Raw genomic sequence first — 57,671 nt, 5'->3', positions numbered from 1 at the left:
TCATATTTCCAAACCGTCAGATTTAATCCCTGAACTACAAGGTCGCTTTCCAATTCGTGTAGAATTAGGGAAATTATCTGTTGAAGATTTTGTTCGTATTTTAGTTGAGCCTGATTTTTCAATTATTAAACAATATAAAGCTTTATTGTCTACAGAAGGTATACAAATCGAATTTTCTGACGATGCTATACGTAGAATAGCAGAAATAGCATTTGAAGTTAATCAGACTACAGACAATATAGGCGCAAGAAGATTGCATACTATTATGGAAAAGCTTCTTGAAGATCTATCGTTTGAAGCTTCTGAAATTCAAATGGGAACAATTAAGATTACACCACAATATGTAAATGAAAAGCTCGCAAATATTGCAAAAGATAAAGACATAAGTCAATTCATTTTATGATTTAGCTAAAGAACACTTTTAATTTCAGCCATGAGATTGCAGAAGAAGTTCAAAGGAAACGTACAATTAAATAGGAGGCATTTAGAAAGATGCAATTATTAGAAAAAACAAGAAAGATTAATAAGTTATTACAACAATCTGCAGGTAAGCCAGTAAACTTTAAAGAAATGGCAGATACATTAGAAGAAGTTATTGAATCAAACGTATTTATTTTAAGTCGTAAAGGGAAATTATTAGGTTACGGTCTTCACCAAAAAATCGAAAATGAGCGCATGCAAAAAATGTTCAGTGATCGCCAATTCCCTGAAGAATATACACAAAACCTATTTAATATTAATGAAACATCATCAAATATAGATATTAACAGTGAGCACACTGCATTCCCAGTTGAAAATAAAGATTTATTTTCTGGCGGGTTAACAACTATCGTACCAATTATCGGTGGTGGAGAGCGCTTAGGTACTCTTGTTCTAGCTCGAATTAATCAAGATTTTGAAAATGATGATTTAATTTTAGCAGAATATGGCGCTACAGTAGTAGGTATGGAGATTCTACGTGAAAAAGCAGAAGAAATTGAAGAAGAAGCAAGAAGTAAAGCTGTTGTACAAATGGCTATTTCATCTCTTTCTTATAGCGAATTAGAAGCAATTGAACATATATTTGAAGAATTAAATGGCTATGAAGGTTTATTAGTCGCAAGTAAAATTGCTGACCGTGTAGGAATTACAAGATCAGTTATCGTAAATGCACTACGTAAATTAGAAAGTGCTGGCGTTATCGAGTCTAGATCACTAGGAATGAAAGGTACTTATATTAAAGTACTAAATGATAAATTCTTATTAGAGTTAGAGAAATTAAAATCTAACTAATTATTAAAAATTTCTTCTTGAAGAAGGATTAATAGTTAAAATGATTGTTGAACCTTTTCTTAATGAATAATTAGGAAAAGGTTTTTTTGTCTTCATTAAATTTAAACTAGTTAGAAAAATAATTTTTATATTAGAATAAAAAGACTAGTTAAATAAAGACTATTTTCTTTTTATTGTATAAATGAACTGTATAGACGAATTGGAAATTTATGGTATGATTAAAAATGTTTACTTGAATATAAATATAATAATTATTCGTTTTTTACGAATACAATTTCGCGGGGGGAATTAGATAATATTTTCTATTTTTTACTGTTGGCTGTTTTCAAATATATTGTTGTTAAATTAGTATATGTTAATTTATTTCCACTCTAGTTCATACTCTCCTTAAGACTAAGAAAAAGAAGTAAAGTATAAAAATGTCTAGATCTATTCTAATTAGTTATTTACTGTCTTTTTATACCCAACTTTCTTTTACCTTTACCCTATTTCTATATCTACCTCGGTTTTTAGTCGTAAATAGTTAATTTACTAAACAACAATTATTCAAAGGACGGTTCTTTTTTAATCGTATAAATTAAAAAATTTGTATTGTTTAAATTATCTCTTTAATAAGAGTTAAAATCAGATTACCCCAAAAGAATAATCTATTATATTAAAAATAGAATATTGGAATATAAGAACAATTATCTTAAAAAAAGAAAAGTTTTATTCTTTTAAAGAAATATTAGTTGTGCTAAATAAAGTTTCACATTATTTTAAAAAATGAGAGAATAAATTAAAGGATTTTAATAATATAATTTTTAAAAGGAATAGAAAAGTGATCAATTTAGTTTTTGTTTATCATACTACATTTAAATGCACTACTGAACATATACATGGTACTTCCATGCAATTTTGAATGAATCATAACTATATGTTGAATAAAATTAATAGATTCGTAGTATTTGAAAGGCTAAATAGTAATAAAAGAAGAATCCCGATTCATGTGGGAGATAGTGAAAATCAACATGATATTACTTATTTAATTGATAACTTCCTAGGAATAAATTTTTGTATGTGTTAATTCCTTTTATAAAATGATGACCATACAAATAAATTTTCACCGAAAACTCACTATTTATAAATTTGTTAATCAAGTATTAAACATAATAAGGTAATTCGCTCGAGGTGAAAGACGTGTTTCAAGTTCAAAAAAATGTTTCACAAGATTATTGGAAAAAGTGGATTGAAGATCATGATCTTCAAGCTGGAGATGCGTTAATGCGGATTTATATGCCATTAGTTCATTTCCATGTAAATCGTATAGCTCAAAGATTACCTTCAAATGTCTGTAGAGATGATTTACAAAGTTTAGCAATGATGGGTTTATATAACGCATTAGAGAAATTCGATCCGAATAGGGATTTAAAGTTTGAAACATATGCTTCAATTAGAATAAGTGGTAATATATTGGATGGTCTTCGAAAAGAAGACTGGTTACCTAGATCAATTAGAGATAAAGCAAAAAAAATCGATTGTGCGATTGAAAAGTTAGAACCCGCTCTCGGGCGAAAAGCTACTCCAGAAGAAATAGCACAGTATACTGGTTATTCTTCGATAGAAGTAGTTAATGTAATGAATGATGTATTTTTCTCCAATATGTTGTCTGTAGATGAGCAAATCAAAGATGATTGTGATGGACAAGTTAATTTTATTCATACAATTAAAGATCACGAAACATTAACACCAGAAGAAATGCTACTGAAAGATGAACAAATAAGGCTGCTTGCTAGGACGATTGTTACTGAATTAAATGAGAAAGAACAGCTAGTAATAAGTTTATACTATCATGAAGGATTAACATTAACTGAAATTGGAACAATTATAAATTTATCGACTTCAAGGGTTTCTCAGATCCACACTAAAGCAATTTTTAAATTAAAGCACCTTTTAAGTAAAAACTAATACATAGAATACTTTGCATTTTTACGTTTAATTATATAGATATTTTTAATTTTATTACCTCATATTACTTTCTTTATTGACAATTTCATTTTTTTACAGTACGAACTAATAAGTAGGTGGCAATCGATTTTTTAATTTTAAATTTTATAAAATATAAAGAAGAAGACTATTTAGTTGAATAAATTAACAAAAATTCCCAATACTGATAAAGATTCAGTTGTTGGGTCAGCTGAATCTCAATTCTGAATCACTAATTAATAGCAGTCATTTGTTAATTATTTAGTTAGGAAGAATATCTTATGTTCGAATAATAGCTGTTCGATGATTTGATAATAGACTACTTATGGATGAAAATGGAAGAAGGATTTGTAAAGAGAAAAGGAAATACAAACTTTGTTGAAACTTCGACAATAATTTCTCGTTTTCTCTTGATAATTAATGTTGTATATGCTATAGTAGTCCATGGTGTTATTACACACGCTTGCCGATTTTCTTATTGGTGCTACCCAGTTTGGGAGTGATAGGAGAAGAAGACGTGAGCGGAGGAAAAAGAACCATTAGGAGGAAATAAAATGTCAGTAATTTCTATGAAGCAATTATTAGAAGCTGGTGTTCACTTCGGTCACCAAACTCGCCGTTGGAACCCAAAAATGAAACGTTACATCTTCACTGAGCGTAACGGTATCTACATCATCGACCTACAAAAAACAGTTAAAAAGGTTGAAGAATGTTACAACGTAATGAAAGGTATCGCTGCTGAAGGTGGAAACATCCTTTTCGTTGGTACTAAAAAACAAGCTCAAGAAGCTATTAAAGATGAAGCAATCCGTTCTGGTATGTACTTCATTAACCAACGTTGGTTAGGTGGAACTTTAACAAACTTCCAAACAATCCAAAAACGTGTTAAACGTTTAAAAGATATCGAAAGAATGCAAGAAGATGGCACATTTGAAGTGTTACCTAAGAAAGAAGTTATTCAACTTAAAAAAGAATTAGAACGTCTTGAAAAATTCTTAGGCGGAATCAAAGACATGAAGCAACTTCCTGATGCATTATTCGTTGTTGATCCTCGTAAAGAGCGTATCGCTGTTGCTGAAGCTCGTAAGTTAAACATTCCTATCATCGGTATTGTTGACACTAACTGTGATCCAGACGAAATCGATCACGTTATCCCAGCAAACGACGATGCTATTAGAGCTGTAAAACTTCTTACATCAAAAATGGCAGATGCGATTCTTGAAGCGAAACAAGGCGAAGAAACAACTGCTTAATGAGAATTTGAAAGGTGATAAGAGGTTTTAGCCTTTTATCACCTTTTTTTAAGGTTTAAATAATCGAAAATTGTTTACCTTATAAAACGATTGAATAAAATAAGCTTACATATAGGAGATGAAATAATATGGCAATTACTGCACAAATGGTAAAAGAATTACGTGAAAAAACTGGCGCAGGTATGATGGACTGCAAAAAAGCATTAACTGAAACTGAAGGTAACATGGACAAAGCAATCGACTACCTTCGTGAAAAAGGTATCGCAAAAGCTGCTAAAAAAGGTGACCGTATCGCTGCAGAAGGTTTAACTTTCGTTGAAGTAGCTGGAAACGATGCAGTACTAATCGAAGTAAACTCTGAAACTGATTTCGTTGCGAAAAACGAAGGTTTCAAAGAATTAGGATCTGCTCTTGCAAAACATATCGTTGCTAACAAACCTGCAACTGTTGAAGAAGCTTTAGCTCAAACAATGGAAACTGGTGAAACTGTTGAAACATTCATCAACCATGCAATTGCTAAAATCGGAGAAAAAATCTCATTACGTCGTTTTGAATTAGTTTCTAAAACAGATGCTGACGCATTTGGTGCTTACTTACACAGTGGCGGTCGTATCGGTGTTCTTTCAGTTGTAGAAGGAACAACGAAAGAAGACGTTGCTAAAGATGTATCTATGCACATCGCTGCAATCAACCCTAAATATATCTCTCGTGATGCTGTTTCTCAAGAAGAAGTTGAGCATGAGCGTGGAATTTTAACTCAACAAGCATTAAACGAAGGTAAACCTGAAAACATCGTTGCGAAAATGGTAGAAGGACGTATTGGTAAATACTTCGAAGAAATCTGCTTATTAGATCAATCTTTCGTTAAAAACCCAGACGTTAAAGTAGGTCAATTCGTAAAAGCTGCTAACGGAACTGTTAAATCTTTCGTTCGTTATGAAGTTGGAGAAGGCCTAGAAAAACGTGAAGATAACTTTGCTGAAGAAGTAATGAATCAAGTTAAAGGTAACTAATTTTAGTTACTTTGAATGAAAATAGGGGACACTATGTGTTCCCTATTTTTTAAAGAAACGTAAATTAAATACATAGGTGTACGTAAATGGAGGGTATTATGAGTAAAGCAAAGTATAATCGCGTAGTATTAAAACTTAGTGGTGAAGCATTAGCTGGCGGACAAGGATTTGGAATTAATCCATCAGTTATAAAATCAATAGCTGAACAAGTTAAAGAAATTGCAGAACTAGATGTTGAAGTTGCAGTAGTAGTTGGTGCTGGTAACATTTGGCGTGGTAAAACTGGTAGCGAAATGGGTATGGACCGAGCTACAGCAGACTACATGGGCATGTTAGGTACTGTAATGAACTCATTAGCACTTCAAGATAGTCTTGAAACACTTGGTGTACAATCTCGTGTACAATCTTCAATTGAAATGCGTCAAGTTGCAGAACCATATATCCGTCGTAAAGCAATTCGTCATTTAGAGAAAAAACGTGTTGTAATTTTTGCTGCTGGTACAGGAAATCCTTATTTCTCAACTGATACTACTGCTGCATTACGTGCTGCTGAGATTGAAGCAGATGTTATTTTAATGGCTAAAAATAATGTAGACGGAGTATATTCAGCTGACCCATCAATCGATAAAACTGCTGTAAAATACGAAACTCTTACATATTTAGACGTATTAAAAGAAGGTTTAGGTGTAATGGATTCAACAGCATCTTCATTATGTATGGACAATGATATTCCATTAATTGTATTCTCAATTATGGAAGAAGGTAATATTAAACGTGCCGTTCTTGGCGAAAATATTGGAACAATAGTAAAGGGGAAATAAAGATGTCTAATCAAATCATTTCTTTAGCAAAAGAAAAAATGACAAAAGCTGTTTCTGCTTTCTCTAGAGAATTAGCAACAGTACGTGCTGGTCGTGCAAACCCAGCTATTTTAGATAAAGTTTTAGTTGAATATTATGGTGCTCCAACGCCACTTAACCAAATGGCAAATATTTCAGTACCAGAAGCAAGATTATTATTAATTACTCCTTACGATAAAACTGTTATTAACGATATGGATAAAGCGATTCAAAAAGCTGACTTAGGCTTAAATCCTTCAAATGATGGAACTGTAATCAGAATTAGTTTCCCACCATTAACAGAAGAGCGTCGTCGTGATTTAGTAAAAGTAGTTAAAAAATCTGCAGAGGATGCTAAAGTAGCAGTACGTAACATCCGCCGTGATGCAAATGATGATCTTAAAAAATCAGAAAAAAATGGTGAAATTACTGAAGATGAATTACGTGGTCTTGTAGAAGACATTCAAAAACAAACTGATTCACATATCGAAAAAATCGATGGAATCACAAAAGATAAAGAAAAAGAGATAATGGAAGTTTAATACTGCATTGCAAGGTATATCTTACTAGCGCTTAGAAAAATAATGAATTTTTCATTTTATGCTATTACATAATTTCATTATTGCATTATAATTAAATAAACTAAGCGCTTTGAGTAAAAAGACCCTCTGTTTAAGGGGGTTTTTTTACTCAATGCTTTAATTAGATATACTTAAACGGAGGATTAAAGATGTTTAAATTAATTTCTTTTTTTAAAAGAAATAAAGAAGAGAAAAATGTACCTCCAAGTTCGCAATTAAATGGGGTAGACGGAGTAATTCCTGAGCATGTTGCAATAATAATGGATGGTAATGGTAGGTGGGCACAAAAGAGAAATCTACCAAGGGTTAAGGGACACTACGAAGGAATGAAAGTAGTTCGGAAAATTGCAAGAACTGCTAGTAAATTAGGTGTAAAGACTTTAACTTTATATGCTTTTTCAACGGAGAATTGGAAAAGACCAAGAACTGAAGTAGAATTCTTAATGAAGTTACCACAAGAATTTCTAGGGACATTTTTACCTGAATTAATCGAAGAAAATGTGCAGGTAAGATTAACTGGAAATAAAGAGCAATTACCAAGCTATACAACAGAAGCAGTATTAAAAGCAGTAGAAGAAACCAAAAATAATACGGGTATGGTTTTAAATTTTGCACTAAATTATGGATCTAGAGACGAAATAATTTCTGCAGTTAAAAAGATTTCTTCAGATGTATTGGATAATAAAATAAATAAAGAAGAAATTAATGAAGACTTGTTTAATGATTATTTAATGACAAGTGATTTTAAAGATCCAGATTTATTAATTAGAACAAGCGGGGAATTAAGGATTAGTAATTTTATGCTTTGGCAAATTGCTTATTCAGAACTATATTTTACAGATGTATTATGGCCCGATTTTACCGAAGAATGTTTAATTGATGCGGTAAAAGAATATCAAAATCGAGCAAGAAGATATGGTGGTATTTAAGAAAGCGGTGAAGGAACTTGAAACAGCGTATTATAACAGGAGTTATAGCTGGAGCATTATTTTTAGGATTAGTCATATTTGGTGAATGGCCGTTTGGGTTACTTGTATTTGCTCTTGGCACAATCGGTTATTTTGAATTAATTCGAATGAAAAAGTTTAATTTATTTAGTGCACAAACTGTACTTGGATTAATCATAACATGGTTAGCAATTACACCAAACGATTTATCTAATAGAATCTTTCCAATAGATGTAGGTAAAACTGAAATTTCAATTGTACTAATCCTATTACTTTTATCATATACGGTAATTACAAAGAATACATTTACTTTTGAAGATGCTTCTTTTGTAGTACTAAGTAGTTTATATGTGGGATACGGATTTCATTATATGTACGAGATGAGAAATATGGGCATTTCATACTTCTTCTTCCCATTATTCGTAATTTGGGCAACTGATTCAGGTGCATATTTTATTGGGAAAGCCACAGGTAAAACCAAACTTTGGCCAGATATTAGTCCAAATAAAACGATTGAAGGTTCAATAGGTGGAATTATTTGTGCTGTTGTTGTTGCAGTAATTTTATCGATTATGTTAACTTTAAATTATTCAATACTATATTTAGTAATAGTAGCTGTTCTTGTATCGATTTTTGGTCAATTAGGTGATCTCGTACAATCTGCATATAAAAGGTACTACGGTGTTAAAGACTCAGGAAATTTATTACCTGGTCATGGTGGGATTTTAGACAGATTTGACAGTATCATTTTCACATTGCCAATAGTCTATTTACTATTTAAATTATAGTATTAGTTTTTGTATTTAAGGAGACATATGATAATGAAGAAAATCAGCTTACTCGGAGCAACTGGTTCAATCGGCATACAAACACTCGATATTATTAGAAATCAATCAAATAATTTTAAATTAGTCGCGTGTTCAGCTGGGAGAAATATTGATGAATTATATAAGATCATTTTAGAATTTAAACCAAAACTAGTTTCAGTTGCAGGTAAAGAAGAAGCTGAAAAACTGACGAGCTTACGTATCCCTTCGGAAACTAAAATTTTATATGGTGAAGAAGGTCTAATCGAAGTTGCAGTCCATGAAGACAGTACGATACTTGTTAACGCTGTTGTTGGAAGTGTAGGTTTAGTTCCCACTATGAAAGCAATCCAAAATGGTAAAACAATCGCACTAGCGAATAAGGAGACATTAGTAACAGCAGGTCATATTGTAATGGCTGAAGCAGAAAAATATGGTGTCTCAATTTTGCCAGTAGATAGTGAGCATTCTGCAATCTTTCAATGTTTAAATGGTGAAAATCCTAGTGAAATACATAAATTAATCATCACAGCTTCAGGTGGAAGTTTTAGAGATAAAACAAGAGAACAATTAAAGGATGTTACAATTGAAGATGCTCTAAACCATCCAAATTGGTCAATGGGTGCTAAAATTACAATTGATTCAGCCACAATGATGAACAAAGGATTAGAAGTGATTGAAGCACACTGGCTATTTAATATGCCATATGAAAAAATTGATGTAGTACTCCATAGAGAAAGTGTTATTCACTCTATGATTGAATTCAATGACGGAAGTGTAATGGCACAATTAGGAACACCTGATATGAGAGTACCTATCGCATATGCACTTAACTATCCTTCAAGAAAACCAGTTAATAATCATAAACCATTAGATTTAATTAAATTTGGGACACTTCATTTTGAGGAGATGGATTTTAACAGTTTTAAATGTTTGGATTTTGCTTATCAAGCTGGAAAAGTTGGAGGTAGTTTACCAACTGTATTAAATGCAGCAAATGAAGAAGCGGTAGCTGCTTTTCTACAGAATAAAATATCATTCTTACAAATTGAGAATTTAATAGAAAACGCTCTTGAAAAACACAATGTAATAAGTAAACCTTCATTAGAAGAAATTCGTGACATTGATGATCAAACAAGACAATTCGTTTCATCACTAATAAAGTAAGGGTGGTAATTACATGAATACAGTTATAGCGTTTGTTGTAATTTTTGGCGCACTTGTATTTTTTCATGAACTAGGACATCTATATTTTGCAAAACGTGCTGGGATATTATGTAGAGAATTTGCGATTGGATTTGGTCCAAAGGTTTTCTCATTTTATCGAAATGAAACTACATATACAATAAGATTATTGCCGCTTGGTGGATATGTTCGTTATGCTGGTGAAGATCCAGAAATGGTACAAGTAAAGCCTGGGTCACATATTGGTTTACAATTTAACTCAATTGGGGAAGTTTCTAAAATTGTAGTTGATCAGTTTGATCGTTTCCAAGATCTTCGTTTTGTTGAAGTTGATTCAATAGATTTAGAGCATAAGCTTGAAATTATTGGTATTGAAGAGGGAACTGAAGGCGTATCAAAATTCATCGTAAATGAAAAAGCGTTCATTTATAGTGAAGGACAAGGTCACCAGATTGCTCCGTATAACCGACAATTTAATAGTAAATCTGTAGGAAAAAGAGCGATTGCCATTTTTGCAGGTCCAATGATGAATTTTGTTCTAGCTTTAGTCATTTTTATCTTATTGGGATTACTACAAGGAACTCCAGTGAATGATGCTAAAATTGGCGAATTACTTCCAAAAGGGCCTGCACAAACTGCTGGTCTAAAAGAAGGGGACATTGTTTTATCAATTGATAATAAAGAAGTTTCAAAATGGGCAGAAGTAGTTAAAATTGTAAGAGAAAGCCCTAGTAAAGAATTATTGTTTAAGGTGAAAAGAGATAACAAAGTTATTTCGATTCCAATCACTCCAAAATCAGAAAAAATCGATAATAAAACTAATGGTTTAATCGGTGTATATGCACCTGTTGAAAAAAATGTTTTTGCTTCGGTTAAATATGGGATAACTGAAACAATTGGATGGACAAAAGAAATTGTATTAGCAGTTGGGCACTTAGTATCTGGTCAATTCTCAATCAATAATCTTTCAGGTCCAGTTGGTATTTATCAGGTGACAGATCAAGCTGCACAATCAGGTATTTTCTACTTAATGAAATGGGCAGCATTTTTAAGTATCAACCTTGGTATTATGAACTTATTACCATTACCAGCTCTTGATGGTGGAAGACTAACATTTTTTGCAATAGAAGCATTAAGAGGTCGACCAATTGATCGCCAAAAAGAAGGTGTCGTTCACTTTATTGGTTTTGCGCTTTTAATGTTATTAATGATCATCGTAACTTGGAATGATATTAAAAGGTTTTTCTTATAAGAAGCTCTGTTTAATTTAATCATGTAATTTCATGAAATTTTGTTAAAGAATCCGCGACTTACTTGCTTTTATAACGGGCTTAGTGACATATCGTTTGTCAATTAGCCCGTTTTAAGTGGGAGCGGATTCTTATCTTACAAAGCTCTTTTTTTAACTCGTTGTTTTTATGCAAAACTTTTAGAAACTACGAAATCTATTTTACAAAAAAATTATTAAAAAAATTTGAGAATATAAAAGAAAATTATGAGGTGAATCCTTTTGAAACAAAGTATCGTATATAGTCCAACTCTTCGTGAAGTACCATCGGATGCAGATATTAAAAGTCATCAATTATTATTAAGAGCTGGTTTTATTAGACAAAATGCATCTGGTATATATAGCTTCTTACCTTTAGGTAATAAAGTTCTTCAAAAAGTAGCAAATATCGTTCGAGAAGAAATGAATAATGCTGGTGCGATGGAAATGTTAATGCCATCAATGCAAGCACAAGAATTATGGGAAGAATCAGGTCGTTGGGATAATTTTGGTCCAGAATTAATGCGTTTACGTGATCGACATGGTAGAGGATTTGCATTAGGGGCGACTCACGAAGAAGTTGTTACTTCAATTATTCGTGATGAATTAAAATCATATAAAAAATTACCGATTACACTTTATCAAGTACAATCAAAATTCCGTGATGAAAAACGTCCTCGTTTTGGACTACTTCGCGGTCGTGAGTTTTTAATGAAAGATGCATATTCTTTCCATGCATCACAAGAAAGTTTGGATGAAGTATATGATCGTTTATTTACAGCTTATAGCAACGTATTTACACGCTGCGGATTAAATTTCAGAGCGGTTGTTGCTGATTCAGGAGCGATGGGTGGAAAAGATACGCATGAATTCATGGTGTTATCTGACATTGGAGAAGATACAATCGCATTTTCAAATGAATCTAGCTATGCTGCAAATATTGAAATGGCGCCAGTTATTACAAAATATGAACCATCAGATGAAAAATTAGAAGAAGTTCAAAAAGTAGAAACGCCAAATCAAAAAACAATCGATGAAGTAATTGGATTCTTAAACTTACCGATTGAAAAGAGCATTAAATCAATTATTTTCAAAGCAGATGAAAGTTTTGTATTAGTGCTTGCTCGTGGGGACCACGAAATCAATGATATTAAATTAAAGAATTATTTAGGTGCACATTCAGTAGAGCTTGCTTCTAAAGAAGAAGTAAAGGAGCTAATGAACTGTGAAATAGGATCATTAGGTCCTATCGGAGTAAAATCTGATTTATTAGTATTAGCAGATAATGCAATTAAAGGAATAGTAAATGGTTGCTGTGGAGCAAATGAAGAAGGCTATCACTATATTAACGTAACTGTAAATCGAGACTATAATGTTAAAGATTTCGTAGACTTAAGATTTATCCAAGAAGGTGACTTATCACCAGACGGTAAAGGAACTATTTCGTTTGCAAAAGGTATTGAAGTAGGTCATATATTCAAATTAGGTACAAAATATTCTGAGTCTATGAATGCAACATTCCTTGATGAAAATGGTAAATCGAATCCGATCATTATGGGATGCTATGGAATCGGTGTATCTCGTACATTAGCTGCAATTGTAGAGCAATATAATGATGAGAAAGGTATTGTATGGCCTAAAAATCTAGCTCCTTTTGATGTGCATGTCATTACTGTAAATACTAAGAACGAAGAGCAAGTAAATTTAGCAGACGATATTTATAAAACGTTAAAAGAGATTGGACAAGATGTATTATTAGATGACCGAAATGAACGTGTTGGTGTAAAATTTGCAGACGCTGATCTTTTCGGAATTCCTGTTCGTGTAGTTGTCGGTAAGAAAGCAGCAGAAGGAATTGTAGAACTAAAAACAAGAGATGGAGAAGTTAGTAAAGAAGTAGAAATTTCTAACCTTGTGAATGAAATAAATATGTTAAAATAGAATAAAAGTGGAAGCGACACCTTACGGGAATCGCACACAAATAAAAAAGTACCTCTTATTTTTAGAGGTACTTTCAATTTTTTACACATATATAGCAATTTATATAATAAGGTTGGTGAAAAAATGGGACAAACACGTCAAGAACGGTTTCAGCTATTATTAGATCAGCTTCAATTTCCCCAAGATATGAGAGACCTGTATTTTAAAAACGGGGAAATCGTAAATCTTGAAGTGAATAAAAGCGAAAAAAAATGGCAGTTTACTTTTAATATAGAAAATGTTTTACCTTTTGCAACGTTTCAAGTATTTGTAACAAGTTTATTAAGAACTTTTAAACATATAGCAGATGTTTCAGTAGTTATTAATACAGAAAATCCAAAAATAGATGAGCAAAAAGTAATTGATTATTGGTCATTTATGATTCAATCTGTGGAATCGAAATCTCCTATTTTACAACATATAGAATCTGCCCTACCTTCAGTTGAAAATAATAAAGTAATCATCGATTTAAATAGTCTAATTGAAGAGAATGCTTTTACAAATCGATACGTTCCTCAGCTGCAAGTTTTATATCAAAAAGTAGGTTTTCCTAAGTTATTTTTTGAGAATACGATAAAAGATAATGTTGAAGAAAAAACTGAGTTTCTTGAGAAAAAAGCTGAAGAAGATCGCAAGCGAGCAATGGAAGTACTTGTTGAATTAGAAAAGAAAGAGGCTGCTGAAGAAGCTGAAGGGGATGAGCCTCAAGGTCCACTTGTTGTTGGATATTATATTAAGGAAACTGAAATTAATACGATTTCGTCAATCATCGAAGAAGAAAAACGAGTAGTCCTTCAAGGATATGTATTCGATTCTGAAATTCGTGAACTTAAGAGTGGCCGTGTTTTAATTACTTTTAAAATAACTGATTACACTAGCTCAATACTTGTGAAAATGTTCTCTAGAGATAAAGAAGATATCCCGATGTTAAATAAAATTAAAAAGGGTATGTGGGTAAAAGTTAGAGGATCAGTACAAAATGATACATTTGTACGTGATTTAGTCATGATTGCAAATGATATAAATGAAATTACACCTGATGAACGCAAGGACGAAGCAAAAGAAGGAGAGCGTAGAATTGAGTTGCATGCTCATACACATATGAGCCAAATGGACTCAGTTGTTTCAGCAGGTGATTTAGTCAAACAAGCAAGTAAGTTTGGACATGAAGCAATTGCAATAACGGATCATGCAGTTGTTCAAGCCTTTCCTGAAGCATTTGGAGCAGGTAAAAAACACGGTGTAAAAATATTATATGGCGTTGAAATAAATCTAGTAAATGATGGTGTACCAACAGCATATAATCCATCACATATTTCATTAGAGGAAGCAACCTATGTAGTATTTGACGTAGAGACAACAGGTCTATCTGCAGTTTATGATACGATCATCGAGTTAGCTGCTGTAAAGATTCATAAAGGTGAAATCATTGATCGATTTGAACGATTTGCAAATCCACATCATCCACTATCTGCAACTACGATTGAATTGACAGGAATTACTGATGAAATGGTAAAAGATGCGCCAAATGTTGATGTCGTACTTCGTGAATTTAAAGAGTGGATGGGTGACGATATACTAGTAGCTCATAATGCTTCATTTGATATGGGTTTTATTCAGATGGGCTTTAAAAAATATGAAATTGGTATTACAAATAACGGTGTAATTGATACGCTTGAGTTAGCTAGAACTTTATATCCAGATTTTAAAAACTTCCGATTAAATACACTCTGTAAAAAATTCGATATTAACTTAACACAACACCACAGAGCGATATACGATGCTGAGGCTACTGGATTCTTACTTCTTAAAATGCTGAAAGATGCAGCAGAGCAAGATATGAATTACCATGACGAGCTAAATAATAACATGGGGAAAGGCGATGCTTATAAACGAGCAAGACCATCGCATGCAACTCTACTAGCTACGAATGAAACTGGATTAAAAAACTTGTTTAAAATTGTTTCATATTCTCATATTCATTATCATCATCGGGTTGCAAGGGTTCCTAGATCATTATTAGTGAAACATCGCGAAGGAATATTAGTTGGATCTGCATGTGATAAAGGTGAAGTTTTTGAGGCAAGTGTTCAAAAATCTCCAGAAGAAGCAGAAAAGCTAATGGAGTTTTATGATTATATCGAAGTAATGCCACCTGAGACACTTTTACATTTAGTGGAATTAGAAATTGTTCGAAATGAACAACATTTAAGAGAAGTAATTTCGAAGCTTGTAAAAATGGCTGAAAAAGTAGAAAAAATTGTAGTTGGTACTGGTAATGTTCATCACTTACAAAAAGAAGACCAAATTTATCGTAAAATTTTAGTTGGTTCTCAGGGCGGAGCAAATCCATTAAATCGACATCGGTTACCAGATGTTCATTTTAGAACAACCAATGAAATGTTATCTTCATTTGCATTTTTAGGAGAAGAAAAAGCAAAAGAAATAGTCGTTACAAACACTCAAAAAATTGCTGGTTTAATTGAAGATATTAAACCAATTAAGGATGACTTATATACTCCAAAAATCGAAGGTGCTGAAGATGAAGTTCGTGATATGAGCTATCAAATGGCAAGATCAATTTATGGAGAGCAATTACCGGAAATTGTAGAAGCTCGTCTTGAAAAAGAGTTAAAAAGTATTATTGGACATGGTTTTGCCGTAATTTACTTGATTTCACATAAACTTGTAAAAAAATCATTAGATGATGGGTATCTCGTAGGTTCTAGGGGATCCGTAGGTTCATCATTAGTAGCGACCATGACAGAAATAACAGAAGTAAATCCACTTCCACCACATTACGTCTGTCCAAATTGTAAGCACTCAGAGTTTTTCAATGATGGATCCGTAGGTTCTGGATTCGATTTACCGAATAAAGATTGTCCAGAATGTGGTACTGCATATAAAAAAGATGGTCATGATATTCCTTTCGAAACCTTCCTTGGATTTAAAGGAGATAAGGTGCCTGATATTGATTTGAATTTCAGCGGTGAATATCAACCAACTGCTCACAATTATACAAAGGTACTTTTTGGTGAGGACTATGTGTATCGTGCAGGTACAATTGGTACTGTAGCTGATAAGACAGCATACGGTTATGTAAGAGGTTATGCAAATGATCATAATCTAAATTTACGTGGTGCTGAATATGATCGATTAGCTATGGGATGTACAGGTGTAAAAAGAACAACTGGACAACATCCAGGTGGAATTATAGTAGTTCCAGATTATATGGATATTTATGATTTTTCACCGATTCAATTCCCTGCTGATGATGTAAAGTCTGAATGGAAAACGACACATTTTGATTTCCATTCAATCCATGATAATTTATTAAAACTAGATATTCTTGGACACGATGATCCTACCGTTATCCGTATGCTTCAAGACTTAAGTGGAATCGATCCAAAAACGATACCAACCGATGACCCTGAAGTTATGAAAATATTTGCTGGACCAGAACCTTTAGGTGTTTCAGAGGAACAAATAGGATGTAAGACAGGAACTTATGGAATTCCTGAATTTGGAACAAAGTTCGTTCGCCAAATGTTAGAAGATACAAAGCCATCTACATTTTCTGAACTAGTGCAAATATCTGGTCTATCACATGGTACAGATGTATGGTTAGGAAATGCATCTGAACTAATAAACAGTGGAACTTGTTCACTTTCAGAAGTAATTGGTTGTCGTGATGACATAATGGTTTATTTAATATACCAAGGATTAGAGCCTTCATTAGCATTTAAAATAATGGAATCAGTTCGTAAAGGTAAAGGTGTACCGCCAGAGTGGGAAGAAGAAATGAGAAATAATAATGTACCTGCTTGGTATATTGATTCTTGTAAAAAAATTAAATACATGTTCCCAAAAGCCCATGCTGCTGCATATGTTTTGATGGCAGTACGAATTGCTTATTTCAAAGTTCATCATCCAATCCTTTATTATGCAGCATACTTTACAGTACGTGCTGAAGATTTCGATATCGAAGCAATGATCGCTGGACCAAGTACGATCAAAGCTAAAATTGAAGAAATTGCGATAAAAGGATTAGATGCATCAGTAAAAGAGAGAAATTTAATGACTGTACTAGAGTTAGCATTAGAAATGTGTGAGCGAGGTTTTTCATTTGAAAAAATGGATTTATATCGATCAAGTGCTGATGAATTTTTAGTAAATGGTAACAAATTAATCCCACCGTTTAATTCCATTCCTGGATTAGGAACGAATGCGGCTAAAAATATTGTTGCAGCTAGAGAAGACGGAGAATTCCTTTCAAAAGAAGACTTACAACAAAGAAGTAAAATTTCAAAAACAGTATTAGAGTATTTAGATAAACAAGGTTGTTTACAAAATTTACCTGATCAAAACCAATTATCTCTATTCGACGGCTTTTAACAGTTTGCAAAACTTGGGAATTATGGTATAGTAAGTACAGATGTAATTTAGCACGGGATTTTTCTTGAAGAGCAGGGGCAACCTGCTCTTTCTTATTACCCTTATTCATCTCTTACGTTTATTGTAACTTGAATTTTAGGTTACGATTATTGCGTAAATTGGAAATACTAAAGATAATTTCCCTGCTAAATAGCAGGGAATTTTCATCTTGTAATGTTTGGAAGGAGGATACTTCTTGAGCAAGAAGGTCACAGAGGTTGTAACAGAATTGGCACAACCAATAATTGAACAACTAGGATTAGAATTAGTTGATGTTGAATACGTAAAAGAAGGAAAAGACTGGTTCCTTCGAGTATTTATAGATAGTGAGTCTGGAATTGATTTAGAGCAATGTGCTGCAGTAAGTGAAAAATTAAGTGAAGTTTTAGATGAAAAAGATCCAATTGAAAACCTATATTTTTTAGATGTTTCATCACCAGGTGCTGAGCGTCCTTTAAAGAAAGAACAAGATTTTATAAAAGCAATTGGAAAACAAGTTTTCATTAAAACTTACGAACCAATCCTTGACGAAAAGAAATTTGAAGGAAAATTAATTTCCTACAATTCTGAGGAAGTTCAACTAGAGTTAACAATTAAAACAAGAAAAAAAATGATTACAATTCCAACACCAAAAATCGCAAGTGCAAGACTTGCTGTTACGTTTTTTTAAGTAGGGGGTACTTTTAATGAGTTCGGAGTTATTAACAGCATTAGAAATAATCGAAAGAGAAAAAGGAATTAGTAAAGATGTAGTGATTGAAGCGATTGAAGCAGCTTTAATTTCTGCATATAAACGTAATTTTAATCAAGCACAAAACGTTCGAGTTGATTTTAACCTACATAACGGTTCAATTCGCGTTTTTGCAAGAAAAGAAGTAGTAAGCAATGTGTTTGATACACGTTTAGAAATTACAGTTGAAGAAGCACAACAACATAATCCAAACTTTATGGTAGGAGATATCATTGAATTAGAAGTAACTCCTAAAGACTTTGGACGAGTTGCTGCAACTACTGCTAAACAAGTAGTAACACAAAGGGTTCGTGAAGCAGAACGCGGTGTAATTTATTCAGAATATATTGACCGTCAAGAAGATATGATGACAGGTACTGTTCAACGTATCGATTCACGTGCAATTTATGTTAATTTAGGTAAAATTGAAGCAGTGCTTCCTGTAACAGAACAAATTCCAACAGAGAAATACAGAATCCATGATCGCATTAAAGTATTTGTTACAAAAGTTGAAAAAACATCAAAAGGTCCACAAATTTTTGTATCACGTACTCACCCTGGATTATTAAAACGTTTATTTGAAACAGAAGTACCTGAAATTTATGATGGTGTTGTAGAAATCCGTTCAGTAGCACGTGAAGCTGGTGACCGTTCTAAGATTTCAGTATATACAAGCAACCCTGATTTAGATCCAGTAGGTGCTTGTGTAGGTCAAAAAGGTCAACGTGTACAATCAATTGTTAATGAATTAAAAGGTGAAAAAATTGATATTGTTCGTTGGTCACAAGATCCAGTAGAATTTGTTGCAAATGCATTAAGTCCATCTCAAGTTATTAGAGTTTTAGTAAATGAAGAAGAAAAAGCAACTACAGTAGTAGTACCAGATCACCAATTATCTCTTGCAATTGGAAAAAGAGGTCAAAATGCAAGATTAGCTGCACGTTTAACTGGTTGGAAAATTGATATTAAATCACAGTCTGATGCAGATAAAATTGGTATTGACTATACATCACCAGCGCAAGAATTAACTGTATCTAATGATGATTTTGATGCTTACGCTGACGACTTTAATGAGGAGTGAGTAAACTCATGAATCGAAAAATTCCATTACGTAAGTGTGTTGTAACACAAGAAATGAAACCAAAAAAAGAATTAATCAGAATTGTTCGTTCTAAAGAAGGAGAAGTTTCCATTGATCCAAGTGGAAAAAAATCGGGTCGAGGAGCTTATTTAACAAAATCTGTTGAAGTTGTAAAACAAGCGCAGCAAAAAAATACTTTAGAACAGCAATTAAACGCTAAAATTGATTCTAGTTTATACGAAGAACTTTTAGCGTATATAGAAAAGGAAAAAGCATGACAAACAAAGGATTGTCTTTATTAGGACTTGCAGCTAGAGCTCGTAAAGTGGTTTCAGGCGAAGAGTTGGTTGTAAAAGAAGTCCAGCAAAAAAGAGCAAAACTAGTTATTTTGTCAAAGGATGCTTCCGATTTAACTGCGAAGAAAATAAAAGACAAGACAACTTTTTACAATACTCCACTTTGTTATGTTGAAAATCGCTTTGAATTAGGGCACGCTATTGGGAAAGACGCTCGAGTGGTCGTTGCAATTACTGATCAAGGATTTGCAACAAAACTTCAGACATTATTAAATTAATGGACTAATCTGGGGGTGAACGTATGACGAAAATTAGAATTTATGAGTATGCTAAAAAGCAAAATGTTTCAAGTAAGGAAATTATTGAAAGACTCAAGGATTTAAAAATCGAAGTAAAGAATCATATGGCCACAATTGCAGAAGATATTGTTGAAAAATTAAATAAGAGTTTTCAACCAAAGTCTGTAGAGATAAAACAACCCCAAAAAGCTGTGTCCAAATCTTCTTTTAAGGTAATTCCTGCATTTAATGTAGAAGCAAGTGAAGAGCTTGATTTTGAAGTAGACTATCAATTAGAAGATACAAAAGTAAAATCAAAAAAGAACAGTAATAAAAAGAAAAAGACTGATAGCCAAAAGCAAAGCAGTCAAATTGAAGATCGACAAACGACAGGGATAAAGAAAGGCAACCAAAATATGAATCATAAAAATAACTCAACCGAGAACACCTCAAATAAAATAATTTTCTCAGGTTCATTAAAAGTATCTGAGCTTGCAAAAAAATTAGGTAAAGAACCATCAGAATTAATTAAAAAATTATTTATGTTAGGCATTATGGCGACAATTAACCAAGACCTTGATAAAGACACTATTGAATTATTAGCAAGTGACTATGGTGTTGAAGTTGAAGAGGAAGTTATTGTTGATGAAACAGATTTCGAAAGCTTTATTGATGAAGCTGATGATGAAGCTAGTCTACAAGAACGTCCACCAGTTGTAACGATTATGGGTCACGTTGACCATGGTAAAACTACTTTACTTGACTATATTCGTAAATCAAAGGTTACTGCTGGAGAAGCAGGTGGAATTACACAACATATCGGTGCTTACCAAGTAGAAATCGAAGGAAAGAAAATTACGTTCCTAGATACACCAGGTCACGCAGCATTTACAACAATGCGTGCACGTGGAGCACAAGTTACTGATATTACAATTATCGTTGTAGCAGCTGATGACGGTGTTATGCCTCAAACAGTTGAAGCAATTAATCACGCAAAAGCAGCAGAAGTACCTATTATTATCGCTGTGAATAAAATGGATAAAGAATCTGCAAACCCAGATCGTGTAATGCAGGAATTAACTGAACACGGTATTGTATCAGAAGCATGGGGTGGAGACACAATCTTTGTTCCTATTTCAGCATTAAATGGTAACGGTGTTGATCAGTTACTTGAAATGATTCTTTTAGTTAGTGAAGTAGAAGAATATAAAGCAAATCCTACACGTAAAGCACTAGGTACTGTAATTGAAGCTGAATTAGATAAAGGTAAAGGTGCAGTTGCAACTTTATTAGTTCAAAACGGTACATTAAAAGTTGGAGATCCAATTGTAGTTGGTACTTCATTTGGTCGTGTACGTGCAATGGTAAATGACTTAGGTCGTCGAATTAAAGATGCTGGTCCTTCAACTCCAGTTGAAATTACTGGTTTAAATGAAGTACCTCAAGCTGGTGACCGCTTCATGGTATTTGCCGATGAGAAACGCGCACGTCAAGTTGGGGAAGCACGTGCTTCAAAAGCAGTTCTTCAACAACGTAGCGAAAGCTCAAAATTATCTCTTGAAGATCTATTTGCTCAAATTCAAGAAGGTAATGTAAAAGAAATTAATCTAATTGTAAAAGCAGACGTTCAAGGTTCTGTTGAAGCAATGGCTGCTTCATTACAAAAAATTGAAGTAGAAGGCGTAAAAGTTAAAATCATCCACACAGGCGCTGGTGCAATCACTGAGTCAGATGTAATCTTAGCTTCTGCTTCTAATGCAATTATTATTGGTTTCAACGTACGTCCTGATGTGAATGCAAAACGTACTGCAGACTTAGAAAATGTAGATATTCGTTTACACCGTATTATTTACAAAGCAATTGAAGAAATTGAATCTGCGATGAAAGGTATGTTAGACCCAGAGTTTGAAGAAAAAGTAATCGGTCAAGCAGAAGTTCGTCAAGTATTCAAAGTATCAAAAGTTGGTACAATTGCTGGATGTTATGTAACAGACGGAAAAATCACTCGAGACAGCGGAGTTCGTTTAATTCGTGATGGTATCGTTGTATTCGAAGGTCAATTAGACACATTAAAACGTTTCAAAGATGACGTTAAAGAAGTAGCGACAAACTACGAATGTGGTATCACAATCGAGAAATACAATGATATTAAAGAAGGCGACATAATCGAAGCTTACGTAATGGAAGAAATTAAACGTAAATAACGAAAAGTGGAAGGCGTTTGTTCAGCCCCGACAAGCATAAGACCTCGAGGGGGGCAAATCGCTGGAACTATGAACTAGAATTGGAAATAAATAACGGACTTATCACAAATGAATAAGTTCAGCATAATAAATAAATAATTATTTATACAATTAGTTAAACTAATCGTATGAAAGCACGAATTGTTTTGCTTTGTAAGATAGAGGTGAAAGTATGAAAGTAAGAGCACATCGTGTTGGGGAACAAATGAAGAAAGAACTTGGTGAAATCATTGGTAGAAAAATTAAAGATCCAAGAATCGGCTTCGTTACAGTTACTGATGTTCAAGTAACTGGTGACCTACAACAAGCTAAAGTCTATATTTCAGTATTAGGTGACGATGAACAGCGTCAAAATACATTAATTGGATTAGCGAAAGCAAAAGGATTTATCCGTTCTGAAATCGGTCAACGTATTCGTTTACGTAAGACGCCAGAATTAATTTTTGAATTTGATGAATCAGTCGATTATGGTAATCGAATTGAGACATTGCTAACTCAAATTAATAAAGAGAATAACTGATAATGAATGGATAGGCGAGTGATTCGTCTATCCATTTTTCATCATGCTAAAAAATATGCGATAGGTGATAAGATGAATGGTGTAATAGCACTTAATAAACCAGCGGGTCTTACCTCTCATGATTGTGTCTTTAAAATTAGAAAGATTTTAAAGACAAAAAAAGTCGGTCATACAGGGACTCTTGATCCAGAAGTAACAGGTGTTTTGCCGATATGTGTAGGTGAAGCTACAAAATTAATACCATATTTAACCGATGATCGGAAAAAATATATTGGTGAAATTACGATCGGGTTTTCTACAACAACTGAGGATGCTCATGGTGAAATTATTGATCAAAAGAAGGTTGATCGAGTTTTTACTCGTGAAGAAATTTTAAATGTATTAAATCAATTAACAGGAGATATTACACAAACTCCTCCTATGTATTCTGCTGTTAAAGTAAATGGGAAAAAGCTATATGAATACGCTAGAGCTGGAATCGAAGTTGAACGACCAACTAGAACGGTTACAATATATGAAATTATTTTACTTGATGACCGACAAGAATTCGAAGGCGATACAATTTCATTTAAATTTGAAGTTTTCTGTAGTAAAGGTACATATATTAGAACTTTAGCAGTTCAAATAGGTGAACTTTTAGGCTTCCCTGCTCATATGTCTTATTTAACTAGAACAAAAGCTGGCGCATTTACTATTGATGATTGTGTTACTTTTGCTGAATTAGAGGAAAATGCTAATGATTCTACTTTAGATCGTGTAATGTTATCGATGGAGCAAGCTCTTAATGAATATCCACGTCTAGATGTGAATGCCGAAGAAGAGATTAGAGTATTTAATGGTGGATTTTTTCCAAATTCAATGAACTGTAAAGAAGGAGAATATATTGCAGTCTACAACGAAAATAATAGAATTATTGCAATGTACACTCCAAATCCTAAAAATAATACTGTAATTAAACCGACAAGAGTATTCCATAACCAATAGAAAAAACTATATAAATTTTATTCATTGTTCTATAATGGGAAAAGAGACTTGATTATAGAAAAGGTGATAAATATGACAAAAATAATAAAAATCACCCATCCTCATTCAATAAAAAAAGAAGATTGTAAAGAAACGGTCTTAGCACTTGGCTTTTTTGATGGAGTACATAAAGGTCATCAACAAGTCATAAAAGCTGCAAAAGAAATTGCGGATGAAAAAGGATTATTATTATCAGTGATGACATTCGATCCTCATCCATCAGCAGTTCTCGGAAATCGTGATGATGCGATTTCCTATTTGACACCTTTGGAGCTAAAAGTGAAGTGGATGGAGAAACTTTGTGTAGACCAACTATTTGTTGTTGAATTTTCAGAGGAATTTGCTACCCTACTACCACAAGAATTTGTTGATCAATACATTATTTCTTTAAATGCAAAACATGTTGTTGCTGGATTCGATTTTTCATTTGGAAAATATGGTAAAGGGAATATGGAATCATTACCATTTCATTCTAGAGGTGAATTTACTCAATCAACAATTTCAAAATTCGTTTTAGACGATGAGAAAGTAAGTTCAACCCGAATTAGAGAAGCGATAAAAGCTGGTGAAATGGAAGATGCTACCCACCTGCTTGGCAGACAGTATCAAATTAAAGGAATCGTTGTAGATGGCGACAAACGTGGTCGAACAATTGGATTTCCGACAGCTAATATTTCAGTTTCAATTCCGTACGCATTACCTTCAGTAGGCGTTTATGCTGTGAAATGTATTGTTAACGGTGAATTATATGAAGGTATGTGTAATATTGGATACAAACCAACTTTCTATCATGAGTTCCAAAAACAAACAATTGAAGTAAATATTTTTGATTTTAATGAAGATATATACGGAAAAGAAGTTGAAATTTTTTGGTATGCTAGAATACGGGATGAAAAGAAGTTTAATGGTATAAATGAGTTAATCGATCAATTACAAAAAGATCGTGAAACAGTAAAAAGTTATTTCCGCGAGAATAACTAATTTTGAATACTTGCTTTTATAATTAAAACAATGTAATATTAATAAAGTACTTGAAAAACCGTTGCTTGGCAAATCGATTCACCGACGACTGCTAGGTGATAGGTGTTCAACAATATTATTATGAGGTGAAAAAACATGGCATTAACTCAAGAACGTAAAAACGAAATTATCAGCACTTACAAAACTCATGCGAACGATACTGGTTCTCCAGAAGTTCAAATTGCAGTTTTAACTGAAAACATTAACTCTTTAAATGGGCACTTACGTACTCACAAAAAAGATCACCACTCTCGTCGTGGTTTATTAAAAATGGTTGGTAAGCGTCGTAACTTACTTAACTACTTACGTAACAAAGACATTACTCGTTACCGTGAATTAATTAACAAATTAGGTTTACGTCGTTAATTTCGGGTATTAATTTGATACTTCAAGAAAAAGCGGGATTCTTCCCGCTTTTTCTTATACATATCGATTTAAAATTAAAGATCCATTGAATTTTAAATTTATAAATATTTATTCTCTTTTTCTCGTTAGTTGATTTCTTTACTAAACATAGGAGATAATAGAGAATATACGATTTTTTTACATAATTAGTTTAGACTTTGAATTGTAAATTAGAGAGGGGTATTTATACCATATGGAACAACAAAAGCACGTTTTTTCCACTGAACTTGCTGGTAAAACTCTTACTGTTGAAGTAGGACAATTAGCAAAGCAAGCAAATGGAGCAGTTTTAGTAAGATACGAAGATACAGTCGTATTAGCAACAGCAACTGCATCAAAGGAACCTAAAAAAGTTAGCTTTTTCCCATTAACAGTAAACTACGAAGAGCGTTTATATGCAGTAGGTAAAATTCCTGGTGGATTTATTAAACGTGAAGGTAGACCGAGTGAAAAGGCAATATTAGCGAGTCGACTAATTGACCGCCCAATTCGACCATTATTTGCAGATGGATTCCGTAATGAAGTACAAGTAATCAGTATAGTAATGAGCGTTGACCAAGATTGTTCATCAGAAATGGCTGCTATGTTTGGTAGTTCATTAGCTCTATCCGTATCTGATATTCCTTTTAACGGACCAATTGCTGGAGTTGTAGTAGGTCGTATAAATGGCGAATTTATTATTAATCCAACTGTTGAGCAAGCTGAAAACAGTGACATTAATTTAACAGTTGCTGGAACGAAAGATGCAATTAACATGGTTGAAGCTGGAGCTAATGAAGTGCCAGAAGAAGTAATGTTAGAAGCAATTATGTTTGGTCATGAAGAAATTAAAAAATTAATTGCATTCCAAGAAGAAATAGTAGCACAAATTGGAAAAGAAAAAATGGAAATTCAGCTTCATGAACTTGATGCTGAATTAGAAAAACAAATTCGTGAAATTTGTGAAACAGAATTAAATGCAGCTATTCAAGTTCATGAAAAACATGCTCGTGAAGCTGCGATCAATGAAGTGAAAGAACGTGTTGTACTTCAGTTTGAAGAAAATGAAGCAGACGAAGAGAGTATTGGACAAGTTAAAGAAATCCTTTCAATGCTAGTAAAAGAAGAAGTGCGTCGTTTAATCACGGTTGAAAAAGTTCGTCCTGATGGAAGAAAATTAGATGAAATCCGTCCATTATCATCACAAGTTGGTTTACTACCACGTACACATGGTTCTGGATTATTCACTCGTGGACAAACTCAAGCGTTAAGCATTTGTACACTAGGTGCGCTAGGTGATGTGCAAATTCTTGATGGTTTAGGTATAGAAGAATCAAAACGATTTATGCATCATTACAATTTCCCACAATTTAGTGTTGGTGAAACAGGACCAATCCGTGGACCAGGTCGCCGTGAAATTGGACATGGAGCATTAGGTGAAAGAGCACTTGAGCCAAGTATTCCAGATCAAAAAGATTTCCCATACACAATCCGCCTTGTATCAGAAGTACTTGAATCAAATGGATCAACTTCACAAGCAAGTATTTGTGCAAGTACTCTAGCAATGATGGATGCTGGTGTACCAATTAAGGCACCTGTTGCTGGTATTGCAATGGGATTAATTAAATCTGGTGAACATTATTCAGTTCTTACAGACATTCAAGGTATGGAAGATCATTTAGGAGATATGGACTTTAAAGTAGCAGGAACAGCTAAAGGTGTAACTGCACTTCAAATGGACATCAAAATTGAAGGTCTATCAGAACAAATTTTAAAAGAAGCATTAGAACAAGCAAAAATTGGACGTATGCAAATTCTTAATTCAATGCTTGCTACAATAAGCGAACCAAGAACAGCATTATCTGAGTTTGCTCCAAAAATCTTAATGATGACAATTAACCCAGATAAAATTAAAGATGTTATTGGACCAGGTGGAAAACAAATCAATAAAATTATTGAAGAAACTGGCGTGAAAATTGACATTGAACAAGATGGAACAGTATTTATTTCATCTGTAGACCAACCTATGAACGAACGTGCAAAACAAATTATTGAAGACCTTGTTCGTGAAGTAGAAGTAGGGCAATTATACATGGGTAAAGTAAAACGAATTGAAAAATTCGGCGCATTCGTTGAAATCTTTGCAGGTAAAGATGGATTAGTTCATATTTCTGAACTTGCTGAAGAACGCATTGCGAAAGTTGAAGACGTAGTTTCACTTGGAGACGAAATCCTAGTAAAAGTAACTGAAATCGACAAACAAGGACGAGTAAACCTATCACGCAAAGCTGTATTAAAAGAGCAAAAAGAAAAAGCTGAGCAAAACTAAGCTCTAGCCCTTCCTTAATAAAAACAACAGGCACATTTAATAATGAACCTGTTGTTTTTTTATTTTACTTCCAAATATCCCACTTTTATTATCACTTCAGCCGAGAATACTTGTGACTTCAGTCATGTAGATGAAATAGAATTCGTTGAGGTACTTATACTAGAACATCAAAAAAAGTAGGAACTAAGGTGTTAGCTTAGAAACCTCTGTTAGTAAAGAAATACACTTGCAAGTAAGCTAATGCCAAAGAATCTTGTGACTTTAGTCATGAGAGGTTAAATTTCCAGAATTTAATGTGTGGCTAAAATTTTTTTGGTTACAATAAGAAAAGTAGAACTAGAAATTACCAGATAAATTAGTTATTGCTAATTTGGTCGTACATAAGTTGGAGAAAGCTTGTTCTATTTTATTAAAAATATCATATTCCTTCTAGTAGGAGGGTGTTAAGGAAATGAGTAGAAGTCGGTTAAAAATCTTAGCATTCGTAATAGCATTATTTCTAGCAATTTTAGTCGTTAGAAATCAATATACTAATCAATACGTAAGGAACTTAACTTCAAAATCATCAGTTGTAACAGCAAAAACAAAAAAAAGTGGATTATATGATGAAATCAAAACAAAAGCGACAAATTTTGAGATACCTCCAAAAGATGCTTATGTAGACTCGGTTTGGAAAGCAATACCCGGCTATAACGGTTTAACAGTTGATATTAATGCATCGTATAAGAAAATGAAGGCAAAAGGTAAGTTTGATCAGAATAAACTAGTATTTAAAGAAGTTTCTCCAAAAGTTCATTTAAAGGATTTACCACCATCACCAGTGTATAAAGGGAATCCTGAAAAACCAATGGTAGCATTTACAATAAATGTTGCATGGGGAAATGAATATATTCCGAAAATGTTAGAAGTTTTAAAGAAGCACAATGCAAAAGCAACATTCTTTCTCGAAGGTAGATGGGTAAAAAATAACCCAACTGTTGCTCAACTAATCACGGCTGCAGACCAAGAAGTTGGGAACCATTCTTATTCACATCCGGATATGGCAAGATTAGGTAGTCAGGAAATAAGAAATGAAATAACGGAAACCAATTCAGTCATACTAGCTACAACTGATCAAAAAGTTGTATGGTTTGCCCCTCCAAGCGGTAGTTATCGTGATGAAGTAGTTAAAATTGCTTCAAATTTAGGCTTAAAAACAATAATGTGGACAGCAGATACGATTGATTGGCAGAAACCGCCGAGAGAAGTTATTATTAATCGTGTTATGACTAAAGTAGGTAATGGTACAATCGTTCTTATGCATCCAACGAAACCGACAGCTGAAGCACTTGATGAACTAATCACAAAAATAGAGGCATCAGGTAGAGAAGTTGTAAATATTTCAACTTTATTAGATGAAAAACGGTTCGATCCAATTAAAAAAGTTGAAAACAAATGACAATTACATTCAGCTTTGTTAAGATGATTGTAAAATATAGTTAAATTTTTCAATCTTATTACAATAATGTAAATAGATGGTGTATACATAGGAGGCATTACATGATTGTACGACATACTTGCAAAAATGGAGTCAGAGTAGTAATTGAAAATATTTCAACTGTCCGTTCAGTTGCACTTGGAGTCTGGATTAAAACAGGTTCATGCAATGAAACGTCGGAACTGAATGGTGTTTCACATTTTCTTGAGCATATGTTCTTTAAAGGTACCAAAACACGCAATGCGAAAGAAATCGCTGAAAGTTTCGATTCAATTGGTGGACAAGTAAATGCATTTACTTCAAAAGAATATACTTGTTATTACGCTAAAGTGTTAGATACTCATGCTGATTACGCTTTAGAAGTGTTAGGAGATATGTTTTTTAATTCTACTTTTGATGAAGGTGAATTAGAAAAAGAAAAAAATGTAGTACTTGAAGAAATCAAAATGTACGATGATACACCAGATGATTTAGTACATGATTTATTAAGTAAAGTTATGTATGAAACTCATCCATTAGGTTATCCAATTTTAGGTACTGAAGAAACTTTAAAATCTTTTAACGGCGATACTTTACGTCAGTACATGAAGGATTTTTACACACCTGATCAAGTTGTTATTTCGATTGCGGGTAATATTGATGAATCCTTTATTAAACGTGTTGAAGATTTATTTGGAAATTATGAGGGGAAAAAGAAAGATGTAAACTTTGGTATCCCTACAATACATTATGGACAAATTGCTCGTAAGAAAGAAACAGAGCAAGCACATCTTTGTGTTGGGTATAGAGGTCTTGAACTTGGTCATAGTGATTTATATCCATTAATTGCCTTAAATAATATACTTGGTGGCAGTATGAGTAGTCGATTATTCCAAGATGTTCGTGAACAAAGAGGACTTGCATATTCAGTTTTCTCTTATCACTCTGCATACCAAGATAGCGGTACAGTTGCAATTTATGCAGGTACTGGAAAAAGCCAATTAAATCAATTATTTGAAACAATCCAAGAAACCTTAAAAGTATTAAAGGCTGATGGAATAACAGAAAAAGAATTAAATAATTGTAAAGAGCAATTAAAAGGTAATTTAATGTTAGGCTTAGAAAGCACAAATAGCAGAATGAGCCGAAATGGTAAAAATGAATTAATGCTAGGAAATCACCGTACTTTAGATGAAGTAATTCAACTAATAGATGGTGTAACAATTGATAAAGTAAATGAAATTGCGAAGTTTGTTTTTACTGACGACTATGCTGTTTCATTAGTAAGTCCTGATGGGGTAATTCCATCAAATATTCAATAAGTTAATTAACTAGGGGATCCTTTTAATAAAGGCTCCTCTTTTTATTTTTCAACTGACCGAAAATAGTTTTTTGTATAGATTGAAACACTTTTTGATTACTGCTCCTTAATTTTAGAAAGAATCTTCACCAATGCAATGGAAGATTCATAAGATATTTAGGAGAAAGATGTTAGGCGGTAGTCCTGCTTACAGAGATAAATTTCCATTTACCATAGTGATGTAAAGAAGGTGAATGCTGCATGTTAACTGGCTTGCATATTGCTGTTATTGGTGGGGACGCCAGACAGCTGGAAGTTATTCGGAAGTTAACAGAGTTAGACGCAAAGGTAACATTAATAGGGTTTGAACAATTAGATAGTGGCTTTACAAGTGCATCAAAAGAATTATTGGCAGATGCAGATTTTAAAGATCTAGATGCAATCCTTCTACCTGTACCAGGTACGAATAATGAAGGAGTTGTCGATACAATTTTTTCGAATGAAAAAGTCGTGCTGACAAAAGAAATTTTAGATAATACTCCTTCACATTGTACGATTTACTCTGGAATAAGTAACTCTTACTTAGATAGTATAGTTACAGCTTCAAATCGAAAGTTAGTAAAATTATTTGAACGAGACGATGTAGCTATTTATAATAGTATTCCGACAGTTGAAGGTACGATTATGATGGTAATTCAACATACGGAATATACAATTCATAATTCGAAAGTAGCCGTATTAGGGTTAGGTCGTACAGGAATGAGTGTCGCGAGAACTTTTCATAATTTAGGAGCAAAAGTAAAAGTAGGGGCTCGTAAATCAGAACATATTGCTAGAATTGTTGAAATGGGCTTAGAAGCTTTTGAATTTAAGAACATTGAAGAAGCCTTAAAGGATGTGGATGTTGTAATTAATACAGTTCCAGTTCAAATCGTTACAGCAAGTGTCATTTCAAAATTACAATCACATTCACTGATCATTGATTTAGCTTCTAAACCTGGAGGAACAGATTTTCGTTTTGCTGAAAAAAGAGGCATTAAGGCATTATTAGCACCAGGTTTACCAGGAATCGTTGCTCCTAAAACAGCAGGTCAAATAATTGGAAACGTACTAACACAGCTATTAAAGGTAGATTTAGAGAAAAGGAAGGGGCAACCAAAATGACGTTGAAAGGCAAGAAAATTGGATTTGGTATTACAGGTTCACATTGTACTTATGAAGAGGTAGTACCTCAAATTCAAAAGTTAGTAGATGATGGAGCTGACGTATACCCTGTTGTTACTTTTACAGTAAAAAGCACAACAACCAGGTTTGGTGTAGGTGAAGACTGGATTGAAAAAATAGAAGAAATTACAGGGCGTAAAACAGTTGATTCAATTGTAGGAGCGGAACCATTTGGTCCAAAAGTACAATTAGATTGTATGGTAATTGCACCGTTAACAGGAAATTCAATGAGTAAGTTTGCTAATGCTCAAACTGATAGCCCTGTTTTAATGGCAGCTAAAGCTACATTAAGAAATGGAAAACCTGTTGTTTTAGGTATTTCTACAAACGATGCTTTAGGTTTAAATGGAACGAATTTAATGTGACTTAGATGATAATACCAAATCAGTTAACAAATTCATTGGGGAAGCTTCGGGTAAAGTATAAGTGTAAAATCATCAAGTTTTTGATGTTGTTCTTTTTGATACTCAACTTTAAATAAAACTGATTTCAAGAGACGATTTTTAAGTTCTATATCAGTTGTTTTGTAATACAAATCTAACACTTTTTCAAAGGTTGGAATAACTTGTTCATTTAGCAGCTCTCTATTGTTGTATATAGCCAGTTCATCCAAAATTAATGTCTTACTATTTGAAAGTTCTTTTAGTCGATTAGAGAGGATTTCAGAACGTTCACTGTAGATTGATTCATCATAGACACCACGTTCTAGTAAATTGAATAAATTATTTTTTTGTTTTATTAATTCATTTAAATCATTTTCTATTTGTTTAAGTGCTTGCTTTTTTAAATTAATCACTTCAAAATCTTCCTGGTCGGTTTGATTCGTAAAACTTATTTTATATTCTTTTAACCAAATTTCCAACCCTTGTAGGAGTCTCTCTTCAATTAAATGAGTATATGAAGATCGAGTGTTACAACGATTATTTGTACACACAATTTGTCTAGGCTTACCTTTTGGATAACGCTGCTGTAACTTTGATCCGCATTTACTGCAAAAAATTAATCCAGCGAGCTGATTACTTAATTTACTATTATAAGGTGCATGGTATCGACTATTTAAAATATCTTGTGCTAAATTGTATAGATCAGGATCAATGATTGCTTCATGTTTTCCATCAACAATTAACCATTCAGATTTTGGTTTTCTTATACCCTTACTTGATTTTTTATTCCAAGTCACCTTACCAATATAAATAGGATTTTTTATCATCTCCAAAATTGAATGGTAACTCCATTTTTTTCCAGTATAGGAGGGGATATTCATTTGGTTTAAACGGTTAGCTATTTCATTTGCACCAATCAAGTCCTTCGTATACCATTCAAAAATACTTCTCACTACTTTGGCCTGATTGCTATTAATACGTAAAGAGCGGAATTCCTTCGTCTCATAAATCTCATATCCATAAGGTGCAAAGGTTCCGATATAATTTCCTCTTTGGACTGATAAAATTCGACCACGTTGAAGCCTACGAGTAATTATTTTTAATTCTTTTCGCGCCATAAATGCCTCAAACTCACTGTATTCCTCATCAAATTCATCATGAAGATCATAGGTCTTTCTTGGGGTAATAATTTTTGTTCTAGATGATTTGAACGTTTCTAAAATAATACCCTGTTCCTTCATATTACCGCGTCCAAGACGATCCATATCCATTACTAACACACCATCATATTTAAATTCTTCAACTTCTTGTAAAAGCTTTAACATTTCTGGCCGATAAACAAGCGATTCCCCGGAAGCAATTTCCTGTCGGATACAGATTATATTTATATTATTTTCCTTAGCGAATTTTAAAAGCTGCTCTTTATGCTTTGATAAGGTCTCACCTTCACCTCTAGCCTCTGCATCTAAATCTGCACGGCTTTTACGCAAGTACAATGCAACTCGTTCCATTTAATCACCTCATAGACTATATATATGTCAAATTAAGGAATTAATTAATTTTTGAATCAATAGGCAAAAAAAGGTTGGTTAGTCCGTAATAAAACTAAACATACAATGAATTATGGGGGTGGTGATACTGAGTAAACAAACAGAATTTACTGCTACCTATCAATTTGGAAAAACAAAAGTGAATATAATTGCGCCAAATGATGTTACAGAAGAAAATAGAAAGAAAATAATTGAAGAAGTCCATACAGTTGGTTGGAAGATTGTTAAACAAGAAATGTATAAAAAAGATGACAAGTAAGTTGAATTTAGCAAGCACCTAAAATAGGGTGCTTTTTTTATTCGATAGGATCTATTCCTCTATGAAAAGTACTTTACAACGGTAAAAAACTAAATATGCAATCATTTTATGTGCAGATATAATAATGACCATAATCATGATGATTCAATTATTTTTAATTACTTCTGAGACAGATTCTTCAAAAATCTGTCATTTTTTTTACATAACAGTAGTAATTATAGTGATAGTGATTCTAAATATTCATCAAAGAGAGGAATGTTGATTATTATCGAATATCATTTGAAAAAACAATTTTTTACAATGGAAAAGTTGATCGAACGAAAACTTGCTGATCATTTAATTTCAAATGTAAGAATAAAAGATGTCTTAGAACTAGCTTATAATAACTGGGCTTTAGATTATGCTAAAGGTGTAGTTGCTTTAAATCTTACAAAAGGTGAATTAATAGGATATTCAGTTAAGGGTACAAATAATAGAACTAGAAGCGATAATGAGATTATTATTTTTGAACTTGATGCAAATGTTGATGTTGAGGATGTTACTGTATTACTGGGGAATATTGGAGTTCGAGCTGTACGAACATTTTTTGAAATCGACGATGAAACTTTTTCAAATAATATGGTATTTTGGACTGAAACCTATTTACGGTTTCATAATTTGACGATTAAATCAATTAGAGATCGTTTTTTAAAGGTGTTATATACTGATTATAAACAAACCTTTTATAATACTTGCATTAAAAAACAACTTGATTATGTTTACGCTAAATATATCGTTCATTACAATCATTAGGGTGAGATCTTAAAAATTATTTTTACTAAGCTTAATTTTTTGTTTCAATCCCCTTTTAAATCCTTTAATCAACTCCTTTTTAAGTCAATTTTTCTGTGTCCTAAACCAATGATATTCCATTTAAATAGGTATTATCCTCTAAGTCATAATTTAATGCGTTTAATGAGTACAAAAAATATCTATTTTATTCCCTTTGGTCAAGATGATCCAATAAAAAAACCAAATTCATTAGTAGCAAGAATGGATTCATTACTTGATACAGTGAAATCTTCTATTGAAGGAAAACAACTTCAACCTGTTTTAGTTGAAAAATATCGTGATCTCCAATAAATATTTTAGAAAAAATAGGACTGAATTATTTTTTCTATGTTAGAATGAAAGAAAATTGAGTATGTGTCATAGGATACATACTCGTTACTATGAAAAGAATTATTCAAGCGAAAACCTTTGAATATCAACTTCATTTGACGTAAACTATTTAATAAAAGTGAAAACAGGGATGGTGCAAAAAAAGTGGGGAATAAACAAAGTTATGTAGTAGCCGTAGTAGGTGCAACTGGAGCGGTTGGACAACAAATGATTGCAACATTGGAAAAAAGAAATTTTCCAGTAAAAGAAATTAAATATTTATCTTCAAAACGTTCTGCAGGAACAAAATTAACATATAAAGGTCAAGAAATTATTGTTCAAGAAGCTACTCCTGAGGCTTTTGAAGGTGTAGATATTGCTTTATTTAGTGCTGGTGGCTCTGTATCAAAAGAACTAGCTCCTGAAGCAGTTAAAAGAGGGGCAGTAGTAGTAGATAACACTAGTGCATTCAGAATGGCTGAAGATGTGCCATTAGTTGTACCTGAAGTAAATGACAAAGATTTATTTAATCATAAAGGTATTATTGCAAATCCGAATTGTTCAACAATTCAAATGGTTGTTGCCCTTGAACCAATTCGTCAAACAATTGGTTTAAATAAAGTAGTCGTTTCAACTTACCAAGCCGTTTCTGGTGCTGGCGTAACAGCAATTGAAGCTTTAAAGGAACAAGCGCAAGCATTCTTAAATGGTGAAGAAGCAACTCCATCAGTATTACCGGTAAAAAGTGGTGAGAAACATTATCAAATTGCTTTTAACGCAATTCCACAAATCGATGTATTTACTGACAATGGATATACTTATGAAGAAATGAAAATGATTAATGAAACTAAAAAAATCATGCATTTACCTGAATTACAGATTAGCGCGACTTGTGTAAGACTTCCTGTAATTTCTGGTCACTCTGAATCTGTATACATTGAAGTTGATAAAGAAGTATCGGTAGCTGAACTTAAATCACTATTAAGTGATGCACCTGGAATCGTTTTACAAGATGATCCAGAACAACAACTATACCCAATGCCATTTTACAGTATTGGAAGTAATGAAGTATACGTAGGACGTATCCGTAAAGACCTAGATAATCCATTAGGTTTCCATTTATGGATCGTTTCAGATAATCTATTAAAAGGTGCTGCTTGGAATTCAGTGCAAATTGCTGAAAGATTAATTGAGTTAAGCATCATTTAGTGAAAACTGCTAGAGAGGTGCAAGGATGAAAATATTAGTCCAAAAATTTGGAGGGACTTCAGTACGTGACGAAAATGGAAGAAAGCACGCACTTAAGCATATAAAAGAAGCATTAGAAAAAGGATATAAAATAGTTGTAGTTGTATCTGCAATGGGACGAAAAGGTGAACCATATGCAACAGATACACTATTAAATCTAGTTGGCGCGAAAAAAAGTAAGGTTACACAAAGAGAACTTGATTTATTAATGTCATGTGGTGAAACAATTTCATCTATTGTTTTTTCAAATTTATTGAATGAAAATGGTATTCATGCTATGGCAATGACAGGTGCTTCAGCAGGTTTCCGAACAAATGATGAATTTGGAAATGCAAAAATACTTGATATGAAATGTGGCCGTCTAATTAAAGAGCTAGAAAACTTTGATGTTGTAGTAGTCGCAGGATTCCAAGGATCAACAACTAATGGTGATATCACGACATTAGGTAGAGGTGGAAGTGATACTTCTGCTTCTGCTCTTGGGGTTGCTGTTGGCGCAGAAACAATCGAAATCTTTACTGACGTTGAAGGCGTAATGACAGCAGATCCAAGGATCGTAAAAGAAGCAAGACCTTTATCAGTTGTTACTTATGCTGAAATTTGTAATATGGCATATCAAGGAGCGAAAGTAATTCATCCAAGGGCTGTAGAAATCGCAATGCAGGGGAAAGTGCCAATTCGAATTCGTTCAACTTATTCAAATAGTTTAGGTACACTAGTAACATCGAATCCTACACAACGAATTATTGGTGAAAATATTCAAGATCGTTTAATTACAGGAATTGCACATGTACCGAATGTTACTCAAATTAGAGTAACTTCAAAGGAACATACTTTTGATTTACATTCTCAAGTATTTAAAGCAATGGCAAATAAAGGAATAAGTGTAGACTTTATTAATATCTCACCTAATGGTGTAGTATACACTGTAAGTGATGAAGTTGCTTCAAAAGCAATTGATGTATTAAAAGGAATTGGCTATGAGCCTTCATACACAACAGGATGTGCAAAAGTATCAATAGTTGGAGCTGCGATCGCAGGAGTACCTGGCGTAACTTCAAAAATTGTAACTGCACTAGCTGAAAAAGGCATACAAATTTTACAATCAGCTGATAGTCATACGACTATTTGGGTGCTTGTCAAAAATGAAGATATGGTCGAAGCAGTTACTGCACTTCATGATGCATTTGAACTTAGTTCAGTTAAAGTGGATTAATATTTGATCGGAGTGGAACAATGAGTAGATTTGGTAAAATTTCAACAGCGATGGTAACACCTTTTGATTCAAAAGGAAATATTGATTTCGCAAAAACAACAAAACTTGTGAACTACTTAATTGAGAATGGTACGGATTCAATCGTAGTTTGTGGAACAACTGGAGAATCTCCAACGTTAACTTCAGAAGAAAAATTAGCATTAATTAGTCATGTTGTTTCAACTGCAGATGGAAGAATACCTGTCATCGCGGGTACAGGAAGTAATAATACTCGTGAAACAGTTGAATTAACAAAAAAGGTTTCTGCTTTAAGCGTAGACGCAATTATGGTTGTTGTACCTTATTATAATAAACCAAATCAAGAAGGACTGTATCAGCACTTTAAAGCGGCAGCTGAAAGTACTGAACTACCTGTAATGCTATATAATGTACCAGGTAGAACAGTGGCTAGTCTTTCTGTAGACACAGTAGTAAGATTAGCAGAAATTCAAAATATAGTTGCTATTAAAGACGCTACTGGCAACTTAAGCATAATGACGGAAATTATTGACCGTACGCCTGAAGATTTTGAATTATATTGTGGTGACGACGGATTAACGCTTCCTGCATTTGCAATTGGTTCAAAAGGAACTGTTTCTGTAGCTTCACACGTGTTAGGAAATGAAATGCAGCAATTAGCTGAAAGCTTCTTTACAGGAGACATGGCTAAAGCACAATTCTTACACCGTAAACTACTACCATTATTTGAAGGATTCTTCATGGCTCCAAGCCCAGGTCCAATTAAAACAGCTTTACAAATGAAAGGTTTAGATGTTGGTGGAGTTCGTTTACCACTTGTACCACTTTCAGAAGCTGAACGTACAACTTTAAGTATCTTAATTAACAAATTAGACGAAGCATTACAAAATAATTAATAACAAAAACCACTTACGTCCTATCCGATTAAATTGGATGGCGTAAGTGGTTTTTTATTTTAGAGATATGGGTAAAAAGATTTTACTAATTGAACGGATTTAAAATACACGTATTATAAGCTTATTGATTATTCAACAACAAAAAATCCGATAAAACAACGAATTCTCCTATTGGATCACAATAAATGGTCTCATCATTTCGTAATCCTCGTGTTCCAACATATGGCAGTGCCATACATATAATCCTGTAAATGGCCCAAACCTCATGATTATTCTAGTTATTTGGTTTGGATTAGATTGAACAGTGTCCTTCCATCCACGTTCTTGCACTTCAGGTGGAGTAGGTGGACCTGTGTAATGTATAATCCTTTCTTTTTTATACTTTTCTACATCAAAGTTTCTTCGATCTAAAATTTGGAAATCAATTAAGTGAATATGGATAGGATGAGCATCGGGCGTTAAGTTAATAAAATACCATATTTCGATCGCTCCTACTTTCGGATTTTCTGAAATGGGGGCATCCCAATGTTTATTATCCAATAACATAATTTCTCGTCCATACTTATCCATCTTGTGATCTAATGTTAAGTATCGCACCAATGAAGCTGACCGTTCATTTATTTTTTGATAGGGCACCATATTAGCTGGTATCATACTCGTATCCACATTTGATAACGGCAAATTAACTTTAAATTGCATCACAACTCCCGTATTTTCATCAACAGGTCTTCCTGTTGGAAAAGGGGTAGGAGCATCACTGTGCATAATAATTTTCTTACCTTCAAGATTCGTAAAATCGATGATTACTTCTGCTCGTTCCGAAGGTGATAACATGAGCTCATTTATTCCAATTGGATGTTGTATGAATCCGCCATCTGTTGCGATTTGATACATCAGTTGACCAGAATCAAGCTTAATTCGAAAAAAGCGTGAATTAGATCCGTTAAGTAGCCTAAATCGATATTTTCTTGGTTCCACACTTAAATAAGGATGGACTTTACCATTTACAATCACTGTATCACCAACAAATTCAGGGATAATAGACGTTTGTAGTTCTTTGATTGGTTTATCTGGTTGGTTTGGATAATAAAGTGAACCATCATTATTAAAACTTTTATCTTGTATCATTAATGGGACATCATATTTCCCATTCGGTAAATTTAACTTTCTTTCCCTCTGATCACTAATTAGATAGAATCCTGCTAATCCAGCATAAATATTAAGCCTTGTAATGCCAAGTGCATGATCATGATACCAAAGCGTAGATGCGCTATCGCAATTATCGTATCGATAAACTTGCTTTCTAAAATAACGTCCAACTTGTTTATAATCTTTTGTAAACCAAGCTTCAGGATAGCCATCGCTTTCAGATTCAACACAAGCACCATGTACATGCACTACCGTCCTTACTTGAGGGACATCAAAATGAGCACCATGAACAGTATAGTCTATAGGAAATAAGTGTTTATCTGGGAGATCATTGATCCATTTAATAAATACTATTTCACCTTTTTCTACTTTAATTGTAGGTCCCGGATAGCTTCCTTCGTAACCCCAAACAGTTGAGTCATTTAACTCGCTATGGAGTGATTGCTTGAACTCGGACATCGTTACTTCATAATAAGTATAAAATTGATCTTTCCAGCGGGGTTTTAAAATAGGAGGAATGGGTAGTTCGTCTACAAATTTAGATAGATTCATTTTTACGGATTGATCTACTTTACCGATACTGGATAAGTGAGTTTCTTCATAATTACTGGATGGAGGATGGGTATATTGTTTGGGGAATTTGTTTAATTTATGGGGTTCTCTTTCATTAACATTCATATTTATCCTCCTTTTCTAACATATTCATATTCCTGTATTAAGTAAAAATTGACCATTCCATCTAAATAAATAAAAGAATTTAACTATTAAAGTGAGATACTTTTTGAACAACACTATAGGGGCATAAGAGAATTTTAGAAATCTGAAAATATGATTACTATGGTAGTAAAATTGTCGAAAGGTACTCTATATTTGTACCAATTAATACAAGTAGTCTTTAATCCTAGCCTTAAGAAGGCAAGCTGAAGTGGAAACAACAATTTTTCTTTTCAATGTTATTCATAGCTACTTGAGAGTTGAAAAATGATTAAAAATACATACCCAAAGTAATCCGATTTTCCTATTTAAGGAAGAATGTATCTTGTTTTACCTGATCGGACTAGGATATAATGTTTGTAAGATTTTGAACGGTCTGTAAATTTAAAGAATTAACTAGGAGGAACAGGTTGTGGTGAAGGAAATGAAAGAACAAGTAAAAGTTTTTGCCCTTGGTGGGGTAGGAGAAATCGGAAAAAATATGTATATAGTCGAAGTTGGTGAATTGATTTACGTGTTAGATGCAGGATTAAAGTTTCCTGACCAAGAAATGTACGGAATAGATCATGTCATACCAGACGTAAGTTATTTAGAGAAAAACGCACATAAAATAGTAGGTGTTTTTATAACACACGGGCATGAAGATCATATTGGTGCGATTCCATATATTATGAATAAACTTCCACAAGTAAAGTTTTATACTAATAAATTAGCTTATTTATTTATAAGAGAAAAATTAAGTGAAAAGGGTATTAAAAACCTTGAGCAATTTGAACTATATGACGAAACTACTTTATTAACATTTGAAAATAGTTCAATTAGTTTTTTTAGGACTACTCATAGCATTCCCGATTCATTTGGATTTTGTGTAAATACGCCACAAGGTGCGGTAGTTTTTACTGGAGACTTCAAATTTGATCAATCAAAAAGTCCTTATCCAGGTGCAGATTTAGGAAAACTAGCATTAATTGGAGATAAAGGTGTATTATGTTTGCTATCTGATAGCACAAACGCAGAAAGACAAGGCTTTTCAGGGTCTGAGAAGAAAGTATCGGAAGAAATTAAAAAAGAAATAATGAATGCAAAAGGAAGAGTTTTAGTAGCTTGCTTTTCTTCAAATATATATCGAATCCAACAGGTTATTAATGCAAGTGTAGAGGCTGGGCGAAAACTAGCAGTAGTCGGAAGTAGTATGATGAAATCGATTGAAATAGCGAAGGAATTAGATTATTTATCAATCCCTGATGATGTAATGATTTCAGTTGTGGATACAGATAACTATAAAGAAAGAGATATTGTCATCCTAACAACGGGCACACAAGGAGAACCGATGGCAGCCCTTTCAAAAATTGCTAAAGGTACGCATAAACAAGTTTCAATTCGAAAAGGTGATACTGTACTTATGGCAGCAACACCTATACCAGGAAATGAAATGTTAGTTGCCTCTTCTGTAAATCTATTATTTAGAGCTGGTGCAAATGTAATTTATGGGTATAAAAAGGTACACGTATCTGGTCACGGGTATGAAGAAGAATTAAAATTAATGCTTGAATTGATGAAGCCTAAATATTTCATACCAGTTCATGGTGAATATCGAATGCAAAAAGCACATTCACATATTGCAGAAGAAGTAGGGATGGCAAAAGAAGATATTTTTATTATTGAAAAAGGGGACATCGTTTCGTTTAAAAATGGTCAAGCTTCTCGAACTGAAAAAGTCGAAGTTGGCAACGTTTTAATTGACGGAATTGGTGTCGGTGATGTTGGAAATATCGTATTACGTGATCGTAAGCTACTTTCTCAAGATGGAATATTAATCGTTGTCGTAACGTTTAACAAGCAAAAGAAAGCAATCATATCTGGTCCAGAAATTATAACTCGCGGCTTTGTTTATGTTCGTGAGTCCGAAAAATTAATAACTAAATCAACAGAAATTGTAAAAGACATTACAGAAAAAATGTTACAGAACGATCAAATTGAATGGACATTATTAAAAAATTCAATTAGAGATGGATTAAGCGCTTACTTATATGAAGAAACAAAAAGAAGACCAATGATTCTTCCAATTTTAATGGAAGTATAATTTTAAATGGTCATTACTTCTTACTCCTAGATGGGTATGTTTTCCTTATTATTTTCACATACTAACTTGTATGAAAAATGATAGGGGGAACCGTTTTGACAAATTCAAATAATGAAACACCTATTCCAAACGAAGAAGCACCTCCAAAGCCAAATGATCAAAAGGATATGAGCATTGTTGAAAAAATTCAGCAGTTAGGACAAACAAATGTTCCAGCAAGCAATGATTCAAAAATCCATTGTTTAACGATAATTGGGCAAATTGAAGGACATGTAGCATTACCACCTCAAAATAAGACAACTAAATATGAACATTTAATTCCGCAATTAGTTGCGATCGAACAAAATCCAAAAATTGAAGGATTATTAATTGTTCTTAATACTGTCGGTGGAGATGTGGAAGCCGGCCTAGCGATATCAGAAATGATTGCCACATTAACGAAACCTACTGTATCAATCGTTTTAGGCGGAGGACATAGTATCGGAGTGCCAATAGCAGTAAGTACTGACTATTCATTTATTGCTGAAACGGCAACAATGACAATCCATCCAATTCGTCTAACTGGTTTAGTAATTGGTGTTCCTCAAACGTTTGAATATCTTGATAAAATGCAAGAAAGGGTAACTCGTTTTGTTACGAAGCATTCAAATATTACTGAAGAACGTTTCAAGGAATTAATGTTTACAAAAGGTAATTTAACAAGAGATATTGGCTCAAATGTGGTCGGTGGAGATGCAGTAAAATATGGACTAATTGATGATGTAGGTGGGATTGGGCAAGCACTAAGTAAATTGCAAGAATTGATTGACGAACGAAAAGAAAAGTCTAATAAAGAGGAGAATGAGTTTTGATTCTTTATACAATTATGCCAATTGAATCGATTTTTCCTGTTGATCAACAAGAGTTCACATCGCAGCAGTTTTTGGAATACAATGGTGTTCCAATGTTGGTTGATAGTGTTGGGGGTACAGCTTTTGAAATTAAAAGAATTGTAAGTACTGATCCCGAGCATTATATGCAATATACACCTGGTCAAAGAATTTTAGTTCTTCCAACATGAGGTAATTATTAACAATACATGGTAAACATATGTTCTGATATGTTATAATAAATTCAATTTAAGAAAGCAGCCAAAAGGCTGCTTTCTTTGGCGAATCTGCAAATTTAGATGGGGGTGAATTACATGGCAAAGCAGAAGCAGCAAAAGTCAAAAGCTCGAAAATCAGTAAGTGGAAATGGTTCAATATGGTATGAAATTAGTGGATTAATATTTTTAGCACTATCAATCGTAACAATTTTAAAGCTTGGTATTGTAGGTAAAGCCTTTGTATTATTCTTGAGATTCTTCTTTGGAGAATGGTACATGCTTAGCTTTCTTTTTATTATCGGTTTATCTGCATATAGCATTATTTATCGAAAAAGACCTCCATTTGTTTCGAGCATTACGATTGGTGGATTGTTAATCTTCTTTAGTATATTGATGTTTAGTCATGTTACTCTATTTGATTTATTAGCAAAAAATAATCAATTTCATGATCAATCTGTCATAAAAAGTACGCTAGATTTATTCTTAATTGAAGCCAAAGGTAAAATTAGTACAGTCGATCTTGGTGGAGGGATGATTGGAGCGATACTTTTTGCAGTTTTATATTTCTTATTTGATCGAACCGGTGCGATTTTATTCGGTATTATTGCAATTGTTGCTGGCGTTTTATTTATTACTGGTAAGCCACTTGGCGGTTATATATATCAATATATAATGCCAAAAGTAAGAAATTTAATTTCAGATAGCTGGAAGGATTTTGCAAATTTCTGGAAACGTGGTCGTGAACAAAAAACGACTAGTAGACGAGCTGAAGCTAAGCAAAAGAGAAAAGCAAAGAAAGATGCTTACGAAGATAATGATGAAGAAGTGACAGACAGTAATAGTCTAAATTATCAAGCTAAAAATTCATTTGAAGATGAGACCATCGAGCCGAAAAAAGAGATTCAAATTGAATACTCTCCTACATATCAACCACCAAAGGAACCAGAATTGATAATCGCAAATAATTCGAATCAAATTCAGGCTCATTTTGCAGAGGAAGACGATCAGTCAATCGAATTGCCAGTTGCAGAAGTAGGAATTGATGATAAGGTAGATTACGTATTGCCTTCAATGGACTTATTAGCCTACCCAAAGGGTGCTAAAAAACGTGAAAATGAGTCTAAATTAAAGGAAAATGCGGACAAGCTTGAAAGAACATTTCAAAGCTTTGGTGTAAAGGCTACAGTAACAAAAGTACATCATGGACCTGCGGTAACAAAATATGAAGTATATCCAGAAGCAGGGGTAAAAGTTAGTCGTATTGTAAACCTTAGTGATGATTTAGCACTAGCACTTGCAGCTAAAGATATTCGAATAGAAGCTCCGATTCCAGGTAAATCTGCAGTTGGAATTGAAGTGCCTAATACGAATATAACGACTGTATTACTTAGAGAAGTTCTCGAAGCGAAAAATCCGAAATTACAAAATCCATTAGCTGTATCGTTAGGGAAAGATATCGCAGGTGATGCTGTATTTGCAGAGCTTAATAAAATGCCGCATTTATTAGTAGCTGGGGCGACAGGTAGTGGGAAAAGTGTATGTATAAATGGAATCATTGTTAGTATCTTAATGAATGCAAAACCGTCTGAAGTAAAGCTAATGTTAATTGATCCGAAAATGGTTGAATTGAATGTTTATAATGGTATTCCTCATTTGCTAACACCGGTTGTAACGAATCCTAAAAAGGCTTCACAAGCGTTACGAAAAGTTGTTAGTGAAATGGAAAGAAGATATGAGCTATTTTCTCATTCAGGTACTCGAAATATTGAAGGTTATAATGAATTAACTAAACAAAATAACACGATGACTGATTCTAAACAACCTTTACTACCATTTATCGTCGTGATAGTTGATGAGTTAGCTGATTTAATGATGGTAGCTTCGAGTGATGTGGAAGATTCAATCACCAGATTAGCTCAAATGGCTCGTGCAGCGGGAATCCATTTAATTATTGCTACACAAAGACCATCCGTTGACGTTATTACTGGTGTCATTAAAGCAAATATACCATCACGAATTGCTTTTAGTGTATCTTCTCAAACAGATTCTCGTACTATACTTGATACTGGTGGAGCAGAAAAACTACTAGGAAGAGGAGATATGCTTTATCAACCAATCGGTGCATCTAAACCAATCCGAGTACAAGGAGCATTTTTATCTGATGATGAAGTTGAAAGAGTAGTCGAGTTTTCAATCTCTCAACAAAAAGCTCAATACCAAGAAGAGATGATGGTAAAAGAGGAAAAAGATGGGAAATCTGAGGTGAATGACGATCTTTATAATGAAGCTGTTGAGTTAGTAACAAATATGCAATCAGCCTCAGTTTCACTACTTCAAAGAAGATTTAGAATTGGTTATACAAGAGCTGCAAGATTAATTGATGCTATGGAAGATAATGGAATAGTCGGTCCGTATGAAGGTAGCAAACCTAGGGAAGTATTAATTAGTAAACCAGTAGAAGATGAGCAAGCCTTGTCTTAACAAAAAGAAAAAATTGTCGAAACATTATTGACATTTTTAGACATAGAATGATATTATTTCTTCAGATAAATTGATAGTCCTCATATAATATCGACATGATGGGTCGGAAGTTTCTACATTGCAACCAATATTTGCAATACTATGGGGAAAAGGCATTATTATGGAGAAATGATTCATATTTACGAAATCAAAACTCTTATAATCTAGCTTTTTCACTAAGTGGAAGTGTAGATTATAAGAGTTTTTTTATGTTATATATGAACAATTTATTCATTATCGAAATAAAAAATAAAGCGTTTTCAAAAAAGTGTTGAAATGATTAAAAAATAACAGTATAGTAAAGAAGGATTATACGACAGATGTCTAACAACTGATGTCTGAAATCCGAAGTTTGGGGGATGGGAAATGAAGATTAAAACAGATACCAGATTACTTTATCTCCAGGTGATGGATCGAATAAAGCAGGATATTGAGAATGGTATTTATTTGCCACATCATAAGTTACCATCAGAGTATGAGTTATCTAAAATATTTGGGGTTAGCAGAGCAACATTAAGAGAAGCATTGAGAGTTTTAGAAGAAGAAAATATCTTAGTTAGAAGACACGGAGTCGGGACATTTGTGAAACCGAAACCAATTTTTAGGACAGGCATTGAACAATTAAGTAGTGTCTCAGAAATGATTGTTGAAGCAGGTAAAGAGCCTGGTACAATCTTCCTATCTTCTAAACTACTAGTTCCTACGAAAGAAGATTTAAAAAGCTTCACAATCACAGAAGATGATCGTATGCACGTAGTAGAAAGAATTCGAACAGCGAATGGTGAACCTGTAGTTTATTGCATTGATAAATTACCGACTAATTATTTTAAACAGGTTCCATCATATGAAGATCATTCGTTTTTTTCATTCATCAAAAAAGAAACTGGTCGAAATATCGAATATTCAAGTGCAAGAATTGAACCAATAGGTTATCACGATAAAGTATCTCCTTTATTACAGTGTGAACCAGATGTTTCATTATTATTAATTGAACAATTACATTTTGACGACTTAAACCGTGCTGTTTTACATTCTTATAATTACTTCAGAGCGGATCAGTTCAGCTTTAATGTCTTAAGAAAAAGAAATTAAATTGAATAGCCAAAATTACATATAGGAAAAATAGTTTTGGCTGGTTTTCAACTATTGTTTACTGAAAATTTCATGAAATTATTAGGGAGGTGGATCGTTAAGGTAACGATTATAAACCAAGCTAGTACAAATGTAAATAAAAATTTAAGGGGGCAAAAATTTTTATGAAGATGAAAAAAGTTGGTCTTGTTCTTTCAATGGCCTTAGCAGCAGGTACAATTTTAGGTGCTTGTGGTAAAGGTGGAGATACTAAAGACGCAAAAGGTGCATTTAAAGTAGGGATGGTAACTGACTCAGGTACAATCGATGATAAGTCATTTAACCAAGGTACTTGGGAAGGAATCCAAGCTGGAGCAAAAGATTTAGGTTTTGATCTTAAGAAAGATACAAAATACTTAAAACCAGCTGGTGAAACTGAAGCTGATTACTTAAAAGAAATCGGTAACTTAAATGACGCAGGATTTGAATTTATTATTACTCCTGGTTATAAATTTGAAACAGCTATTAATAAAGCGCAAGATAAATATAAAGATGATAAATTTGTAATTATTGATGGTACACCACACACTGCAGATGATATGACACCAAATGTAAAAAAGAACACAGTTTCAATTTTCTTCTCAGAACATGAAGCTGGTTACTTAGCTGGTATCGCAACAGCAGTTCAATTAAAAACTGGTGATGTAGGATTTATCGGTGGTATGGAAATTCCTGCAGTACAAAAATATAACTGGGGATTCCAACAAGGTATTAAATATGCAAACGAAAAACTTGGAACAAGCATTTCTTTAAAAGCTAATAATGTAGTATATTCTGGAAGCTTTACAGACAAAGCAGCAGGACAACAAATTGCAGCTCAAATGTATGACCGTGGCGTTAAAGCAATTTTCACTGCAGCAGGTGGAGTTGGACAAGGTGCGATTACAGAAGCTAAAAACAGAGTAGCTAGTGGAAAAGAAGTTTGGGTTGTCGGTGTTGACGTAGATCAGTACGCTGATGGTGTTTATAAAGATAACAAATCAGTAATCTTAACTTCTGCTATGAAAGGTGTAGCTAAGGCTGCTTCTGATATGGTAAAAGCTGAAAAAGATAAAAAATTCCCTGGTGGACAAACTTTAACTTACGATGCGAAAAATGATGGTATTGGTTTACCAAAAGAAAATCCAAACTTAAGTGATGAAACTTTAACAACAGTATCTGATGTTTTCAATAAAATTAAGTCTGGTGAAATTGTAGTAGCAAGCGAAAGAGGAAGTTTAATTAAATAATTATTAAGTTTCTAATTAATAAATGAAGAAGAAGCATAGGAAAGGAAATCCTTTTATATGCTTCTTCTACCCTATAAATGATTATAACTATTCATGTTTTAATCAATTGTAAGCACTTATATTGGTAAAGCTTATAATTGATTAGGGCGTGACTATTGGGTGAGAGAGTAAAGCCCTACCTAAATAAAAATATAGAAAAATATTTCGAAATCAAGTAAAACTTTAAAAATAAATGACTTCGTAATATACAAGGAGGAAAATTATGGAATATGTAGTGGAGATGCTAAATATAACAAAAGAGTTTCCTGGCATTATAGCGAACGATAATATTACACTACGATTAAAAAAAGGTGAAGTTCATGCTTTATTAGGTGAAAACGGAGCAGGGAAATCAACTTTAATGTCCGTCCTTTTTGGAATGTACACTCCTGAAAAAGGGATTATAAAAGTAAAGGGTAAAGAAGTTAAAATTTCAAATCCAAATGTTGCAAATGAACTAGGAATTGGAATGGTTCACCAACATTTTAAATTAGTTTCAAACTTTACAGTAACAGAAAATATTATCCTTGGTCTTGAACCTAAAAAAGGTCTAGTTGTAGATATTAAGACAGCAGCAAAACGTATTGAAGAGCTTTCTAAAACTTACGGTTTAAATGTTGATCCATATGCAAAGATTGAAGATATAACAGTAGGGATGCAACAAAGAGTCGAAATTTTAAAAACTTTATACCGTAATGCTGAAGTACTAATCCTAGATGAGCCAACAGCAGTACTAACTCCACAAGAGATACAAGATTTAATGAAGATTATTAAGAACTTGATTAATGAAGGTAAGTCAATCATTATCATTACACATAAATTAAAAGAAATTAAAGCTGTTGCAGATCAATGTACAGTCATTCGTCATGGGAAATACATTGGTACAGTTGATGTAAAACAAACTTCTGAATCTGAAATGGCATCTATGATGGTCGGACGTCAGGTGTCTTTCAAGGTAGATAAGGTTGAATCAAAGCCAGGTGAAGTTGTACTAGATGTAAACAATTTAAGTGTTAAAAATAATAAAAAAGTTTTAGGTTTAAAAAATGCTTCTCTTCAAGTGCGAGCAGGTGAAATCGTTGGGATTGCCGGAGTTGAAGGTAATGGTCAGTCTGAACTTGTTGAGGCAATTACAGGTTTAAGACCTATTGAAGAAGGTACTATTTTATTAAAAGGACAAGATATTACAAAAAATAGCATACGCGAGCGAATTCACAGCGGTATTGCTCATATTCCAGAAGATCGTCAAAAAAGAGGTCTTGTTCTTGAATATACAATCGAAGAAAACGTAGTTTTAGAGATTTATAATCAAGAACCATTTTCTAAATATGGTGTTTTAGATAAAGCGGCAATTGCCAAACATGCTAAAAAAATTATTGAAGAATTTGATGTTCGTTCAGGTGAAGGTGCAAAAACAGTTGTTGAATCAATGTCTGGTGGAAACCAACAAAAAGCAATCATTGGTCGTGAAATTGAGCTTAAACCTGAGTTGTTAATTGCTTGTCAGCCAACGCGTGGATTAGATGTTGGTTCGATTGAGTATATTCATAAGAGATTAATAGAGCAAAGAGATAGTGGAAAAGCAGTTCTACTAATTTCTTTAGAGCTAGATGAAGTTCTTAATTTATCAGACCGCATTGCAATCGTAAATGCTGGTGAAATTATTGATGTCGTTAATGCTAAAGACACAAATGAAGATGAATTAGGATTAATGATGGCTGGTATAAGGAGAGGTGAAGGGGCATGAAAAAGGGAGGAATCATTTCTCTAATTGCCATATTATTAGGTTTACTAGCTGGAGCATTGTTAATTTTTGTAACAGGTAATGATCCAGTAGAAGGATTTACTTATTTATTCCAAGGTGGATTAAAAGATTCGGAGCGTATTGGTAATACGCTAGCTACGGCTACCCCGTTAATTTTAACAGGACTTTCTGTTGCTTTTGCATTCAGAACTGGCTTATTTAATATAGGTGCAGCTGGACAAATGCTTTTCGCAGGATTTTGTGCTTCTGCAGTTGGTTTAACTGTCGATTTACCTACTCTTATCTTAGTTCCGATTATGGTAATTGTAGCTTTTATTGCAGGTGCTGCTTGGGCATTTATTCCCGGTCTATTAAAAGCTAAATTTAATGTTCACGAAGTAGTTTCGACAATTATGATGAACTGGATCGCATATTGGACTGTTTATTATTTAGTTCCGCAATACTTTAAAGGTAGTACTGAAACAGAGTCAAAAATGCTTGCAGATTCTGCAACATTAAAAATGCCATTTTTATCTAGTTTATTTGGAGATTCATATATTAACTTCGGTTTATTTATTGCAGTAATTATGGTTATCGTAATTTCATTTATTATTAATCGTACAGTATTAGGATATGAATTAAAGGCAGTAGGTTACAACCGTAGTGCTGCTGAGTATGCAGGTATTTCTGTAAATAGAAATGTTATTTTATCAATGATGATTTCAGGTGGACTTGCCGGTTTAGCAGGTGTTGTTCAATTCGCTGGTAACGCATCATTAATTCAAATTGGTGTTTTACCAACTGAAGGATTCGACGGAATTGCCGTGGCGCTTTTAGGAATGAATACTCCAATTGGCGTATTTTTCTCAGCTATTTTCTTTGGACTATTATATTCTGGTAAAGGCTTTATGAGTGCAATGACTTCAATTCCACCAGACATTGCTGATGTTATCATTGCAATCATTATTTATTTCTCTGCAACTAGTATTTTAATTAAAAAAGTTATAGATCGAGTAACCAAATCACGCAAGTACAAAAACAGCAATGTAGGAGAGAAGGTGAAATAAGGCATGGATTTAATTATACAAATTTTCCCGTATGCAATTGCCTATACGATTCCGTTATTAATCGTAGCATTGGGTGGTTTATTTTCTGAGCGAAGCGGTGTCGTAAATATTGGTTTAGAAGGTTTAATGGTTGTTGGTGGTTTCTCTAGTGCCTTAACAATTTCAAAACTACAAGAAACACATCAAGGTGAAGTTTGGGTAATCTGGGTAGGAATTCTTGTAGCAGTTCTTACAGGTGCTTTATTTTCTTTACTACATGCATTTGCAAGTATCAACTTACATGCAGATCAAGTTATTAGTGGTATCGCAATTAATATGATTGCAGGTGCTTTAACAATCTTCTTAGCAAGAAATATTACTGGATCAGGAAATATTAGTATTAATGGTCTTACACGTAGTGATATTCCTTTATTAAAGGACATTCCAATTCTTGGGGATTTGTTCTTTAAAAACACGTATTCTACAACCTGGTTAGTAATCGCTATTCTAATCATTAGTACATTCGTACTTTATAAAACTCGATTAGGGTTACGTCTACGCGCATGTGGTGAATACCCACAAGCAGCTGATGCAGCAGGTATTAATGTATACCGCATTCGTTATCTAGGCGTCATTATTTCAGGCGCATTTTCTGGATTAGGTGGAGCAATTATTTTAGTAACATACTCTGGCGAATTTACAGGAAGTGTTGCAGGTCTTGGTTTCTTAGCAATTGCTGCATTAATTTTTGGACAATGGAAACCACTTGGAATTTTAGCAGCGACATTATTCTTTGGTGTAGCTACAACTATTGCCAATGTATCGCAAGTTATCCCAAGTTTAGCTCATATACCACCATTAGCATTAAAGTTATTCCCATACGTTGTAACTTTAATCGCATTAGTTATATTCTCAAAATCATCTCAAGCACCAAAATCAGTTGGTGTTGCGTATGAAAAAGGTAAACGATAAATAATTGTTTTTAGAAGCTTCCTATTTAGTTAGGGAGCTTTTTTATTTGTTGAAATATAAATTAAAGCCCATGGAAAGCGAGCACACTGTAGTGAAAATTAAGATCACACAACTTCCTTTCGATGATAAATTACCACAATTAATGGACAAAGTTCTTTTTCAACATCATAAAGAAGTTTCCTTTATTAAATTAGGAAGCTTCTTTTTATTTGAAATAATTATTTTGGGTAAACTAAGCAGTAGGTTTTATTTTTGGTAAAATTAGAGATACAATGAAGATATTGGAAATAAATATGAGTAAATAGCAATTGTCTAAGGAGGGTTCAATTTGAATTTGTTACAGTACAAAAATAGTGATATTAACGGTATTAAACTACATGTGGTAACAACTGAAAAGTTTAAAACAAATTCGATTACGTTAAAAGTACGTGGAAAACTTGAAGAAGAAACAGTATCGTATCGCGGAATTTTACCTTATGTATTGCAAAGTGGAACAAAAGATCTTCCTACTAATGGTGAAATTAGAAGAAAATTAGAAGAATTATTTGGGGCGACCTTCTTTGTAGACGTATCAAAAAAGGGTGATTATCATGTTATGTCATTTACAATTGATATTGCAAATGAAAAATACCTTTCAAATCAAGGTTCATTATTAAATGAAGCGCTCTTGCTTATTTCTTCAATATGGCAAAATCCATTTTTAGAAAATGGGGTATTCTCAGCTAAGCATGTTGAAACTCAAAAAAGAACCCAAGTACAAAGAATTCAGTCTATTAATGATGATAAATTGAAATATGCAAATCAACGACTTGTGGAAGAAATGTTTAAGGATGAACCTTATGCGTTACTTGCAAATGGAAAAACAGAAGATGTCAATTCAATTACAGCTGAGTCACTATATAAATACTATGAAAAGGCTTTGCAGCAAGATTTAGTTGATCTTTATATAGTTGGTGATGTTGCATTTGACGAATGTAAACAACTAGTTGAAGAGAACTTTAAAAACACATCTAGTGGAAAATTGACTGTTGAAACAAAAAAAGCAACGCCAGTCATTTCTCCTAATGAAGTAATTGAAGAGCAAAAATTAAATCAGGCTAAACTACACATCGGTTATACTACTGAAATTTCGATTAAAGACCCAGATTACTTTGCACTTCAAGTGTTTAATGGGCTTTTTGGCGGATTCTCTCATTCAAAATTATTTATTAATGTTCGAGAAAAAAATAGCTTAGCATACTATGCTGCTTCTCGTTTTGAAAGTCATAAATCAATCTTAATGGTCATGTCAGGTATAGCAAGTGAAAACTATGAAAAAGCAACAACAATAATTGCTGAACAACTTGAAGAAATGAAAAAGGGAAATTTCACCGAAGATGAAATTGCTCAAACAAAATTAGTAATCAAAAACAGTTTATTAGAAAGTATGGATACTGCTTATGGAATCATTGAAACATTATTCAATGACCAAGCTGCGGGAAATGAACGTCCGATCGAGGACTGGTTCCCTGAAATCGAAAAAGTTACAAAAGATGAAATTGTGGCAGTAGCTAATAAAATAAAACTTCATACAACATATTTCTTAAAAGGTCAGGAGGGAGCATAATGGAAAAAAAGTATTTTGAACAATTGAATGAAACGCTTTATTTCGAAGAGCTTGAAAACGGATTAAAAGTATATATTCTTCCTAAACAAGGCTACAACAAAACATATGCGACCTTTACAACTAAATACGGTTCCATTGATTCTGAATTTATTCCTTTAGGAAAAGATGAAAAATTAGTTGTACCAGATGGGATTGCTCACTTTTTAGAGCACAAATTGTTTGAAAAGAAAGATGGGGATGTATTCCAGGTTTTTAGTAAACAAGGAGCCTCCTCTAATGCGTTTACAAGTTTTACACGAACTGCCTATTTATTTTCTGCAACGAATAATGTAGAACAAAATTTAATGACTTTAATTGATTTTGTTCAAGATCCATATTTTTCTGATCAAAGTGTTGAAAAGGAAAAAGGGATCATTGGTCAAGAAATTAAAATGTACGAAGATAATCCTGATTGGAGACAATATTTTGGGATGATTGCAAATTTATATGGTAAACATCCTGTTAGAACTGATATTGCTGGTACGGTTGAATCAATTTCAAAAATTACAAAAGAATTACTATATACTTGTTACGAAACGTTTTATCACCCAAGTAATATGTTGTTTTTTGTTGTAGGTCCAGTAGACCCTGAACAGACAATGAATTTAATTAGAGATAACCAAAGCAAAAAAACGTTCAAAGAAGCAAATGAAATAAAGAGATTTTTCCCAGAAGAAACTCCTGAATCTGCAGAAAAGAAAAAAGTGTTACATATGAATGTCCAATCATCGAAAGTACTCGTTGGCGTAAAAGACTTTTCTGCACCTAGAGGAGGAAGCGAATTATTAAAGCATGAATTATCAATTTCCGTATTACTTGATTATTTATTTGGCAAAGGCTCAAATACGTATCAACAAATGTATGAAGATGGATTAATCGATGATACATTCTCTTATGATTACTCTGCAGAAAATGGTTTTGCTTTTGCAATCATCGGAGGAGATTCAACTTCACCTGAAAAACTTTCTGAAAAAATAAAAGAAGTATTATTAGATTCAAAAAATCATCAGTGGGAAAAAGAAATTGTCGATCGCGTAGTTAAAAAGAAAATTGGAGGATTCTTACGCTCATTAAATTCTCCAGAATATATTGCAAACCAATTTACACGATACGCGTTCCTAGATATGCATTTATTTGACATCGTATCTGTGTTACAATCTATCACTGTAGAGGATTTAAAAGAAAGCGCTAGTCATCTAATAAATGAAGACTATATGAGTGAATTTTTCGTTCTTCCTCATTGAATGAATTAAAAGCATCCTTTATGGGATGCTTTTTTGAAATTTTAAGGGTTTATAAAGAATTTAAGTGTACTATTTATTAATAATGAATTTTTAAGTGCGTACCTCGCTGCTCTTTTATCTTTATATTTTAAACCTGCATTAAAACCTCGAATAAATGGAGATTATAATAAATGAGAAAAAGAATTCTAGTAATTGGAGCTAGTGGTGACATTGGCTTAGCAATATCAAAAAAATTAATCAATGAAAAATATGATTTAGTTGTCCATTACAATAGTAAGAAAGAGCCTCTTAATGAACTGATTGAATTGGCTAATGAAAATAATATAAATTGCCAATTCGTTCAAGCGGATTTATCAGTAAAAAATGGAGTTGAAATTTTAACATCACAAATAACTGATAAAATTGATTCAATTGTATATGCTTCTGGTTTTTCAATCTTTGGTTTGATTAACGATGTAAGCGATGAAGAAATTGATCGAATGACTCAATTACATATCAAAAGTTTAATCAAAGTAGTTAATTATTTTCTACCTAATATGGTTGCTAAAAAAACTGGTAGTATTGTCGTTATTTCGTCTATATGGGGACAAATTGGTGCATCATGTGAGGTGTTGTATTCAACTACAAAAGGTGCTCAAAATGCTTATGTAATGGCATTAGCTAAAGAATTAGGTCCAAGTGGAATAAGAGTAAATGCTGTTGCTCCAGGTGCCGTAAAAACGAATATGTTAAATTCCTTTAGTGAAGAAGATTTAAAAGAAATAGCAAATGAAATTCCAATGAATCGATTAGCTCTTCCAAGTGAAATTGCGAATACGGTAAATTTCCTAATTTCCGAACAATCTTCTTATATAACTGGCCAAATCCTTGGAGTAAATGGAGGTTGGCATACTTCTTAGTAAAATTTCCAGTCGAAAGTTATTTATTTCACATATTTTACCTTTTATATTATGGCGAAATCGTTTATTATTAAATGGAGAGTTAAGTAGTTAACAAATAGGGGGTATAGGTATGGAATTAATCGAATGGTATTTTGAATATGAAATACATAAGAATCGCCCTGGACTACTTGGAGATATTGCATCGCTAATCGGTATGCTAGGGATTAATATTTTAACAATCAATGGTGTCGACACAATGAGACGCGGCATGTTACTTGGTTGCGATAACGACGATCAAATTACAAGATTTGAATCAATTTTAAATACTATGGACAATATAACAATAATTAAACTTAGAAAGCCAACTCTAAGAGATCGTTTAGCTGTAAGACATGGTACTTATATCCAACGAGACGTAGATGATAAAAAAACTTTTCGCTTTGTACGCGATGACTTAGGTATGCTTGTTGATTTTATGGCAGAGTTATTTAAAATGCCAGGCCATAAGCTAATCGGAATTAGGGGTATGCCCCGTGTTGGCAAAACAGAATCAGTTGTTGCAGCGAGTGTATGTGCAAATAAACGCTGGTTATTTGTTTCATCAACATTAATAAAACAAACGTTAAGAAGTCAATTAATAGAAGACGAATATAATTCAGATAATGTATTTATTATTGATGGCATTCTTTCTCATAGAAGAGCAAATGAGCAACATTGGCAATTGGTTCGCGAAATTATGGCAATGTCTTCTGTGAAAGTAGTAGAGCATCCTGATGTATTTGTACAGCAAACTGAATACTCTTTAGAAGATTTTGATTACATAATTGAATTAAGAAATGATGAAAATGAAGAAATTAAATATGAACTAGTAGACCAAATGGATAAAAATGGACACAACTCGTTCTCAATGTTTGATTTTTAAAGTTAGTTGGGGTGTAATTTGTGACAGAATTAGGAAAATATTTACGAGAAGCAAGAGAAGCTAAAGGCTTATCAATTGACGATGTACAAGAGTTAACGAAGATTCAAAAACGTTATCTTGAAGCAATTGAAGAAGGCAATTATGAAATATTGCCAGGGCAATTTTATGTACGTGCATTTATTAGACAATATGCAGAAACAATTGGTGTTGACGTTTCTGGATTTCTAACTGAAAAGCCAGTGGTAGAGGAATCAACTGTGGCAAATACAGTTGCAGAAGAAGTAAAGCATGAAGAGATCCCTAGTAGATCATCAAAGCTTAAAGAACCATTAAGCAATGTGAAATCATCACGAGTAATGGATTATTTACCAAGGATACTAGTAGCGATTCTTATTATTGGAATCTGCATTGCTATTTATATGATGTTCCCATCAAAAAATGATGAAAAATCTGCGGATACGAATCAATCTCAATCTAACTCTAATTCTGAAATTGAAAAACCAAAAAATAATGCGCTAGATCAAGCTAAAAATAATAATACGAAAAAAACAGAGAAACCGAAAAATGAAGTGACTGAGCAAACGCCAGCGCAAAAAATTACTGTCGACTCTGCAGCGGGTAAACGAACTACTATTTCGTTATCTGGTACGGATGTATTTAAATTAGAAGTAGTTGCAAATGGTGAAAGTTATGTAGACTTAAAAAATGCTGAGGGAAAAATGTTCTATAGCGGAATTTTAAAACAAGGACAAACTCAAAACTACGACTTAACAGAAGAAAATGAAGTAACTGTAAATATTGGTGCTTCTAATAATGTTGAGCTACGAATTAACGATGAGGTATTTAAATATCCAGTTAGTCCAACAAATGCTGTTCACCAAAAGATTACGATTAAAAATTTAAAAATGAATCAATAGTCATCTTTAAGATGGCTTTTATTCATTTATTATAAATGCTTCATTTTTTAGAAAGTTTTGGAGGGTTTTACCATGAATTTACCAAATAAGATCACAGTTTCAAGGGTTTGTCTAATTCCATTATTTATGATTTCCGTTTTAATAGATTTTGGATGGGGAAATATTACATTAATTGGTGATTCGATACCAGTTAATCATTTAGTAGGAGCTGC

At 33.2% G+C, this 57,671-nt stretch carries 48 protein-coding genes, 2 pseudogenes and 1 riboswitch (2 of these 51 only partly in view); of the genes and pseudogenes, 48 read left to right on the top strand and 2 right to left on the bottom strand.

Annotated features, from left to right (window positions below; translation table 11 throughout):
- From hslU to dpaB, 27 genes and pseudogenes are all read left to right on the top strand, one after another.
- On the top strand, positions 1 to 403 hold the 3' end of the coding sequence (gene hslU / locus B6K90_RS11700; RefSeq protein WP_088012941.1) for an ATP-dependent protease ATPase subunit HslU. It extends 989 nt beyond the left edge of the window; the window shows 403 of its 1,392 coding nt (coding positions 990–1,392); its start codon lies off the left edge, out of view; its stop codon occupies positions 401 to 403.
- A gap of 89 nt (positions 404 to 492) precedes the next feature.
- On the top strand, positions 493 to 1,272 hold the full coding sequence (codY, locus tag B6K90_RS11695) for a GTP-sensing pleiotropic transcriptional regulator CodY (protein WP_088012939.1): 780 nt from the start codon (positions 493 to 495) through the stop codon (positions 1,270 to 1,272).
- Between the two features lie 1,179 nt (positions 1,273 to 2,451).
- The gene (locus B6K90_RS11690; RefSeq protein ID WP_088012937.1) at positions 2,452 to 3,219 is read left to right on the top strand and encodes a FliA/WhiG family RNA polymerase sigma factor; all 768 of its coding nucleotides are present in this window, start codon (positions 2,452 to 2,454) and stop codon (positions 3,217 to 3,219) included.
- Between the two features lie 572 nt (positions 3,220 to 3,791).
- On the top strand, positions 3,792 to 4,490 hold the full coding sequence (gene rpsB, locus B6K90_RS11685; RefSeq protein ID WP_056470859.1) for a 30S ribosomal protein S2: 699 nt from the start codon (positions 3,792 to 3,794) through the stop codon (positions 4,488 to 4,490).
- Positions 4,491 to 4,618: 128 nt separating this feature from the next.
- Positions 4,619 to 5,503 carry a translation elongation factor Ts gene (tsf, locus tag B6K90_RS11680; RefSeq protein ID WP_088012936.1) on the top strand — a complete coding sequence of 295 codons (885 nt, stop codon included), beginning with the start codon at positions 4,619 to 4,621 and terminating at the stop codon, positions 5,501 to 5,503.
- 98 nt (positions 5,504 to 5,601) lie between these two features.
- On the top strand, positions 5,602 to 6,324 hold the full coding sequence (pyrH, locus tag B6K90_RS11675; RefSeq protein ID WP_069034511.1) for a UMP kinase: 723 nt from the start codon (positions 5,602 to 5,604) through the stop codon (positions 6,322 to 6,324).
- Between the two features lie 2 nt (positions 6,325 to 6,326).
- The gene (frr, locus tag B6K90_RS11670) at positions 6,327 to 6,884 is read left to right on the top strand and encodes a ribosome recycling factor (protein ID WP_088012935.1); all 558 of its coding nucleotides are present in this window, start codon (positions 6,327 to 6,329) and stop codon (positions 6,882 to 6,884) included.
- A 188-nt stretch (positions 6,885 to 7,072) separates the two neighbouring features.
- Positions 7,073 to 7,852, top strand: a complete 780-nt coding sequence (locus B6K90_RS11665; RefSeq protein ID WP_088012934.1) for an isoprenyl transferase — start codon at positions 7,073 to 7,075, stop codon at positions 7,850 to 7,852.
- A gap of 17 nt (positions 7,853 to 7,869) precedes the next feature.
- Positions 7,870 to 8,658 (top strand): phosphatidate cytidylyltransferase, encoded by a 789-nt coding sequence (locus tag B6K90_RS11660; protein WP_088012932.1) that lies wholly within the window; start codon positions 7,870 to 7,872, stop codon positions 8,656 to 8,658.
- Positions 8,659 to 8,691: 33 nt separating this feature from the next.
- Positions 8,692 to 9,843: a 1-deoxy-D-xylulose-5-phosphate reductoisomerase gene (gene dxr / locus B6K90_RS11655; RefSeq protein ID WP_088012930.1), complete on the top strand. Its 1,152-nt coding sequence runs from the start codon at positions 8,692 to 8,694 to the stop codon at positions 9,841 to 9,843.
- A 13-nt stretch (positions 9,844 to 9,856) separates the two neighbouring features.
- Entirely contained in the window at positions 9,857 to 11,113 is a 1,257-nt protein-coding gene (rseP, locus tag B6K90_RS11650; RefSeq protein ID WP_088012929.1) for an RIP metalloprotease RseP, read from the top strand.
- 258 nt (positions 11,114 to 11,371) lie between these two features.
- Positions 11,372 to 13,069, top strand: a complete 1,698-nt coding sequence (locus B6K90_RS11645) for a proline--tRNA ligase (RefSeq protein WP_088012927.1) — start codon at positions 11,372 to 11,374, stop codon at positions 13,067 to 13,069.
- Positions 13,070 to 13,192: 123 nt separating this feature from the next.
- A complete protein-coding gene (locus B6K90_RS11640; protein WP_088012925.1) occupies positions 13,193 to 17,503 on the top strand; it encodes a PolC-type DNA polymerase III in 4,311 nt (1,436 codons plus the stop codon).
- A 235-nt stretch (positions 17,504 to 17,738) separates the two neighbouring features.
- Positions 17,739 to 18,212, top strand: coding sequence for a ribosome maturation factor RimP (gene rimP, locus B6K90_RS11635; protein WP_088012923.1), 474 nt, complete (start codon positions 17,739 to 17,741; stop codon positions 18,210 to 18,212).
- A 16-nt stretch (positions 18,213 to 18,228) separates the two neighbouring features.
- Entirely contained in the window at positions 18,229 to 19,353 is a 1,125-nt protein-coding gene (gene nusA, locus B6K90_RS11630; RefSeq protein WP_088012922.1) for a transcription termination factor NusA, read from the top strand.
- Between the two features lie 8 nt (positions 19,354 to 19,361).
- Positions 19,362 to 19,631, top strand: a complete 270-nt coding sequence (gene rnpM, locus B6K90_RS11625) for an RNase P modulator RnpM (RefSeq protein ID WP_088012920.1) — start codon at positions 19,362 to 19,364, stop codon at positions 19,629 to 19,631.
- On the top strand, positions 19,628 to 19,927 hold the full coding sequence (locus B6K90_RS11620) for a YlxQ family RNA-binding protein (protein WP_056470822.1): 300 nt from the start codon (positions 19,628 to 19,630) through the stop codon (positions 19,925 to 19,927). The genes rnpM and B6K90_RS11620 overlap by 4 nt, the downstream gene beginning before the upstream one ends.
- 23 nt (positions 19,928 to 19,950) lie before the next feature.
- Entirely contained in the window at positions 19,951 to 22,131 is a 2,181-nt protein-coding gene (gene infB, locus B6K90_RS11615) for a translation initiation factor IF-2 (RefSeq protein WP_088012919.1), read from the top strand.
- A 211-nt stretch (positions 22,132 to 22,342) separates the two neighbouring features.
- Positions 22,343 to 22,690, top strand: coding sequence for a 30S ribosome-binding factor RbfA (gene rbfA, locus B6K90_RS11610; RefSeq protein WP_025568543.1), 348 nt, complete (start codon positions 22,343 to 22,345; stop codon positions 22,688 to 22,690).
- A gap of 72 nt (positions 22,691 to 22,762) precedes the next feature.
- Positions 22,763 to 23,674 carry a tRNA pseudouridine(55) synthase TruB gene (gene truB / locus B6K90_RS11605; RefSeq protein WP_088012917.1) on the top strand — a complete coding sequence of 304 codons (912 nt, stop codon included), beginning with the start codon at positions 22,763 to 22,765 and terminating at the stop codon, positions 23,672 to 23,674.
- A 72-nt stretch (positions 23,675 to 23,746) separates the two neighbouring features.
- Entirely contained in the window at positions 23,747 to 24,694 is a 948-nt protein-coding gene (gene ribF, locus B6K90_RS11600; protein WP_088012916.1) for a bifunctional riboflavin kinase/FAD synthetase, read from the top strand.
- Between the two features lie 135 nt (positions 24,695 to 24,829).
- On the top strand, positions 24,830 to 25,099 hold the full coding sequence (gene rpsO / locus B6K90_RS11595; protein WP_025568545.1) for a 30S ribosomal protein S15: 270 nt from the start codon (positions 24,830 to 24,832) through the stop codon (positions 25,097 to 25,099).
- 232 nt (positions 25,100 to 25,331) lie between these two features.
- Positions 25,332 to 27,446 carry a polyribonucleotide nucleotidyltransferase gene (gene pnp, locus B6K90_RS11590; protein ID WP_088012915.1) on the top strand — a complete coding sequence of 705 codons (2,115 nt, stop codon included), beginning with the start codon at positions 25,332 to 25,334 and terminating at the stop codon, positions 27,444 to 27,446.
- 451 nt (positions 27,447 to 27,897) lie between these two features.
- Positions 27,898 to 28,884 (top strand): polysaccharide deacetylase family protein, encoded by a 987-nt coding sequence (locus tag B6K90_RS11585; RefSeq protein WP_088012914.1) that lies wholly within the window; start codon positions 27,898 to 27,900, stop codon positions 28,882 to 28,884.
- A 101-nt stretch (positions 28,885 to 28,985) separates the two neighbouring features.
- On the top strand, positions 28,986 to 30,224 hold the full coding sequence (locus tag B6K90_RS11580) for a M16 family metallopeptidase (RefSeq protein WP_088012913.1): 1,239 nt from the start codon (positions 28,986 to 28,988) through the stop codon (positions 30,222 to 30,224).
- A 239-nt stretch (positions 30,225 to 30,463) separates the two neighbouring features.
- Positions 30,464 to 31,366, top strand: a complete 903-nt coding sequence (gene dpaA / locus B6K90_RS11575) for a dipicolinic acid synthetase subunit A (protein WP_088012911.1) — start codon at positions 30,464 to 30,466, stop codon at positions 31,364 to 31,366.
- Positions 31,363 to 31,788 (top strand): annotated as a pseudogene (gene dpaB, locus B6K90_RS11570) (dipicolinate synthase subunit B); the annotation flags it as partial. The gene dpaA and the pseudogene dpaB, both read left to right, overlap by 4 nt.
- Positions 31,789 to 31,823: 35 nt before the next feature.
- On the opposite strand, the gene B6K90_RS11565 reads toward dpaB, so the two are convergent.
- Positions 31,824 to 33,320, bottom strand: a complete 1,497-nt coding sequence (locus tag B6K90_RS11565) for a recombinase family protein (RefSeq protein WP_088012910.1) — start codon at positions 33,318 to 33,320, stop codon at positions 31,824 to 31,826.
- Positions 33,321 to 33,441: 121 nt separating this feature from the next.
- On the opposite strand from B6K90_RS11565, the gene B6K90_RS23710 reads away from it, so the two are divergent.
- From B6K90_RS23710 to dapA, 6 genes and pseudogenes are all read left to right on the top strand, one after another.
- Positions 33,442 to 33,618 carry a hypothetical protein gene (locus B6K90_RS23710; protein WP_167555348.1) on the top strand — a complete coding sequence of 59 codons (177 nt, stop codon included), beginning with the start codon at positions 33,442 to 33,444 and terminating at the stop codon, positions 33,616 to 33,618.
- A gap of 258 nt (positions 33,619 to 33,876) precedes the next feature.
- Positions 33,877 to 34,410 carry a hypothetical protein gene (locus tag B6K90_RS11560; protein WP_088012909.1) on the top strand — a complete coding sequence of 178 codons (534 nt, stop codon included), beginning with the start codon at positions 33,877 to 33,879 and terminating at the stop codon, positions 34,408 to 34,410.
- A 147-nt stretch (positions 34,411 to 34,557) separates the two neighbouring features.
- Positions 34,558 to 34,740, top strand: a pseudogene (gene spoVFB / locus B6K90_RS11555) (dipicolinate synthase subunit B); the annotation flags it as partial.
- Between the two features lie 183 nt (positions 34,741 to 34,923).
- A complete protein-coding gene (gene asd, locus B6K90_RS11550; protein WP_088012908.1) occupies positions 34,924 to 35,967 on the top strand; it encodes an aspartate-semialdehyde dehydrogenase in 1,044 nt (347 codons plus the stop codon).
- Between the two features lie 25 nt (positions 35,968 to 35,992).
- Positions 35,993 to 37,222: an aspartate kinase gene (dapG, locus tag B6K90_RS11545; protein WP_088012907.1), complete on the top strand. Its 1,230-nt coding sequence runs from the start codon at positions 35,993 to 35,995 to the stop codon at positions 37,220 to 37,222.
- A 20-nt stretch (positions 37,223 to 37,242) separates the two neighbouring features.
- Positions 37,243 to 38,136 (top strand): 4-hydroxy-tetrahydrodipicolinate synthase, encoded by an 894-nt coding sequence (dapA, locus tag B6K90_RS11540; RefSeq protein ID WP_088012906.1) that lies wholly within the window; start codon positions 37,243 to 37,245, stop codon positions 38,134 to 38,136.
- 168 nt (positions 38,137 to 38,304) lie between these two features.
- Here dapA and B6K90_RS11535 read toward each other — a convergent pair whose 3' ends face one another.
- Positions 38,305 to 39,837 carry a multicopper oxidase family protein gene (locus B6K90_RS11535; protein WP_088013105.1) on the bottom strand — a complete coding sequence of 511 codons (1,533 nt, stop codon included), beginning with the start codon at positions 39,835 to 39,837 and terminating at the stop codon, positions 38,305 to 38,307.
- A gap of 574 nt (positions 39,838 to 40,411) precedes the next feature.
- On the opposite strand from B6K90_RS11535, the gene B6K90_RS11530 reads away from it, so the two are divergent.
- The 15 genes from B6K90_RS11530 to pgsA form a co-directional block, all read left to right on the top strand.
- Positions 40,412 to 42,082, top strand: a complete 1,671-nt coding sequence (locus tag B6K90_RS11530) for a ribonuclease J (protein ID WP_088012904.1) — start codon at positions 40,412 to 40,414, stop codon at positions 42,080 to 42,082.
- A gap of 167 nt (positions 42,083 to 42,249) precedes the next feature.
- The gene (locus tag B6K90_RS11525; RefSeq protein WP_235821793.1) at positions 42,250 to 42,933 is read left to right on the top strand and encodes a ClpP family protease; all 684 of its coding nucleotides are present in this window, start codon (positions 42,250 to 42,252) and stop codon (positions 42,931 to 42,933) included.
- A complete protein-coding gene (locus tag B6K90_RS11520; RefSeq protein WP_088012902.1) occupies positions 42,930 to 43,142 on the top strand; it encodes a YlzJ-like family protein in 213 nt (70 codons plus the stop codon). Before B6K90_RS11525 ends, B6K90_RS11520 begins: the two co-directional genes overlap by 4 nt.
- Before the next feature lie 123 nt (positions 43,143 to 43,265).
- A complete protein-coding gene (locus B6K90_RS11515; protein ID WP_088012901.1) occupies positions 43,266 to 45,650 on the top strand; it encodes a DNA translocase FtsK in 2,385 nt (794 codons plus the stop codon).
- A gap of 60 nt (positions 45,651 to 45,710) precedes the next feature.
- Positions 45,711 to 45,812: riboswitch (purine riboswitch) on the top strand.
- A 243-nt stretch (positions 45,813 to 46,055) separates the two neighbouring features.
- Entirely contained in the window at positions 46,056 to 46,781 is a 726-nt protein-coding gene (locus tag B6K90_RS11510; protein ID WP_088012900.1) for a GntR family transcriptional regulator, read from the top strand.
- Positions 46,782 to 46,945: 164 nt separating this feature from the next.
- On the top strand, positions 46,946 to 48,049 hold the full coding sequence (locus tag B6K90_RS11505) for a BMP family lipoprotein (protein ID WP_088012899.1): 1,104 nt from the start codon (positions 46,946 to 46,948) through the stop codon (positions 48,047 to 48,049).
- A gap of 262 nt (positions 48,050 to 48,311) precedes the next feature.
- Positions 48,312 to 49,835 (top strand): ABC transporter ATP-binding protein, encoded by a 1,524-nt coding sequence (locus tag B6K90_RS11500; RefSeq protein WP_088012898.1) that lies wholly within the window; start codon positions 48,312 to 48,314, stop codon positions 49,833 to 49,835.
- Positions 49,832 to 50,899 (top strand): ABC transporter permease, encoded by a 1,068-nt coding sequence (locus B6K90_RS11495; protein WP_088012897.1) that lies wholly within the window; start codon positions 49,832 to 49,834, stop codon positions 50,897 to 50,899. The genes B6K90_RS11500 and B6K90_RS11495 overlap by 4 nt, the downstream gene beginning before the upstream one ends.
- A 3-nt stretch (positions 50,900 to 50,902) precedes the next feature.
- Positions 50,903 to 51,850: an ABC transporter permease gene (locus B6K90_RS11490; protein WP_088012896.1), complete on the top strand. Its 948-nt coding sequence runs from the start codon at positions 50,903 to 50,905 to the stop codon at positions 51,848 to 51,850.
- Positions 51,851 to 52,184: 334 nt separating this feature from the next.
- Positions 52,185 to 53,456, top strand: coding sequence for an EF-P 5-aminopentanol modification-associated protein YfmF (gene yfmF, locus B6K90_RS11480; protein WP_407920517.1), 1,272 nt, complete (start codon positions 52,185 to 52,187; stop codon positions 53,454 to 53,456).
- Complete coding sequence (gene yfmH / locus B6K90_RS11475; RefSeq protein WP_088012892.1) at positions 53,456 to 54,739, top strand: EF-P 5-aminopentanol modification-associated protein YfmH; 1,284 nt, start codon at positions 53,456 to 53,458, stop codon at positions 54,737 to 54,739. The genes yfmF and yfmH overlap by 1 nt, the downstream gene beginning before the upstream one ends.
- Positions 54,740 to 54,909: 170 nt before the next feature.
- Positions 54,910 to 55,638, top strand: a complete 729-nt coding sequence (gene ymfI, locus B6K90_RS11470; RefSeq protein ID WP_088012891.1) for an elongation factor P 5-aminopentanone reductase — start codon at positions 54,910 to 54,912, stop codon at positions 55,636 to 55,638.
- Positions 55,639 to 55,750: 112 nt separating this feature from the next.
- Positions 55,751 to 56,542 carry a DUF3388 domain-containing protein gene (locus tag B6K90_RS11465; RefSeq protein ID WP_025568772.1) on the top strand — a complete coding sequence of 264 codons (792 nt, stop codon included), beginning with the start codon at positions 55,751 to 55,753 and terminating at the stop codon, positions 56,540 to 56,542.
- 20 nt (positions 56,543 to 56,562) lie between these two features.
- A complete protein-coding gene (locus tag B6K90_RS11460) occupies positions 56,563 to 57,459 on the top strand; it encodes a helix-turn-helix domain-containing protein (protein WP_088012890.1) in 897 nt (298 codons plus the stop codon).
- A gap of 72 nt (positions 57,460 to 57,531) precedes the next feature.
- Positions 57,532 to 57,671, top strand: the start of a protein-coding gene (pgsA, locus tag B6K90_RS11455) for a CDP-diacylglycerol--glycerol-3-phosphate 3-phosphatidyltransferase (RefSeq protein WP_088012888.1). 439 nt of this gene lie beyond the right edge of the window; only the first 140 of its 579 coding nucleotides appear in the window; the start codon lies at positions 57,532 to 57,534; the stop codon falls past the right edge of the window.

This window comes from Gottfriedia acidiceleris (assembly GCF_002128425.1).
Classification (GTDB): domain Bacteria; phylum Bacillota; class Bacilli; order Bacillales; family Bacillaceae_G; genus Gottfriedia; species Gottfriedia acidiceleris.
The sequence above is the reverse complement of the archived record's forward strand: the minus strand, read 5'-3'. Positions and strand labels throughout refer to the sequence as shown.

Bases quoted from the DNA above. Each gene is read 5' to 3' on its own strand.
- B6K90_RS11505 (WP_088012899.1), top strand. From the start codon at position 46,946: ATGAAGATGAAAAAAGTTGGTCTTGTTCTTTCAATGGCCTTAGCAGCA.
- tsf (WP_088012936.1), top strand. From the start codon at position 4,619: ATGGCAATTACTGCACAAATGGTAAAAGAATTACGTGAAAAAACTGGC.
- pnp (WP_088012915.1), top strand. From the start codon at position 25,332: ATGGAACAACAAAAGCACGTTTTTTCCACTGAACTTGCTGGTAAAACT.
- B6K90_RS11640 (WP_088012925.1), top strand. From the start codon at position 13,193: ATGGGACAAACACGTCAAGAACGGTTTCAGCTATTATTAGATCAGCTT.
- B6K90_RS11515 (WP_088012901.1), top strand. From the start codon at position 43,266: ATGGCAAAGCAGAAGCAGCAAAAGTCAAAAGCTCGAAAATCAGTAAGT.
- dapG (WP_088012907.1), top strand. From the start codon at position 35,993: ATGAAAATATTAGTCCAAAAATTTGGAGGGACTTCAGTACGTGACGAA.
- B6K90_RS11535 (WP_088013105.1), bottom strand. From the start codon at position 39,837: ATGAATCTATCTAAATTTGTAGACGAACTACCCATTCCTCCTATTTTA.
- pyrH (WP_069034511.1), top strand. From the start codon at position 5,602: ATGAGTAAAGCAAAGTATAATCGCGTAGTATTAAAACTTAGTGGTGAA.
- rpsB (WP_056470859.1), top strand. From the start codon at position 3,792: ATGTCAGTAATTTCTATGAAGCAATTATTAGAAGCTGGTGTTCACTTC.
- B6K90_RS11665 (WP_088012934.1), top strand. From the start codon at position 7,073: ATGTTTAAATTAATTTCTTTTTTTAAAAGAAATAAAGAAGAGAAAAAT.
- B6K90_RS11495 (WP_088012897.1), top strand. From the start codon at position 49,832: ATGAAAAAGGGAGGAATCATTTCTCTAATTGCCATATTATTAGGTTTA.
- rbfA (WP_025568543.1), top strand. From the start codon at position 22,343: ATGAAAGTAAGAGCACATCGTGTTGGGGAACAAATGAAGAAAGAACTT.
- ribF (WP_088012916.1), top strand. From the start codon at position 23,747: ATGACAAAAATAATAAAAATCACCCATCCTCATTCAATAAAAAAAGAA.
- B6K90_RS11510 (WP_088012900.1), top strand. From the start codon at position 46,056: ATGAAGATTAAAACAGATACCAGATTACTTTATCTCCAGGTGATGGAT.
- rnpM (WP_088012920.1), top strand. From the start codon at position 19,362: ATGAATCGAAAAATTCCATTACGTAAGTGTGTTGTAACACAAGAAATG.
- frr (WP_088012935.1), top strand. From the start codon at position 6,327: ATGTCTAATCAAATCATTTCTTTAGCAAAAGAAAAAATGACAAAAGCT.
- B6K90_RS11465 (WP_025568772.1), top strand. From the start codon at position 55,751: ATGGAATTAATCGAATGGTATTTTGAATATGAAATACATAAGAATCGC.
- dpaA (WP_088012911.1), top strand. From the start codon at position 30,464: ATGTTAACTGGCTTGCATATTGCTGTTATTGGTGGGGACGCCAGACAG.
- B6K90_RS11585 (WP_088012914.1), top strand. From the start codon at position 27,898: ATGAGTAGAAGTCGGTTAAAAATCTTAGCATTCGTAATAGCATTATTT.
- ymfI (WP_088012891.1), top strand. From the start codon at position 54,910: ATGAGAAAAAGAATTCTAGTAATTGGAGCTAGTGGTGACATTGGCTTA.
- B6K90_RS11580 (WP_088012913.1), top strand. From the start codon at position 28,986: ATGATTGTACGACATACTTGCAAAAATGGAGTCAGAGTAGTAATTGAA.
- B6K90_RS11490 (WP_088012896.1), top strand. From the start codon at position 50,903: ATGGATTTAATTATACAAATTTTCCCGTATGCAATTGCCTATACGATT.
- truB (WP_088012917.1), top strand. From the start codon at position 22,763: ATGAATGGTGTAATAGCACTTAATAAACCAGCGGGTCTTACCTCTCAT.
- codY (WP_088012939.1), top strand. From the start codon at position 493: ATGCAATTATTAGAAAAAACAAGAAAGATTAATAAGTTATTACAACAA.
- B6K90_RS11500 (WP_088012898.1), top strand. From the start codon at position 48,312: ATGGAATATGTAGTGGAGATGCTAAATATAACAAAAGAGTTTCCTGGC.
- yfmH (WP_088012892.1), top strand. From the start codon at position 53,456: ATGGAAAAAAAGTATTTTGAACAATTGAATGAAACGCTTTATTTCGAA.
- rseP (WP_088012929.1), top strand. From the start codon at position 9,857: ATGAATACAGTTATAGCGTTTGTTGTAATTTTTGGCGCACTTGTATTT.
- rpsO (WP_025568545.1), top strand. From the start codon at position 24,830: ATGGCATTAACTCAAGAACGTAAAAACGAAATTATCAGCACTTACAAA.
- dxr (WP_088012930.1), top strand. From the start codon at position 8,692: ATGAAGAAAATCAGCTTACTCGGAGCAACTGGTTCAATCGGCATACAA.
- dapA (WP_088012906.1), top strand. From the start codon at position 37,243: ATGAGTAGATTTGGTAAAATTTCAACAGCGATGGTAACACCTTTTGAT.
- infB (WP_088012919.1), top strand. From the start codon at position 19,951: ATGACGAAAATTAGAATTTATGAGTATGCTAAAAAGCAAAATGTTTCA.
- B6K90_RS11565 (WP_088012910.1), bottom strand. From the start codon at position 33,320: ATGGAACGAGTTGCATTGTACTTGCGTAAAAGCCGTGCAGATTTAGAT.
- nusA (WP_088012922.1), top strand. From the start codon at position 18,229: ATGAGTTCGGAGTTATTAACAGCATTAGAAATAATCGAAAGAGAAAAA.
- B6K90_RS11620 (WP_056470822.1), top strand. From the start codon at position 19,628: ATGACAAACAAAGGATTGTCTTTATTAGGACTTGCAGCTAGAGCTCGT.
- B6K90_RS11525 (WP_235821793.1), top strand. From the start codon at position 42,250: ATGAGCATTGTTGAAAAAATTCAGCAGTTAGGACAAACAAATGTTCCA.